52 protein-coding genes and 1 other RNA gene (2 of these 53 cut by a window edge) are annotated in these 57671 nt (G+C 40.3%); 29 read left to right on the forward strand and 24 right to left on the reverse strand.

The genetic code is table 11. The annotated features are described in order from the left end of the window. The 6 genes from bamA to CWB62_RS13760 all read left to right on the forward strand — a co-directional run. Positions 1 to 848, forward strand: partial view of an outer membrane protein assembly factor BamA gene (gene bamA / locus CWB62_RS13735; protein WP_058405750.1) — the end only. The gene continues 1624 nt to the left of window position 1, outside the view; only the last 848 of its 2472 coding nucleotides appear in the window; its start codon lies beyond the left edge, outside the window; its stop codon occupies positions 846 to 848. A gap of 11 nt (positions 849 to 859) precedes the next feature. After that, entirely contained in the window at positions 860 to 1378 is a 519-nt protein-coding gene (locus CWB62_RS13740) for an OmpH/Skp family outer membrane protein (protein ID WP_006793627.1), read from the forward strand. A 7-nt stretch (positions 1379 to 1385) separates the two neighbouring features. Continuing rightward, positions 1386 to 2408 carry a UDP-3-O-(3-hydroxymyristoyl)glucosamine N-acyltransferase gene (lpxD, locus tag CWB62_RS13745; RefSeq protein ID WP_138527959.1) on the forward strand — a complete coding sequence of 341 codons (1023 nt, stop codon included), beginning with the start codon at positions 1386 to 1388 and terminating at the stop codon, positions 2406 to 2408. 27 nt (positions 2409 to 2435) lie between these two features. Continuing rightward, on the forward strand, positions 2436 to 2888 hold the full coding sequence (gene fabZ / locus CWB62_RS13750) for a 3-hydroxyacyl-ACP dehydratase FabZ (protein WP_058405706.1): 453 nt from the start codon (positions 2436 to 2438) through the stop codon (positions 2886 to 2888). Between the two features lie 2 nt (positions 2889 to 2890). Beyond that, complete coding sequence (gene lpxA / locus CWB62_RS13755; RefSeq protein WP_138527961.1) at positions 2891 to 3661, forward strand: acyl-ACP--UDP-N-acetylglucosamine O-acyltransferase; 771 nt, start codon at positions 2891 to 2893, stop codon at positions 3659 to 3661. 152 nt (positions 3662 to 3813) lie between these two features. Then, positions 3814 to 4206, forward strand: coding sequence for a septal ring lytic transglycosylase RlpA family protein (locus tag CWB62_RS13760; RefSeq protein ID WP_138527963.1), 393 nt, complete (start codon positions 3814 to 3816; stop codon positions 4204 to 4206). Here CWB62_RS13760 and cydC read toward each other — a convergent pair. From cydC to CWB62_RS13785, 5 genes are read right to left on the reverse strand one after another with little or no spacing between them, the layout of a single operon-like run. Beyond that, on the reverse strand, positions 4189 to 5931 hold the full coding sequence (gene cydC, locus CWB62_RS13765) for a thiol reductant ABC exporter subunit CydC (RefSeq protein ID WP_138527965.1): 1743 nt from the start codon (positions 5929 to 5931) through the stop codon (positions 4189 to 4191). The genes CWB62_RS13760 and cydC overlap by 18 nt on opposite strands. Next, on the reverse strand, positions 5924 to 7711 hold the full coding sequence (gene cydD / locus CWB62_RS13770; RefSeq protein WP_138527967.1) for a thiol reductant ABC exporter subunit CydD: 1788 nt from the start codon (positions 7709 to 7711) through the stop codon (positions 5924 to 5926). Before cydD ends, cydC begins: the two co-directional genes overlap by 8 nt. Continuing rightward, positions 7701 to 7865: a cytochrome bd-I oxidase subunit CydX gene (gene cydX, locus CWB62_RS13775; RefSeq protein WP_006793620.1), complete on the reverse strand. Its 165-nt coding sequence runs from the start codon at positions 7863 to 7865 to the stop codon at positions 7701 to 7703. Before cydX ends, cydD begins: the two co-directional genes overlap by 11 nt. Positions 7866 to 7877: 12 nt before the next feature. Further along, the gene (gene cydB / locus CWB62_RS13780) at positions 7878 to 9017 is read right to left on the reverse strand and encodes a cytochrome d ubiquinol oxidase subunit II (protein ID WP_058405701.1); all 1140 of its coding nucleotides are present in this window, start codon (positions 9015 to 9017) and stop codon (positions 7878 to 7880) included. A 2-nt stretch (positions 9018 to 9019) separates the two neighbouring features. Next, on the reverse strand, positions 9020 to 10594 hold the full coding sequence (locus tag CWB62_RS13785) for a cytochrome ubiquinol oxidase subunit I (protein WP_138527969.1): 1575 nt from the start codon (positions 10592 to 10594) through the stop codon (positions 9020 to 9022). 299 nt (positions 10595 to 10893) lie between these two features. Here CWB62_RS13785 and lpxB point away from each other — a divergent pair, with 299 nt between their 5' ends. The 6 genes from lpxB (at position 10894) to CWB62_RS13815 (ending at position 18858) form a co-directional block, all read left to right on the forward strand. Further along, positions 10894 to 12051 (forward strand): lipid-A-disaccharide synthase, encoded by a 1158-nt coding sequence (gene lpxB / locus CWB62_RS13790; protein WP_138527971.1) that lies wholly within the window; start codon positions 10894 to 10896, stop codon positions 12049 to 12051. Beyond that, positions 12041 to 12643: a ribonuclease HII gene (rnhB, locus tag CWB62_RS13795; RefSeq protein ID WP_058405698.1), complete on the forward strand. Its 603-nt coding sequence runs from the start codon at positions 12041 to 12043 to the stop codon at positions 12641 to 12643. The genes lpxB and rnhB overlap by 11 nt, the downstream gene beginning before the upstream one ends. Positions 12644 to 12646: 3 nt before the next feature. Next, complete coding sequence (gene dnaE, locus CWB62_RS13800) at positions 12647 to 16138, forward strand: DNA polymerase III subunit alpha (RefSeq protein ID WP_138527973.1); 3492 nt, start codon at positions 12647 to 12649, stop codon at positions 16136 to 16138. 16 nt (positions 16139 to 16154) lie between these two features. Next, complete coding sequence (gene accA, locus CWB62_RS13805; RefSeq protein ID WP_006793614.1) at positions 16155 to 17111, forward strand: acetyl-CoA carboxylase carboxyl transferase subunit alpha; 957 nt, start codon at positions 16155 to 16157, stop codon at positions 17109 to 17111. Positions 17112 to 17202: 91 nt separating this feature from the next. Then, a complete protein-coding gene (tilS, locus tag CWB62_RS13810; RefSeq protein WP_138527975.1) occupies positions 17203 to 18507 on the forward strand; it encodes a tRNA lysidine(34) synthetase TilS in 1305 nt (434 codons plus the stop codon). Continuing rightward, positions 18508 to 18858 (forward strand): hypothetical protein, encoded by a 351-nt coding sequence (locus CWB62_RS13815; RefSeq protein WP_058405695.1) that lies wholly within the window; start codon positions 18508 to 18510, stop codon positions 18856 to 18858. It abuts the gene before it with no gap. A gap of 65 nt (positions 18859 to 18923) precedes the next feature. Here CWB62_RS13815 and CWB62_RS13820 read toward each other — a convergent pair whose 3' ends face one another. Next, complete coding sequence (locus tag CWB62_RS13820) at positions 18924 to 19820, reverse strand: GGDEF domain-containing protein (RefSeq protein WP_058552863.1); 897 nt, start codon at positions 19818 to 19820, stop codon at positions 18924 to 18926. 133 nt (positions 19821 to 19953) lie between these two features. On the opposite strand from CWB62_RS13820, the gene CWB62_RS13825 reads away from it, so the two are divergent. After that, on the forward strand, positions 19954 to 21927 hold the full coding sequence (locus CWB62_RS13825; protein WP_138527977.1) for a monovalent cation:proton antiporter family protein: 1974 nt from the start codon (positions 19954 to 19956) through the stop codon (positions 21925 to 21927). Position 21928: 1 nt separating this feature from the next. On the opposite strand, the gene CWB62_RS13830 is transcribed toward CWB62_RS13825, so the two are convergent. Continuing rightward, complete coding sequence (locus tag CWB62_RS13830; RefSeq protein ID WP_138528061.1) at positions 21929 to 23074, reverse strand: patatin-like phospholipase family protein; 1146 nt, start codon at positions 23072 to 23074, stop codon at positions 21929 to 21931. A gap of 237 nt (positions 23075 to 23311) precedes the next feature. On the opposite strand from CWB62_RS13830, the gene CWB62_RS13835 reads away from it, so the two are divergent. The 3 genes from CWB62_RS13835 (at position 23312) to CWB62_RS13845 (ending at position 27377) form a co-directional block, all read left to right on the forward strand. Beyond that, positions 23312 to 24184, forward strand: coding sequence for a DUF3014 domain-containing protein (locus CWB62_RS13835; protein ID WP_138527979.1), 873 nt, complete (start codon positions 23312 to 23314; stop codon positions 24182 to 24184). A 138-nt stretch (positions 24185 to 24322) separates the two neighbouring features. Beyond that, an RNA gene (gene ffs / locus CWB62_RS13840) (signal recognition particle sRNA small type) lies at positions 24323 to 24419 on the forward strand. A 195-nt stretch (positions 24420 to 24614) separates the two neighbouring features. Beyond that, positions 24615 to 27377: a hybrid sensor histidine kinase/response regulator gene (locus CWB62_RS13845; RefSeq protein ID WP_138527981.1), complete on the forward strand. Its 2763-nt coding sequence runs from the start codon at positions 24615 to 24617 to the stop codon at positions 27375 to 27377. A 54-nt stretch (positions 27378 to 27431) separates the two neighbouring features. Here the strand turns inward: CWB62_RS13845 and CWB62_RS13850 are convergent, their stop codons facing one another. Both CWB62_RS13850 and zigA read right to left on the reverse strand, forming a co-directional pair. Further along, on the reverse strand, positions 27432 to 28121 hold the full coding sequence (locus tag CWB62_RS13850) for a DUF1826 domain-containing protein (protein WP_138527983.1): 690 nt from the start codon (positions 28119 to 28121) through the stop codon (positions 27432 to 27434). After that, positions 28121 to 29320 (reverse strand): zinc metallochaperone GTPase ZigA, encoded by a 1200-nt coding sequence (gene zigA / locus CWB62_RS13855; protein WP_138527985.1) that lies wholly within the window; start codon positions 29318 to 29320, stop codon positions 28121 to 28123. The genes CWB62_RS13850 and zigA overlap by 1 nt, the downstream gene beginning before the upstream one ends. 222 nt (positions 29321 to 29542) lie before the next feature. On the opposite strand from zigA, the gene CWB62_RS13860 reads away from it, so the two are divergent. Then, a complete protein-coding gene (locus CWB62_RS13860; RefSeq protein WP_138528063.1) occupies positions 29543 to 31678 on the forward strand; it encodes a TonB-dependent siderophore receptor in 2136 nt (711 codons plus the stop codon). Positions 31679 to 31707: 29 nt separating this feature from the next. On the opposite strand, the gene CWB62_RS13865 is transcribed toward CWB62_RS13860, so the two are convergent. The 7 genes from CWB62_RS13865 to CWB62_RS13895 all read right to left on the reverse strand — a co-directional run bounded on the left by CWB62_RS13865 (position 31708) and on the right by CWB62_RS13895 (position 38322). Continuing rightward, positions 31708 to 32787: a mechanosensitive ion channel family protein gene (locus CWB62_RS13865; RefSeq protein ID WP_058405686.1), complete on the reverse strand. Its 1080-nt coding sequence runs from the start codon at positions 32785 to 32787 to the stop codon at positions 31708 to 31710. Between the two features lie 99 nt (positions 32788 to 32886). Continuing rightward, positions 32887 to 33291: a DUF6691 family protein gene (locus CWB62_RS13870; RefSeq protein WP_138527987.1), complete on the reverse strand. Its 405-nt coding sequence runs from the start codon at positions 33289 to 33291 to the stop codon at positions 32887 to 32889. 3 nt (positions 33292 to 33294) lie between these two features. Then, positions 33295 to 33708: a YeeE/YedE family protein gene (locus tag CWB62_RS13875; protein WP_058405684.1), complete on the reverse strand. Its 414-nt coding sequence runs from the start codon at positions 33706 to 33708 to the stop codon at positions 33295 to 33297. A gap of 68 nt (positions 33709 to 33776) precedes the next feature. Continuing rightward, positions 33777 to 34976, reverse strand: a complete 1200-nt coding sequence (locus CWB62_RS13880) for an OmpP1/FadL family transporter (RefSeq protein ID WP_249310677.1) — start codon at positions 34974 to 34976, stop codon at positions 33777 to 33779. Positions 34977 to 35195: 219 nt separating this feature from the next. Beyond that, positions 35196 to 36626 (reverse strand): sugar porter family MFS transporter, encoded by a 1431-nt coding sequence (locus CWB62_RS13885; protein WP_138527989.1) that lies wholly within the window; start codon positions 36624 to 36626, stop codon positions 35196 to 35198. Positions 36627 to 36662: 36 nt separating this feature from the next. Next, positions 36663 to 37757 (reverse strand): FecR family protein, encoded by a 1095-nt coding sequence (locus CWB62_RS13890; RefSeq protein ID WP_058405682.1) that lies wholly within the window; start codon positions 37755 to 37757, stop codon positions 36663 to 36665. Continuing rightward, on the reverse strand, positions 37750 to 38322 hold the full coding sequence (locus tag CWB62_RS13895; protein ID WP_058405681.1) for an RNA polymerase sigma factor: 573 nt from the start codon (positions 38320 to 38322) through the stop codon (positions 37750 to 37752). Before CWB62_RS13895 ends, CWB62_RS13890 begins: the two co-directional genes overlap by 8 nt. A gap of 351 nt (positions 38323 to 38673) precedes the next feature. Here CWB62_RS13895 and CWB62_RS13900 point away from each other — a divergent pair, with 351 nt between their 5' ends. The 5 genes from CWB62_RS13900 (at position 38674) to CWB62_RS13920 (ending at position 45840) form a co-directional block, all read left to right on the forward strand. Beyond that, positions 38674 to 41967, forward strand: coding sequence for a TonB-dependent receptor (locus tag CWB62_RS13900; protein WP_138527991.1), 3294 nt, complete (start codon positions 38674 to 38676; stop codon positions 41965 to 41967). A gap of 71 nt (positions 41968 to 42038) precedes the next feature. Beyond that, a complete protein-coding gene (locus CWB62_RS13905; protein WP_138527993.1) occupies positions 42039 to 43595 on the forward strand; it encodes a tryptophan halogenase family protein in 1557 nt (518 codons plus the stop codon). A gap of 38 nt (positions 43596 to 43633) precedes the next feature. Then, on the forward strand, positions 43634 to 44374 hold the full coding sequence (locus tag CWB62_RS13910; protein WP_138527995.1) for a SapC family protein: 741 nt from the start codon (positions 43634 to 43636) through the stop codon (positions 44372 to 44374). Next, positions 44367 to 45086: a DUF6445 family protein gene (locus CWB62_RS13915; RefSeq protein WP_138527997.1), complete on the forward strand. Its 720-nt coding sequence runs from the start codon at positions 44367 to 44369 to the stop codon at positions 45084 to 45086. The genes CWB62_RS13910 and CWB62_RS13915 overlap by 8 nt, the downstream gene beginning before the upstream one ends. A 325-nt stretch (positions 45087 to 45411) precedes the next feature. After that, positions 45412 to 45840 (forward strand): DUF6491 family protein, encoded by a 429-nt coding sequence (locus CWB62_RS13920; protein ID WP_058405677.1) that lies wholly within the window; start codon positions 45412 to 45414, stop codon positions 45838 to 45840. A gap of 128 nt (positions 45841 to 45968) precedes the next feature. Here CWB62_RS13920 and CWB62_RS13925 read toward each other — a convergent pair whose 3' ends face one another. Continuing rightward, positions 45969 to 46463: a phosphatase domain-containing protein gene (locus CWB62_RS13925; protein ID WP_138527999.1), complete on the reverse strand. Its 495-nt coding sequence runs from the start codon at positions 46461 to 46463 to the stop codon at positions 45969 to 45971. 89 nt (positions 46464 to 46552) lie between these two features. Here CWB62_RS13925 and CWB62_RS13930 point away from each other — a divergent pair, with 89 nt between their 5' ends. The 3 genes from CWB62_RS13930 (at position 46553) to CWB62_RS13940 (ending at position 50821) form a co-directional block, all read left to right on the forward strand. Continuing rightward, complete coding sequence (locus tag CWB62_RS13930) at positions 46553 to 48790, forward strand: exonuclease domain-containing protein (protein ID WP_138528001.1); 2238 nt, start codon at positions 46553 to 46555, stop codon at positions 48788 to 48790. A gap of 133 nt (positions 48791 to 48923) precedes the next feature. Next, the gene (locus CWB62_RS13935) at positions 48924 to 49805 is read left to right on the forward strand and encodes a RodZ family helix-turn-helix domain-containing protein (RefSeq protein WP_138528003.1); all 882 of its coding nucleotides are present in this window, start codon (positions 48924 to 48926) and stop codon (positions 49803 to 49805) included. Positions 49806 to 49867: 62 nt separating this feature from the next. Next, the gene (locus tag CWB62_RS13940) at positions 49868 to 50821 is read left to right on the forward strand and encodes a surface lipoprotein assembly modifier (RefSeq protein WP_138528006.1); all 954 of its coding nucleotides are present in this window, start codon (positions 49868 to 49870) and stop codon (positions 50819 to 50821) included. Here the strand turns inward: CWB62_RS13940 and CWB62_RS13945 are convergent. Further along, the gene (locus CWB62_RS13945; protein ID WP_138528008.1) at positions 50805 to 52151 is read right to left on the reverse strand and encodes a S8 family serine peptidase; all 1347 of its coding nucleotides are present in this window, start codon (positions 52149 to 52151) and stop codon (positions 50805 to 50807) included. The two genes, CWB62_RS13940 and CWB62_RS13945, sit on opposite strands and share 17 nt — an antisense overlap. Before the next feature lie 140 nt (positions 52152 to 52291). On the opposite strand from CWB62_RS13945, the gene CWB62_RS13950 reads away from it, so the two are divergent. From CWB62_RS13950 to CWB62_RS13960, 3 genes are read left to right on the forward strand one after another with little or no spacing between them, the layout of a single operon-like run. Next, positions 52292 to 52783 carry an RNA polymerase sigma factor gene (locus tag CWB62_RS13950; RefSeq protein WP_138528010.1) on the forward strand — a complete coding sequence of 164 codons (492 nt, stop codon included), beginning with the start codon at positions 52292 to 52294 and terminating at the stop codon, positions 52781 to 52783. After that, complete coding sequence (locus CWB62_RS13955) at positions 52780 to 53523, forward strand: anti-sigma factor family protein (RefSeq protein ID WP_058405670.1); 744 nt, start codon at positions 52780 to 52782, stop codon at positions 53521 to 53523. Before CWB62_RS13950 ends, CWB62_RS13955 begins: the two co-directional genes overlap by 4 nt. A gap of 25 nt (positions 53524 to 53548) precedes the next feature. Then, complete coding sequence (locus CWB62_RS13960; RefSeq protein WP_058405669.1) at positions 53549 to 54061, forward strand: CC0125/CC1285 family lipoprotein; 513 nt, start codon at positions 53549 to 53551, stop codon at positions 54059 to 54061. Positions 54062 to 54078: 17 nt separating this feature from the next. On the opposite strand, the gene CWB62_RS13965 is transcribed toward CWB62_RS13960, so the two are convergent. Then, on the reverse strand, positions 54079 to 54963 hold the full coding sequence (locus tag CWB62_RS13965; RefSeq protein WP_138528012.1) for a DMT family transporter: 885 nt from the start codon (positions 54961 to 54963) through the stop codon (positions 54079 to 54081). Positions 54964 to 55066: 103 nt separating this feature from the next. Between CWB62_RS13965 and CWB62_RS13970 the strand changes: the two genes are divergently transcribed. Further along, positions 55067 to 55591 carry an SEL1-like repeat protein gene (locus CWB62_RS13970; protein WP_138528014.1) on the forward strand — a complete coding sequence of 175 codons (525 nt, stop codon included), beginning with the start codon at positions 55067 to 55069 and terminating at the stop codon, positions 55589 to 55591. A 2-nt stretch (positions 55592 to 55593) separates the two neighbouring features. Here CWB62_RS13970 and CWB62_RS13975 read toward each other — a convergent pair whose 3' ends face one another. The 5 genes in view from CWB62_RS13975 to CWB62_RS13995 are tightly spaced (at most 51 nt apart) and all read right to left on the reverse strand, a layout consistent with a single transcriptional unit that may run on beyond the window. Then, positions 55594 to 55746, reverse strand: a complete 153-nt coding sequence (locus CWB62_RS13975) for a YbaM family protein (RefSeq protein ID WP_082653639.1) — start codon at positions 55744 to 55746, stop codon at positions 55594 to 55596. Beyond that, positions 55730 to 56011, reverse strand: a complete 282-nt coding sequence (locus CWB62_RS13980) for a late competence development ComFB family protein (protein ID WP_058405666.1) — start codon at positions 56009 to 56011, stop codon at positions 55730 to 55732. The genes CWB62_RS13975 and CWB62_RS13980 overlap by 17 nt, the downstream gene beginning before the upstream one ends. A 51-nt stretch (positions 56012 to 56062) precedes the next feature. Then, positions 56063 to 56962, reverse strand: coding sequence for a histone deacetylase family protein (locus tag CWB62_RS13985; RefSeq protein ID WP_058405665.1), 900 nt, complete (start codon positions 56960 to 56962; stop codon positions 56063 to 56065). A gap of 9 nt (positions 56963 to 56971) precedes the next feature. Next, positions 56972 to 57580 (reverse strand): primosomal replication protein, encoded by a 609-nt coding sequence (locus tag CWB62_RS13990; RefSeq protein ID WP_058405664.1) that lies wholly within the window; start codon positions 57578 to 57580, stop codon positions 56972 to 56974. A 1-nt stretch (position 57581) separates the two neighbouring features. Then, positions 57582 to 57671 carry the end of a TSUP family transporter gene (locus tag CWB62_RS13995; protein WP_138528016.1) on the reverse strand. Its footprint extends 687 nt past the window's final position, so 90 of the gene's 777 nt are visible here — the last part of the coding sequence; the start codon falls outside the window, past its right edge; the stop codon is at positions 57582 to 57584.

Raw genomic sequence — 57671 nt, forward strand, 5'->3', positions numbered from 1 at the left:
AGTACGAGCAAACGCGCGTACTACGTGAAACGTTTTTTGACCCTGAAAACCCAGATGCAGGCTTCGATTTTACTAAATATGAGTTAAGTGTTGGTTGGTCACGTATTACGGTTAACCGGGGTTTATTCCCAACAGCAGGTTCGCGCCAAACGTTAAACTTAACGGGGACGACACCAAACTCAGATTTGACCTATTTCAAGCTTAATTACGACTCACGTTTTTACTGGCCAATATCTAACGACCATCGCTGGGTGTTCTCGGCACGTGCGGCGCTCGGTTACGGTAACGGCTATGGGTCAACGAATGGATACGATCAAACGCTTCCGTTCCAAGAGTTCTTCCGTATAACTGAAATGGAACTACGTGGTTTTGACCGTAATACGATATTGCCACAAGCAGTATCACGTATTGCAACAACTATTCCTGGGACACTAAATCCTGATGGTTCTACTTCAGGTCCTATCAATAGTGCGTCGGAGTTTGATCAGTTAATACCACAAGGTCGAATTGGTGGTAACGCCAAAGCGGTGGCAGGCATGGAGCTAATTGTTCCTACACCGTTTTTAGATGAAGAAAATACAAGCTCAGTGCGTACCAGCTTCTTTGTTGATGCTGCAAACGTATGGGACACAGAGTTTAGCGTAGACCGCTATCAAAACTTACTCGTAGACCAACGCAATAAGCTGGATGATTATTCAGATCCTATGCGCTTTAGAGTATCGACCGGTTTATCATTACAGTGGATCTCTCCAATGGGTCCTATGCTGATTAGTTTTGCGTATCCATTGCAAAAAGAAGAAGATGACGATACGAAGACCATCAGTTTTAATATTAGTAACACTTTCTAAAGGAGTTTTTTATGACTAAATTATTTAAATCAACGGCAGTAGCTGTTTTAGCAACGTTAATGATGGGTACTTCTGCTAGTGCACTTGCACATAAAGTAGGTGTAGTAGATATGCAAGAAATCTACAAGCAAATTCCTCAAATGGCTAAAATTGAGCAGTCACTACAAAGTGAGTTTGCTGAGCGTCGTCAAGAGCTTGAAAAGTTACAAGGTGATATTCGCTTTGAAGCAGAAAAATTTAAGCGTGAGAGCACAACGATGAGCCAAGCTCAAAAAGATGCACTACGTGATAAAATTCAAGGTATGCAAAAAAACCTTGCTGAAGTAGGTCGTCCTTTAGAGCAAGAAATCAAAGCACGTCAAAACCAAGAGCTTGCAAAAGTTCAGGGCTTAATTATTAAAACAATTGAAGAGATTGCTAAAGACGGTGACTTTGATGAAGTTAAAGTAAAAGACACAACAATTTACTTTAACCCTAAAGAAGTAACAGATCTTTCATCTAAAGTAGTAACCGCTGTTAGCAAGAAATAATCACTCTATGCAAAATTATACGCTTTCGCAAATTGCGGAACTTCTAGGCGCCGAACTTCAGGGTGATGGCGCTTTAGAGATAACAAAAATAGCGACACTTGCAAATGCCCGTACTGGGCATATTGCATTTTTAGCGAACTCAAAATATCGTGTTCAACTTGAAACGACTCAAGCCAGTGCTGTCATTGTTAACCAAGCCGATGCAGCGCACTTTGATGGTAATAAAGTGATTGTTTCAAATCCGTATGTCAGTTACGCAAAGCTTGCGCAATTTATGGATACAACACCGCGTTCAGCCTCTACGGGCATTCACCCAAGCGCAACGATTCATCCAAGTGCAAATATAAGTAAAAGTGCGGCTATAGGCGCAAATGCTGTTATAGAAGCTGATGCAGTCATTGGTGACAAGGCGCAAATTGGTCCGAACAGTTTTATCGGAGAACGTGTTAAAATAGGTGCCGGTACAAAGCTTTGGCCGAGTGTGACTATTTATCACGATGTTGAAATTGGTGCAGATTGTTTGTTCCAGGCAAATAGTGTTATTGGCAGTGACGGATTTGGTTATGCAAATGAGCGTGGGCAGTGGGTTAAAATTCCTCAGCTAGGCTCTGTGATTATTGGTGACAAAGTTGAAGTGGGCGCAAGTACCACTATTGACCGTGGTGCACTCGATGACACAATTATCCATAGCAATGTGATTATTGATAACCAGTGTCAAATAGCACACAACGTTGAAGTTAACTCAGGCACAGCAATTGCTGGCTGCTCTGTCCTTGCAGGTAGTGTTACCATAGGTAAAAACTGCCAAATTGGTGGTATGACTGCAATTAATGGTCACATGTCAGTATGTGATGGTGTTATAATTACCGGTATGAGCATGGTGACAAAATCAATCACCGAACCCGGTATTTATTCATCAGGTATGCCCCATACAACTAACAAAGAATGGCGTAAATCAATTGCTCACTTGCGCAATCTGTCAGACATGAAGTCTCGTTTGAAAGCGCTTGAAGCACTGGCTAAGTCATAAACGTTGAACACATAAAAGGATGCTATTTTGGCAAACGAATTAAATAGCCTTGATATTCAAGAAATCTTAGCTTTATTACCGCACCGTTACCCGATGCTTTTAATTGATCGTGTTATTGACTTTACCCCGGGTAAGTCATTGCATGCTATTAAAAATGTATCTATAAACGAGCCTATTTTTACTGGGCATTTTCCAAACCAGCCTATTTTTCCAGGTGTGCTAATATTAGAAGCTATGGCACAAGCCACTGGTCTTCTTGGTTTTAAAACAGTTGAAAATCGCAGTGAAGATGAGCTTTACTTATTTGCTGCAGTAGACAACGCACGTTTTAAACAACCGGTTGTTCCTGGTGATACATTGCATTTGCATGTAGAGTTTTTAAAAGAGCGCCGCAATATATGGAAGTTTGCTGCTGAAGCTAAAGTTGACGGCAAAGTAGTATGTAGTGCCGAAATTATGTGTGCGAGAAGAGAGTTTTAATAGTGATCCATTCTACAGCAATAATCGAACCTGGCGCTAAACTAGGCAACAATGTCTCAGTTGGTCCGTATAGTTATATAGGCAATGATGTTGTTATCGGTGATAACTGTATTATTGAGTCTCACGTTGTTGTCAAAGGACCTTCGACCATTGGTTCTGGAAATCATATTTTTCAATTTGCGTCTGTAGGCGAAGCTTGCCAAGACAAAAAATACAACAACGAACCAACGACATTAATCATTGGCGACAATAATGTTATTCGTGAATGTGCGACTATTCACCGTGGTACCATCCAGGACCAAGGTGTAACAAAAATTGGTAGCAACAATTTGTTTATGGCTTACACACACGTAGCACATGACGCAGTGATCGGCGATAACGTGATCTTTGCTAATAATGCCAGCGTTGCAGGCCACGTTCATGTTGCTGATTGGGTTATATTAGGTGGTAATTCAGGTGTTCATCAATTTTGTAAAATTGGCGCGCATGCGTTTATTGGCATGTACTCTGGCGTAAATAAAGATGTACCGCCATTCGTGACCACGATTGGTATGCCAGCAGGTCCTGCTGCAATCAATAAAGAAGGTATGAAACGCCGTGGCTTTGAAAGCGATGAAATAATGGCAGTACGCCGTGCTTATAAAGCGTTTTATCGAAAGAGTTTAGGTGTTGACGAAGCAATTGCATCACTAAGTGAAGACGCTGCAAAGTACCCTGCAGTGCAAACCATGATAGATTTTGTTAAAGGCTCTGAGCGCGGCATTGTAAGATAATTACAAGCTTTGCTTTGAGCACTAAAAACCACCTAAGAGTAATCGCAGGTGGTTTTTTATTGCCTACAAAATGGCTCTCTTATAGCAATTCAGTACACACTCAGCTAAGCAAGGTTAACCTTTACGCGAATTTTTATAATTAAAGCGCAGTTATGTCTCTTACTAAGTTAATTTTTATCCTCAGTTTTTTGTCAATTTTAGCTGCGTGTAGCAGTCAGCGTGTAGCTACCTCCGCTGATGGCGAGCGCAGCCAGTTAGGTAAAGCTTCCTATTACGCTAATAAATATCATGGCCGCACAACCGCAAACGGTGAGGTTTTTAGCCAAAATGCAGAAACAGCTGCGCATTTAGATTTACCCTTTGGTACTAAAGTAAAGGTAACTAACTTGGCAAATAACAAATTTGTAATTGTAAGAATAAACGACAGAGGGCCATACGTAAGAGGGCGAGTGATTGATTTATCATTAGCTATGTTTAAAAAAATAGCCGACCCTAAGGTCGGCGTTATCGATGTATCAATCAGTGTATTAAAACCGGGTAGTTAGTGCTACATAATCTGGATAAGCGCTACTGAGCTCTTTATGAGAGCCTTGTGCAATCACTTTACCATCCTCTAACCATATAACATTATTTATTTGGCTAAGAAGAGCAGGGTCGTGGGTAATTGTAAGTACGCTTACGTTACTCATTACCTGCATAATGGCGTTCATTACGGTTTGCTTAGAATGGTTATCTAGCCCTTCAGTAGGTTCATCAAGTACTAAAATAGCGGGGTTTTGTAATAAAGCCTGAGCTATCGCTATACGCCTTGATTGCCCTTGAGATACATTACGCCCGCCAGTACCTAAACGTGTTTTTAAACCCGCTTTTAAACCATCAAACCAAGGTTTTAACTCTGCAAGTTTAATTGCTTCTAGCATTTCATCTTTTGTAGCATTTGGCGCAGCATAGCGTAAATTTTCACTGAGTGTGCCATCAAAAATATGGTGCTGCTGCGCTAATATATTTATAACGTTTGCGCGGGTGTCATTGCTTAGTGAATGCAGCTCTTGGGGGTTATTTTGATCACCCAACGTAATGCTGCCTTGCTGAAGTGGCCATAACCCAGTTAGCAAATTAACCAATGTGGTTTTACCACTTCCACTACGACCTACAATAGCCACTTTTTGTTGCGCTTTAAGGATAAAGCTAACGTTAGTTAATGCAATATGCTCATCGTATTTATAGCTAATGTTATTAAGGGTTAGTGAGGTATTATTTTTATCATATTGGGTATCAATTAAAGCGACTTGATTGTTACTCTGAGCAGATACTTTATCTTGAAGTGTAAATAGTCGCTCTGCGGCTTTTAGTACATTAGGTAACTCTATAAATGCATTAGGCAAGAGCAATACACTTTCAAAGCTTGCTAATACAAATAGGCTTAGCATGGCAAGCTCTACATTTACCATGGCACCGCTGTATACCAACGGCACAATAGTAACGATAGCGCTTAGCATGGCTAGTTGCACTACCAGTAAGCTTAGGCCATCGCTATTTGCCAGTTCTTTATGGCGATTATAAAGTTGCTGATTGTACTGCTCATTCAATTTATTACATTTTGAAATTTGATCGTCACCTGCTTGGTAAATACTCAGTTCTCTAAGGCCTGTTAGCGTGTCAGAAAGTTCGGCTCTAAGTTGAGCGCTTAGCTGTGTTTCTTTATGGCTATTTTTGTTTAACTTAATACTTAATAAAGCTGGTAAAACAACACCAATTAATAAAATGCCAGTAAAACAAATAAGTGCAACGTTTGCATTGTAGGCCGCCATAAACACCATAATAATTGGTACGCTTAATAGCGCTACTAGCATAGGGAGTAAGATGTTTAAGTAAAATTTATCTAGGGCATCAACATCGTTTTGTAAGCGGTTTAGTAAATCGGCGCTGCGGCTCATTGCTAAATCAACATTGTTTAGCTTACTTAGTGTTGCAAACATATTTACGCGAATTTCACTCAACAATAAAAAAGTCGCATTATGAGTAACTAAACGCTCAGCATAACGAGAAGCCGTTCTTACAATAGCTAAAAAACGTATTGTGCCAGCGGGTGTAAAGTAGTTCATTTGCACGCCAGCAATACCTGCAGCTGCCATAGATGCCAAAAACCAGCCTGAAATAGCCAGTAGGCCAACGTTCGCAAGCACTGTAATTGTTGCTAACAGTTTACCGAGCAACATGGCTTTATAATGAGGGCGGCAGAGCTTTATCAATCTAATAAAGTTATTCATGGGCCACTCCTTGCTTGGTGGCATTTAGCAAATCATAAAACACGCCATGTTGAGTGCGTAGTTTTTCAAAGCTACCTTGCTCAGTGATCTTACCCTGGTCCATTACAATAATATTGTCGGCGTGTTTTACAGTATTTAATCTGTGTGCGATTACCAGTACTAAATTGTTCTTAGCGTACATATTAATGGCGTGTTGAATGTGTTGCTCTGTTTGGCTATCAAGGTGTGCTGTTGGCTCATCAAGCATTAAAATAGGGGCGTTTTTTAAAAACGCACGGGCTAGTGCTATGCGTTGTTTTTGACCGCCAGAGAGGCCTTCACCTTGCTCACCTATTAACGTATCGAACCCACGTGGAAGTGAGTTTATAAATTCAAGCGCACCTGCTTGATGTGCCGCTTGCTCAAGTTCGGGCTGTGTCGCATCAGGTTTAGCTAATAAAATGTTCGCACCAATGCTATCGTAAAATAAGGTCGGATTTTGAGGTATCCACGTAACCTGACTCTGAAGTTGGGTAATATTGTTTGCTGTTAATGGCAATCCGTTAATATAAATGCAGGGCATTACTTGGGCATGAAAGCCTAATAGGCAGTCAAATAGAGTGCTTTTCCCTGAACCACTGTTACCCACAACTGCAACTAACCCTTTTTTTGGTAATGTTAGGGTTATATTGTGTATTCCTTCATTACTATTTGGGTACGTATAACTAAGCTTTTTAATATCTATAGAATTAAGTTTATCTAAACTAGAGTGCGTGATTGTATTTGAAACAGAATCAGCCTCATTATTTGGTAGAGGCGCATTTAAAATAGTCACCATGTCTGCAGCAGCACTAATACCTTGCAAGCGTGCATGGTAATGGCTCCCCAATTGGCGTAAAGGTAGATAAAATTCGGGGGCTAAAAGCAGTACTACAAAGCCTGTAGAAAAGTCGAGGGTGCCGAAAAACAGTCTAAAGCCAATAATAACAGCCACCAAGGCCACACTAATGGTAGCTAAAAACTCCAAAGCAAAAGACGATAAAAACGCAATTTTTAATACGCCTAGTGTTGTATGTCTAAAGTCATCAGAAATTTTAGCGATTTGTTTTAATTCGGTTTGCGTTGCATTAAACAGTTTTAATTGTGTTAATCCCTGTACTCTGTCAAAAAAGTAATTACCAAGCACTGCGAGTTGTTGCCAACGTTTTTGATTTAGAGCTTCAGCTTTAGAGCCGACTAAAATCATAAAAAAGGGAATAAGTGGGGCCGTTAATAAAAATATTAATCCCGCTTTATAATCGGTTGGAAAAATAACAACCAATATTGCCAGTGGGATAAGGGCACTGTAAGCAACACCAGGTAGATACTTTGCATAATAGTCGTGAAGTTCTTCTACGCCATTGTGCAATGTATTTAAGGTTGCACCTTGGCCGTGTTGCTCAATGTAACTTGGGCCTAGCAAGCTTAATTTAGTTAACAGTGTTTGGCGCATAGCCGATTTTATTTTAAGGGCAGCAAAAGCACTTAGCCTTTCACTTAGCGCTAAAAATATAGCGCGAAGCAAAATAATACCTGCTAATGGCCACAGCAAGTGAGAGATTTCACTTAAGCTACTACCTTCAAACATTACATTATGAATAGTTTGAGCAAGTAAATAAGCACCTGTAATCATTAAAATAGCGTTAAAAGTACCTAGCGCAATACTGAGCTTTAACCATAATGAGGCGGGTTTACTTTGTGTTTTTAAAAAAGCGCGCAGTGTTTGCTGCTGCGCGCGATTTGGTCGGGGTTTAGTCGTCATTGTTGGTCGAGTTAGCCTCGTTCAATAAATCATGCATCGGTTGTTCATCATCAGCAATGCTGTTTTTATTTTGATGAAATTCATACCACATTACATTTATTACCCCTAAGGTACAGGCTAAAAGTACACCTAAAATCCAAGCAAAATACCACATAGTTCAGTCTCCTTAGTAGCTGCCATGAGTGTTAGTTTCAATTTCTTCTACGGTTACTCTGCGCCACATTTTTACGTAACACCATGTGGTGTAGGTTAAAATTAATGGTACAAAAATGGCCACGGCTACAAGCATAATGTTAAGTGTTTTATGGCTTGAAACGGCGTCCCAAATTGTTAAGCTAATATTAGGGTTGTTAATTGATGGCATAATAAACGGGAATAATGAAACGCCCGCAGTCATAATGACACCCACTAGCATAAGCGCTGTTGAAATAAGCCCTAACGCTGGTTTATTGAGCTTAGAAAAAATTAGCGCGCTCAGCGCCATTGCAAACGCCAAAATAGGAAAGGTCATTGTCCATGAGCGTTCTGCATAATTATTTAGCCAAGCCCCTTTTGCTGTTGTAACCACTTTAGCTAGCGGATCAGCATGGCCTTGAGTATCGCCCATAGATACAATTTGGTAGCCATTCAAATTAGCAACCCATGCCCCCGCAGCTGCAAATAAAATAATAAATGCAATTAATGCATAACGCCCATATTGGCCAGAACGCTGTGCAACTGCATCTGCCGTTCTAAGTTGTAACCACATACCAGCATGGGCAATTAACATAGCTACACTAATTAAACCTGCAAGCAGTGCGAATGGGTTTAACAAGCCAAAAAATGAACCTTGGTAACTCACACGTAACAGGTTATCGATATTAAATGGGACACCTAAAAATAAATTACCAAATGCCACACCAAACACGAGTGCTGGAATAGCACTACCTGCAAACAGGCCCCAATCCCAGTTATTACGCCAGCGTTTAGAGTCAATTTTAGAGCGATAATCAAACCCAAGCGGTCTAAAAAAGAGGGCAAATAGTACGAGCATCATTGCAAAGTAAAAGCCCGAAAAAGCGGCGGCATACACCATAGGCCAAGCGGCAAATAACGCGCCACCGGCGGTAATAAACCATACTTGGTTACCATCCCAGTGCGCACCAATTGTGTTAATGACAGTACGTCGTTCTAAATCTGTTTTACCTACTAGACGAAGGAGCATAGCAACCCCCATATCCATACCGTCGGTAATTGCAAAGCCGATTAAAAGCACCCCAATGATCAACCACCACAACATTTTTAATGTTTCATAATCAAAAATCATGATTATTCTCCTTTTGCTTGTGTGTTGTTTGGCAGCTCAAAATGATATTTACCAGTGTGTAATGAGCTAGGGCCTTTTTTAATAAAGTGAATCATTAACCAGCCTTCAACAATGGCAAGGCCTGTATAGAAAATAATGAAACCTGTTAAGCTAATTAAAATATCGTTGACCGTCAGTGATGACGTTGCTAAAAAAGTCGGTAGTATTTCAGAAATAGCCCAAGGTTGGCGGCCATATTCTGCAACAATCCAGCCAAATTCAATCGCAATCCATGGCAATGGAATACTTAATACAGTGGCCCAAAGCAGCCAGCGTTTTTGTTCGATTATACGGTGTGCGTTGTAATAGAATGCTAATACAAACACGGCAAGCATAGCCACGCCACAGGCAACCATGATCCTAAACGACCAAAACATAGGGCCTACTTTTGGAAACGAATCTTTCACTGCTTTTTGAATTTGCTCATCTGTTGCATCAACAACATCTGATGTATATCGCTTAAGCAATAAGCCATAGCCTAAATCGTCTTTTACTGCGTCAAATTTAGCAATGTTTTCAGGCGTATCTTCGCCATTTCTGAGTTTAGTGAGATAGCCATAAGCAATCATACCGTTACGAATACGTACTTCATGTTTTTTCTCTAAATCAGAGATGCCCATTACTTTTTCGTCAAGTGAACGCGTAGCAATAATGCCCAATGCATAGGGTATTTTTACGGCTGCATGCGTTACTTGCTCTTCTGAGTCGGGAAAACCAAACGCAGTGAATGCAGCGGGCGCTTCTTCTGTATGCCACTCAGCTTCAATTGTCGCTAATTTTACTTTTTGAATTTCACCGACTTCGTAGCCTGATTCATCACCGAGTAAAATAACACATAAAATTGAGGCTAAGCCAAACCCCGATGCCACCGAAAATGACCGTTTAGCAAACGCTAAATCGCGGCCTTTGAGTATGTACCAGCTGCTTATGCCCAAAACAAACATAGATGCGGCAACATAGCCCGCCGACACGGTATGAATAAACTTAACCTGCGCTACGGGGTTAAATACCAGTTCTGCAAAACTGGTCATTTCCATACGCATTGTCTGGTAGTTAAACTCAGCCCCTACTGGATTTTGCATCCAACCATTCGCAATTAATATCCATAAAGCCGATAAGTTTGTGCCCAGCGCCATTAAAAAGGTAGCACCTAAATGTTGACGTTTAGACAGCCTATCCCACCCTAAGAAGAACATTCCCACAAAGGTTGATTCTAAAAAGAATGCCATTAACCCTTCAATAGCCAGAGGAGCACCAAATACATCGCCCACATAATGGGAGTAATACGACCAGTTAGTGCCAAATTCAAATTCCATCGTGAGGCCTGTGGCAACACCAATGGCAAAGTTAATGCCAAATAACTTACCCCAAAACTTAGTCATATCACGATAAATTTCGCGACCAGTCATAACGTAAACTGATTCCATAATAACTAAGATCCAAGTCATACCTATTGTTAACGGTACAAATATGAAGTGAAAGAGTGCAGTAATGACAAACTGCAGTCGCGATAGATCCACAAAGGTTTCATCTATCATTTTATGCTCCTTGAATGTGACGGATTAACTGGACAATGAGGTATTGGCAGAGTTAATTATTAAATGAACTTTCAGTAATTACTGAAAGTTTGTAATATTATTCACACTTGTTCAATACTTGTCAACATATATTAGTAAAACTTAATATATTATTTGTATGCTACATCAGTATTAAAAATAAACAACAATAGAGATTATATTTATAGATAAAAAACGAGTTGTTTAAAGCGTTTAATCACATACCAAAACGCGGTAAACTAAACTTATGACGCCCGATTTAAATATGAACCAAAAAGCAAATGACTAAAGAAAAAAAACAACTACGAATAGGTATAGTGGCAGGTGAGCTGTCGGGCGATATTTTAGGCGAAGGCCTGATAAAAGCATTAAAAATACATTTTCCAGACGCTACCTTTGAAGGGATTGCAGGGCCAAAAATGCAGGCGCAAGGCTGTAAAACGCTTTACGATATGGATGAGCTATCGGTAATGGGGTTGGTTGAAGTGCTAGGGCGCTTGCCTCGATTACTTAAAATACGTAAGCAATTGGTTCAACATTTTGTAGATAATCCACCCGATGTATTTATTGGAATAGACGCCCCTGATTTTAACCTACGCGTTGAGAAACCGTTAAAAGAGGCAGGTATTAAGACCGTTCAATACGTGAGTCCGTCTGTTTGGGCATGGCGCGAAAAACGCATACATACAATAAGCGCTGCTACTAACTTAGTGCTTGCATTATTACCGTTTGAAAAAGAATTTTACGATAAGCACCAAGTACCGTGTACGTTTGTAGGGCACACATTAGCTGACGATATAGCGCTTGAGCACAACGACAGCCAAGCACGTGCAGAATTAGGTTTAAGTCTTGATGACAAAGTACTTGCGTTACTACCAGGTAGCCGAGGCTCTGAAGTAGGCTTACTAAGCGAAACCTATATAAAGACAGCTGCGCAGTTACAAGCGCAAAACCCCAACCTTAAAATTGTAGTGCCGCTGGTAAACGAAAAGCGCAAAGCGCAGTTTACTGATATTTTAAATGCCACAGCACCTAGCCTTAATATTAGTTTGTTAGATGGGCAATCAAAATTAGCGATGCAAGCGGCAGATGCCATATTACTTGCATCAGGCACCGCCACGCTAGAAGGCATGCTCTATAAAAAGCCCATGGTAGTGGGTTATAAAATAAAGCCAATGAGTTATTGGATTTTTAAAACTTTATTCACCTTTAATATTAAGTATTTTTCACTGCCTAACTTATTGGCCGATGAAGAGTTAGTACCTGAATTTTTACAAAGCGAATGTAACGTAGCCAATTTAACAGGCGCACTTACACCTATGCTAGAGACAGATAACAAACAATTAAAAGCACGGTTTTTAGCAATTCATGAAAAAATTAGATTAAACGCCAGCAAACAAGCAGCGCAAGCTGTCGCGGAGTTAATACATGCAAATTGAACGACCTAATGTAACCTTAATTGCCGGTGTAGATGAAGTAGGGCGCGGCCCGCTTGTAGGTGATGTTGTTACCGCTGCGGTAATACTCGACCCAACTAAACCTATTGCAGGTTTAGCCGACTCTAAAAAGTTAACAGATAAAAAGCGCCAAGCATTGGCTTCAGAAATAAAAGAAAAAGCACTGTGCTATGCCTATGGGCGTTGCAGCCCATCAGAAATTGACGAGTTAAATATTTTACACGCTACCATGCTTGCTATGAGCCGCGCAGTTGAAGGGTTAAGCACACAGCCTGAATTTGTATTTATAGATGGTAATCGTTTACCGAAATTAACAATGCCGGCACAAGCGGTTGTTAAGGGCGATAGCCTAGTGGCTGAAATATCAGCAGCGTCTATTTTAGCTAAAGTAGCGCGTGATGATGAAATGGTTGAACTCGATGCACGCTACCCACAATATGGGTTTGCAGGGCATAAAGGTTACCCAACTAAAGCGCACTTTGCAGCGCTTGAGCAATACGGCGCAATTGACGAACACCGTAAAAGCTTTAAGCCTGTACAACGTGTGCTAATGCAAGCTAAGGGTGAGGCATAAACCATGGCTGCACCAGAGTTTGTACATTTAAGGGTTCACTCAGACTTTTCGATGGTTGATGGCTTAGCCAAAACCAAGCCAATAGTCGCTAAAGCGCAAGAGCTTGAAATGCCTGCGCTTGCTATTACCGATCAAATGAACTTTTGTGGTTTAGTGCGCTTTTATGGCGCCACGCACAATGCGGGTATAAAGCCGATTGTTGGCGCTGATTTTTGGCTGCGTAGCCCTGAATTCCCCGATGAACCATGCCGCATTACAATTTTAGCTAAAGACAATGTAGGTTATAAAAATATAACGCTATTAATTTCTGAAGCGTATCAGCGGGGTCATGTTTTTCATCGCCCAGTCATCGACAGAGAATGGTTAGCTAACCACAAAGAAGGGTTAATTATCCTATCTGGCGCGAAAGATGGTGATTTAGGTAAGGCGCTTTTAAAAAATAACCCTGGTGTTATTGAATCCGTTATTAGCTTCTACAAGCAGCACTTTAGCGATCATTACTATTTAGAATTGGTCCGCACAAATCGTCCACTTGAGGAAGACTACTTACACATGGCGGTAGAGCTTGCCGCTAAAGAGCAGTTACCCGTTGTAGCAACCAACGAAGTGGTATTTTTAAAGCCCGAAAATTTTGAAGCGCATGAGATTCGAGTTGCTATTTTTGATGGTTACACCCTTGATGATAAGCGCCGTCCAAAACGTTTCTCAGAAGAGCAGTACCTAAAAACGCCTGAGCAAATGGCTGAGCTATTTAGCGATATACCCGAAGCACTGCAAAATACTGTAGAAATAGCCAAACGCTGTAATGTGACTGTAAAGTTAGGCGAATACTTTTTGCCAGATTACCCAACAGGCTCCCTTAATATTGATGAGTTTTTGGTGAAAGTTTCAGAAGACGGCCTTGAAGAACGTCTACAGTTTTTATTCCCAGATGAAGAAGAGCGTAAAGTAAAACGCGTTGAATACGACGAACGTTTAGCTGTGGAACTTGGTGTAATTAACCAAATGGGTTTTCCGGGTTACTTCTTAATCGTAATGGAGTTCATTCAGTGGAGTAAAGATAACAATATTCCGGTAGGTCCAGGGCGTGGTTCGGGTGCGGGTTCATTAGTAGCATATGCACTTAAAATTACCGACCTTGATCCGCTTGAATTTGACTTACTCTTTGAGCGATTTCTAAACCCTGAACGTGTATCTATGCCCGATTTCGACGTCGATTTTTGTATGGATAGGCGCGATGAAGTAATTGATCATGTATCGGCATTGTATGGGCGGGACGCGGTATCACAAATTATCACCTTTGGTACTATGGCGGCAAAAGCGGTAATACGCGATGTAGGCCGTGTACTTGGTCATCCTTATGGGTTTGTTGATCGCATTTCGAAGTTGATCCCAGGCGATCCAGGGATGACCCTTGCCAAAGCTTTTGAAGTAGAGCCGCGCTTACAAGAAGCCTACGACGGCGACTCTGAGGTAAAAGACTTAATAGACATGTGTCGCATCCTAGAAGGGTGTACGCGTAATGCCGGTAAGCATGCCGGTGGTGTTGTAATATCGCCGACGACCATTACCGATTTTGCTGCACTTTATTGTGACGATGAAGGTAAGTTTCCGGTTACCCAGTTTGATAAAAACGACGTAGAAACCGCAGGCCTTGTTAAGTTCGATTTCTTGGGCTTACGTACCTTGACCATTTTGCAGTGGGCTGTGGATATGACCAACGTGCGCATGCAGCGCGAAGGCAAAGAGCCTGTTGATATCAACACCATTCCACTGGATGATAAAAAAAGCATAGAGCTATTACTACGCGCCGAAACAACGGCAGTGTTTCAGCTAGAATCGCGTGGTATGAAAGACCTAGTACGCCGCCTTAAGCCCGATTGTTTTGAGGATATGATTGCACTCGTGGCCTTGTTCCGCCCAGGGCCACTGCAATCAGGCATGGTAGATAACTTTATTGACCGAAAACTCGGCCGAGAAGAAATCTCATACCCAGATGCGCAATACCAACACGAAAGCTTAAAACCAATACTTGATCCGACATACGGCATTATTTTGTATCAAGAACAAGTAATGCAAATAGCGCAGGTGCTCGCAGGTTATACGTTGGGTGGCGCTGATATGTTACGCCGTGCAATGGGTAAGAAAAAACCCGAAGAAATGGCAAAGCAACGTTCAACGTTTGAAGATGGCGCGCGTAATAATGGTATTGACGGCGAACTAGCCATTAAAATCTTCGACTTGGTAGAAAAGTTCGCAGGTTATGGTTTTAATAAATCTCACTCAGCGGCTTATGCATTGGTTTCGTACCAAACGTTATGGATGAAAACGCACCATCCGGCAGAATTTATGGCTGCAGTAATGTCGGCTGATATGGATAACACCGATAAAATAGTTATTTTGGTGGATGAATGTGAAAACATGAAACTCACCTTATTACCGCCCGATGTAAACGCGGGAGAGTTTAAGTTTACGGTAAATCTGCAAGGTGAAATTGTTTACGGTATTGGCGCTATTAAAGGCGTAGGTGAAGCGCCGGTAGACGCTATTTTAGAAGCGCGCGCAAAAGGCGGCCCGTTTAAAGATTTATTTGATTTTTGTGCTCGCGTTGACTCAAAACGCTTAAATAAACGGGTTACCGAAAAATTAATTTATGCCGGTGCGCTTGATCAATTAGGGCCAGAGAAAACCCAAGCAGGGCGTGCAACGTTACTGGCAAGTTTAAAAGATGCCATGCGCGCAGCCGATCAGCACAACAAGGCAGAGCAACTAGGGCAAAGTGATTTATTTGGTTTATTAGCCACCGAGCCTGATGAAGTTGAGCAAGCCTTTATTAAGGCGACGGGGCTGACCGACAATGAATGGTTAGAGGGTGAAAAAGACACGCTAGGCCTTTATTTAACAGGGCATCCGATAAATCAGTACCGAAAAGAACTTAGGTATTACACCAGCGGAAAGCTGGTGGATTTACAACCAACTAATCGTGATGTACTCTCAACCGCTGCTGGTTTGGTTATTTCTGCTCGCACATTAATTAATAAAAAAGGGAACCGCTGGGGCTTAATAACTTTAGATGACAAGAGCGCCCGTATTGATGTACGCTTGTTCCCAGAACAGTTTGAAATGTACCAAGAAATGCTGCAAGTTAATAATATCTTGGTAATATCTGGACAGGTCAGCTTTGATAACTTCTCTGGTGGCATTACAATGACCGCCAGAGAAATAAACACCATTGCTCAAGCGCGTGAAAAACGCATTAAAGCGATTAAAATGACGCTGAACATGGTGCAAATCGAGGCAGGTTTCTTCGATAAATTACAAAAAGTACTCGAACCTTATAAAATGGGAACGTGTCCGATCAAGGTTTATTACCAACGCCCCGATGCGTTGGCGCAATTAACCCTAGGGATCGAATGGTGTGTCACGCCGAGCGACGACTTAATTCATAAGTTATCACTTATGGCGGCACAAAATGTAGAACTAGAATTTAACTGATTAGGTAGTTTAGAGCATGAGCCTCAATTATCTTGATTTTGAGCTTCCAATTGCAGAATTAGAAGCAAAAATTGAAGAATTACAAAGCATAAGCCGCGCTGGCGAGTTAGACCTTGAGTTAGAAGAGGAAGTCAGCAAATTAAAAGAAAAAAGTGCTAAACAAAAAGAGGAAATATTCTCAAATTTAGGCGCTTGGCAAGTATCACAGTTAGCACGTCATCCGTTGCGTCCTTACACTCGAGACTATATCGAGCGCATTTTTACGGAATTTGACGAGTTTGCAGGCGATCGTACATTTGCTAATGATCCGGCTATTTTAGGCGGTGTTGCACGTTTAGATGGCGAACCAGTGATGGTTATTGGCCAACAAAAAGGGCGTGACACAGCTGAAAAAATTAAACGCAATTTTGGTATGCCAAAGCCAGAAGGTTACCGTAAAGCACTACGCTTAATGGAAATGGCTGAGCGCTTCAAAATGCCAATTATGACCTTTATCGACACACCAGGTGCCTACCCAGGTGTGGGCGCTGAAGAGCGTGGTCAGTCTGAAGCAATCGCTCGTAACCTTAAAGTAATGGCTGCACTTAAAGTGCCCACTATTTGTACGGTTATTGGTGAAGGTGGTTCAGGTGGTGCATTAGCCATTGGTGTTGGCGACAGAGTTAACATGTTGCAATACAGCACGTACTCGGTAATTTCGCCAGAAGGGTGTGCATCAATTTTATGGAAAAGCGCAGATAAAGCGCCACTTGCAGCAGAAGCCATGGGTGTAACGGCTGAGCGCGTTAAAGAGTTAGACTTAATCAATAACTTAGTTGATGAGCCTTTAGGTGGCGCGCACCGCAATTACGATGCAATGGCGCGTAACTTAAAAACGCGTTTAAAGCGTGATTTAGCAGACTTACAAGCGCTTTCGCTTGAAGACATGCTTGATCAACGTTACAAGCGTTTAATGTCGTTTGGTTACTGCTAACAGTAGTTACTGATATTAAATGTTAAAAAAAGCCGCCTATGCGGCTTTTTTGTTTTAAAATACATTAAATTATAATTTTATAGCGTGTTGTATGCAGTCATCAGCCATTTACCAGCAATTAAAAAAGTCATTAAGTAGCTATATTAAACAACCTAATAGTGCATTTACTGTTGCGCTTTCAGGTGGGGTAGATTCGGTTGTGTTGCTGCATTTAATGAGTAAGCTAAAAAGTGAAGTTGATACGATTACGCTCAGTGCTGTGTATGTTAATCATGGGTTGAGTAAACATGCTCATGATTGGCAACAGTTTTGTAAACGCTTATGTATAGACCTTGGCGTGTCATTTCAGGCGGTGAGTGTCAACATAGAGGTTCAATCACGAACAAGCTTAGAAGCTCAAGCACGTGATGCTCGCTATAAAGCGCTCGACGAGGTATGCCCAAAAAACAGTATTATATTGCTAGGGCAACACTTAAACGACCAAATAGAAACTTTTTTACTGCGTTTAAAACGAGGTTCTGGTTTAAAAGGTCTCGGCGCTATGCATCAAAAGCGCGTATTAAAAAGTGGCAGAGTGTGTTTTAGACCACTTTTAGATGTGAAACGAAGTGAAATTGAGAGCTTTGCTGCACAATATGGTATTGATCATATTACAGATGACTCCAATACTGATGAGCGCTTCGATCGTAACTTTTTGCGCGCCAGTGTTGTACCCTTACTTGCAGAGCGGTTTGATGGCTTTGAGCAGTGTGCAGCTCGCAGTATTGAGTTACTTCAGCAACAACAAGCTCTACTTGATGAATATATTTTTACTGATTTAAATCAAAGTTTAAGTACGCAACAAGCGTTATGTATTAACAACATAAAGTCATACAGTGAGTCGCGTTTAGCGAATGTGGTAAGAGCGTGGCTGGGTTTGTTTACTGAAATAATGCCATCTCAAAAGCAGTTGTCACAAATTATCAACCAGGCAATAAATGCTCAGGCCGACGCACAAATTCAAATTGACTTAGTTGATGGACAAGTTAGACGCCATCAAGGGAGTTTGTATTTTGTAATTCAAAATAACATTGTGAATGATGATAAGTTAATCACTCATGAACTCACCCTCAATGATGGCCGCATATTAACAAAGCAAAGCGGTGCAGGAATAAGAGCGCCGTATGCTAATGAGCAGGTTTCAGTAAGGTTTAATTGCAATAGCGCTCGTATAACACCACTAAAAAAGCCAGGAAGCAACACCGTTAAGCACTGGTTTAAAGATGCAAAAATAGCGCCTTGGCTTCGAAGTCATGTGCCCCTTATTTTCTACAACGACGAATTAGTCCAAGTGGTTGGCTATTTTATAAGTGAAAAACATTATGATGAAAATGGTATTTATTGGGAGTGTAAATAAATGAGTAAACAGCCACATGTTGGGTTATCGCTGGTTAATAAAGCCCCATTAGGCATGCTATTTACAGCCCTAATAGCGTTAGTTGCTAATGTATTACTCGATTTGAACATTGTTACTTTAGCCTATGCTATTTCGGGTGGTGCTGTATCAGCGGTTATTTTAATGGCTTACTGGTTAGGTAAAGGCGGCATATTTTTTATACTAGGGGTGAGTTTACCATTAGTTTTAGTGTTATTTACGCCTCTTGGCACCGCCACTGCCTTAATTAATTTAGTGAGTGGTTACTTTTTTGGTTTTTGTGTAGCGCTTACTATTTATAAGTTTTTACCCGCAAAGCCTATTAAGCAATAGGGTCGCGGTTTGCATAAAAAAGGCCCCGCGGGGGAAGCGAGGCCTTTATTAATTAAATCGTTAAGTTAATATGCTTTAGCGCAATTTCTACCAGACGCTTTAGCTTTGTACAATCCTTTATCTGCTCGTGAGAATAATTCTATATCGCAGTCTTTACTTGTCGCTAATGTGTAACCAATACTTACCGTTACGCTGTATTTAGACATTAAACTTGAGTGTTTTACAAATTGCATAATGCGTTCAGAAATCACTTTGTTAGTTGTAAACTCAGGGTCTTCAATTAGTATTGCAAATTCATCACCACCAAATCTAAATACAGTATCTGTCGCACGTATACTTGAATTTAATACTGTGGCAAATTCTTTAAGTGTATCGTCACCAATTTTATGACCAAACTGATCATTGACCTGCTTAAAGTTATCAAGGTCTAATAACATTAAGCTGAAAGGGCGTTGATAACGACGACAGTTTTCTAGTTTTTGAGATAAAATGTCATTAAATTGACTACGGTTATTTAAACCCGTTAGAGAGTCTTTTGTTGCCAATTTAAGAACGCGGCTATACATCATCGCATTACGTAGCGGGTAAACCAACGCTGAGTGAAGCGCCCGTAGCTTGCTTTCAATTGCTTTGCCTAAAGGGTATTTACTAAAGTAAATAAGTTGCCCTAAATGCTCTCTTCCAATTGCTAAATCAAAAATATAGGGTGTACTGTTTGTATCACTTTCAGACGTTTGTGCGGTACCAAGCGTTGATTGAAACTGCAACCCCGTAAAGTTTAAAAGCTTTTTTGTAAACTTTGCATATATGGCTAATACATCTTCAATAACTAAACTAGTTTGTAGCTCAGCGACTAACTCATGTGTTGCCGTTGTTTCGTGATTTGGTGTGTGCTCAGCCGAAAACGGCAAAAAATCGCCGCGACCAGAGACACGTTGCGTCAAAATATGGACATTTTCCATTAAATTCTCCCCCGAGGGTGTTGCTTTGCCATTATTAAGCGATTTCTGTGCCATATTTTAAAACTAGCTTAAAAACAATTGCTTGCTATATTTAAACTACATCCCTTAGTTTAATTGACGCCAGAGGCCAAATTTGCAAAGTATTAATGCTCAGTTTTTTGGCTTGCTTGTGGCTGCCGTAATTTTTGTGTGGTTTTTTAAGCGTATCGGTTTGCCGCCAATTTTGGCGTACCTGGCAACAGGTGTTTTAGCAGGCAGCCATGGCGTTGGTTGGTTGGAACATACGCACGAGATAGACTTTGTTGCAGAGCTAGGCATTGTATTTTTGCTTTTTAGTTTAGGGCTTGAGTTTTCAATTTCCCGATTAATGGCAATGCGCAATATTGTATTTGGATTAGGGTCACTGCAGGTGATTGTAACCAGTTTAGTGCTCATTATAATTTTGTATTGTTTAAACTTTAGCTTGCTTACCAGCTTTACTATTGGCTCTATTATGGCGCTGTCTTCAACGGCAGTCGTTGTTAAATTACTAAAAGAAAGTGGAGAACTTAATCAGCGCAGAGGGCAATTAGCAATAGGTGTATTGTTGTTCCAAGATATTGCGGTCGTACCTTTACTTATTATTCTTCCTTTATTTGCCACAAGCGATTCACAAACAATTGGATGGGCGTTGGCATTTTCTCTGACTAAAGGGGCTTTTGTTTGCATGCTACTTTGGGCTATAGGTAAGTGGGTACTGCCTAAAGTATTTAACGAAATAGCTTTAGTACGAACCGATGAGCTATTTGTACTGACTACACTACTCGTTGCTTTATTTGCAGGGCTACTCACTTATATGTTTGGTTTATCAATGGCGTTAGGTGCATTCCTGGCCGGTATGATGCTAGGAGAAAGTCATTACAGGCATCAGCTTGAAGCAGATATACGACCATTTCGCGATATTTTAATGGGGCTATTTTTTGTAACCGTAGGCATGCAGCTCGATTTACTTTATGTGTTAAGTAATGGCGTTATTATCGTTGCTGCCTTACTAGGGTTGTTGGTTTTAAAAATAGCCGTGGTTGCTATTAGTGCACAACTAATGGGTGAGCGAAAGCATGACTCATTAGCGTGTGGAATTATGCTGTGGCAAATGGGAGAGTTTGGTTTTGTGTTAATTGCTTTAGGGAGGCAGCACCAACTATTAACAAGCGAACACATTTCATTTTTAATTGCGCTTGGCGTGTTATCAATGGCGTTAACCCCATTTTTAATTGAAAAAACACCCACCATTTTGAGGCGTTTGGGATTATTAAATAGCCCAAGCGTAGCATGGGATAGCGAGCCACAAGTAAGTATGCTTTACACAAACCATGTAGTCATTTGTGGTTTTTCGAGGGTAGGGCAAACAATAGCGCGTTTTTTAAAACCAGAGGCAATTGAATATGTTGCTGTAGAAAGTAACCCCATACTTGTTCAAGAAGGAAAGGCAGCGGGTGAGCCTGTAATATTTGGCCACGTTAAACAAAAAGATATTTTAAAGTGTGCTGGTGTAGAGCGTGCACGCTTGGTGATTATTACATTTACTGAATTTGACCAAACACAAATAGTGATAGACGCAATAAAGCAAATCGCACCCGAGGTAAAAATACTGATACGTACACGAGACGACAGTCAACTTGAAAAGCTTCGTGAGCTTGGTGTAACAGAAGTAGTACCAGAATCACTTGAAGCAAGTTTAATGATAGTCTCGCATGTTTTATCTATGTCGGGTGTCCCCATGAGCCGAATTATTAGGCGTGTTAGCGATGAGCGAAGAAATCGCTATCAGTTTCTACAACGTTTTTTTACGGGCGAACATATAAACAATGATGAGGGGAATTCAGATAAGTTAGAATATTTACATGTGGTTGCTCTTCCCGATAAAGCACATGCGGTTAATAAAAGCATACACGAGCTTAATTTAGTAAAGCGCAGGGTGTCTATAAAAGCATTGCGACGCCAAGACCGAGAAATAGATGCCCCTTCAGATCAAATTGTCCTGCTAGCAAACGATATACTCGTTTTACAAGGTAAACCACGGCGGGTAGAACGAGTAGAACATTTTTTACTAGGTGGCATTGAATAAGTTAATCGAGCCCTAAAAACGCCCTTATTTCGGGTAGCTTAGCCATACCATCTTGATACCCTATTTCCATTAAATGTTGGGTGTAGCGTTTTTCAAATAATAAGTAACTAGTTAAACTTGATTGAGAGTGTTTTTTAACACCAATAATTCGCAACAATACTTTTATCGCCCATGGCATATCGTTGTAATACTGCGCCGCAATGACATTAAAATTTTGTGAGGGATTAATAATAAAGCTATCTATTTGTTTTAGCTCTTGGTGTTTATCTCGTGCAGGTAAAAGACCCAAAGTGCGGTTTATTCTGCCTAAACGTTCTAAATCTGACTGCATGGTGTCGGTAAATACACTATCAAGCAAGTGCCCTGCAACAGCCGAAAGCCCGGGGTAATGTGCAGAATACCCCGATGGATGCGGCTCTTTAGGTTCATCGACACCAATAATAAATATTTTTTCGGCGCCTAAATGTATTGATGGGCTAAGCGGTGACAATTGATGTATAGAGCCGTCACCAAAGTAATGGTTATGAATATTAACGCTTGGAAACACCATTGGAATAGCACTTGATGCCATTAAATGATCAACATTGATGCGTGTAGAGCGTCCTTCACGCTTAGCTCTTTGCCAAGGTATTTGCGTATTTGATTGAAAAAAAGCAACCGAGTCACCCGTTGTGTAACTTGAGGCGGTAATAGAAAGAGCCTCTAAATAGTTACGGTGTAAATTACGCTCTATGCGGTGAAGGTCTAAAATCTCGTTAAGTAAGCCACGCAAAGGACGATTATTCAGTAAGCTCGCAGGTGGGTGGTTAATATGTTCGGATTGAAAGCTGGTTAAAATATTACGCGCAATGTGGCCAAAAACACTCAAAAAATCACTTTTGTAGACCATAGAGGTCGAAAAGTTTTTCCATACAGATTCTAATTTACGCACAGCTAAATGAGCGCAAGAGGCATAACACGCTAAGGCTGCAGAATTTATAGCTCCGGCAGATGTACCATTAATTATTCTAAAAGGAAGAGGTGCGGTACGTGGCATGCTATGAGCTAATGCTTTTAAAACACCTACTTGATACGCAGCTCTAGCACCACCACCGGTAAGTAATAAGGCTGTTTTAGGCTTTTTTGGATCTATTTGCTTAATTTTCATATTGGTGGTTAAACTGTTCAACGTCTTTACTTTATTTATCAACTGTAAGTCTTTAAGCTAGAAGAATCAAAGGATAACTGTTCTTGAAAAAGTGCCTGCTTTTTTATAGCGCAATTTAATGCGCAATTCAGGCCGAATAATTTAAGGTATTAATTTAATAAAAGCTCGAACAGAATGAATTTAATCCACTTAGGCTACTCTAAGTGATATCGCATTTTAATTTTTTATGGAGTTAGTATGTCAGACTCATCAGATGTTCAAAAACGCTCACCAAACAGTAATCTACTTCTTGCCATTATTACGCTAATTGTTGTTGCCTGTGTTGTTGCTTTCGTATTACTCAAACCAAGTGACGAGCCAGTGTCGAGAACAGAGGTAACAAAGCCGATAAAAGAGCAGCCAATAATGGAACTTAAGCCATTAAATGAACCAGATATAATTGAGCTAGAAGAGCCAACAGTCATTGAGCAACCCGCAGAGCTCGAAGTGCCAGCGCAGCGAATAGTTAAACCAGAACCAGAAGTAGCTACGCTACCTGCCTTAAATGATAGTGATACTGTGGTTGTTGCTAAAATTGACGAGTACTTGAGTGACTCTGTTATGAGCCTATTGGTCACTGATGATGTTATTCGCCGAGGTGTTGTTTTTATTGATAACTTAGCCCAAGGTAAAGTTGCTAAAAAACATAACCCTGTTATCAAACCCCAAGAAAGCTTTAGTGTCAGCGAAGGGGACATTTTAACCATTGATCCGAATAGTTATGAGCGTTATACACCTTATGTAAAAGTATTTACGAGTATGAGTGCAGCGCAAGTGGTCCGATTGTATGAAGAGTACAAGCCACTTATTAATGATGCATACACAGAAATTGGTTACGGCGATGATGAGTTTAAACAAACATTGAACGACGCAATTGATTTACTGCTTGATACACCAGAACCAGAAGGCGCCTTACCACTTCTTCGTGACTCAGTGACTTATCAGTATGCGTTTTCTGAATGGGAGCAACTACCCGCAGCTCAAAAGCAGTTATTACGTATGGGTCCAGAAAACATGAAAAAAGTGAAAGGCGCATTACGTAATATAAAAGCGCAATTAGAGAGCAATTAACAGCCACAAATTAAATTTTAATACGGCGATTGTATATGAAGTATGCAATCGCACTTTCTTTTTTGATTATCCCTTGAATAACACAGTAAAAGTAGAGATAATCCCTCCCGCGCCAACCAAGGCCCTCAATGGTAGTCTTATTGGTCCTCTCGCAACACTAGCAGGCGAACCTGGTCAGGCCCGGAAGGGAGCAGCCACAGTTTGTGACGTGTGTGCCGAGATGTGGCTGGTAAGACTGCCACCCAAATTCCTCATTTGGGTGACAACCTCTCAACTCATTTAAAAAATTATAATTAAATACCAGTGGTTTATTTTCTGTTGTTCCCTCTGTTTCTACCTTATAGACAACACTTAGATATTGCGCAATAATGAAATAAAGCGTTAACGTTAACGCTACACATGTTAAATCAGATGCCCAAGGGTTGTTGTAATGTCTCAAAGAAGTAAGTGGGCACTAGCTATTTTATTAGGGTTAATAGGCGGGTTGGTTAACCTTTTACCCCTGTATTTTTTCGATAGTTCTGAATTTTTATTTGGACAAATTTTTGTTTTATGCAGCTTAGTATTCACTGGGTTGCGCTACTCCTGTCTTACGCTTGCGATTGTCTCGAGTTTTTTACTTTATAGGTGGGGCCACTGTTGGCCCAGTGTAGTGTATTTGCTTGAGCTTTTATGGCTTTATACTTTCTGTTTGAGGCGTTCAAAACCCATTTTACCTTTAGGTGCCGTATTTTGGTTTTTAGTGGGGCTACCTATTATTTGGGTGATAGGCCAGTTTGTAATGGATTTAGCGTCGCTAACGCTTATTGTTGCAGTGTTTAAATACCTGGTTAACGCATTAATCAGCTTAGCATTGGTTGATTTGATTAGTATATTTGTTCCTTATGCTAGTCGTGCTTATCAAGGACGTCCACTGGCTCGTATTCTTAGTTATGTGGTCAGTGTTATTATTGTTTTGGTTGTGCTTATTACAAGTGTTTTTTTGGTTAACGACCATCATTCGCGTATAGAGTATGAGGTAAATGCGCAGCTTGAGGAAAAAGCAAAATCTATTAGCACACAGTTGAATGACTATTTGCAGTTTCATAAAAACGCGGTGGTAATGAGTAGTGATGCCATTGGGGGTGGGATTGATATAAAACAGCAGCTCACACAGTTAATGGATTTATACCCAGGTTTTACTACGAGTTTATATGCAATGCCAAATGGGTATGTCGCTAAAAGTATTCCTGAAACATTACTTGCAGGGCTTAGTGAGGAGAAGCGATTTGTAAACGACCGACCGTATTTTTCACAAGCTCAACAGTATCCCAAAGGTTACAGTAGTGGGGTGTTTCAGGGGCGTGGTCTTGGGAATGAGCCTATAGTTGCTCTTTCTGCACCAATATACAAAAATAACGAGTTTTATGGTGTTGTAGAGGGCTCTTTAAAGCTAGAGCGCTTAGAGCAGTATATTCCAAATTTGTTTAATCAAACTGGTGAGCTAATTATACTCGATGCTGAGCAAAGAATTGTTTTTAGCTCTTTGGCACAATTTCAAATACTGGCTGATTTTAAGACGTTAGATTTTACAATAAGCAACCTGGGCGATAATCAACTTTTTCGTTCTGTTAATAATGAAGTATTTCATACCAATCAGTATGTTGATACTAGTAGTCAATGGCAAGTTATTACGTTTTACAATCGTAAACACTTAACTAAGGTGGTAGCAACAGCTTGGCTACCAACAATATTGTTTAGTGCAGTGTTGATTTTTTTAGTGGTGTTGTTTATTCATCATTTATCTAATTTATTAGTTCAGCCAATTATTGGTTTGACTAATTTAATGTATGGTTTTAATAAATCAGACAAACAACACTTTAATACAGAGTCTAGCTGGTACGAAGTGCTGCAGCTGCAACAACAGTTTAAAATGTTGGGGAATGCCTTAAGGGACTCAATAGAAAGTTTACAGGCGTCTAATATTAAAAATCAGGATTTAAATAAACAGCTAAGCCAATTTAACCAGCAGTTGGAAGTTAAAGTGGCTGAGCAAACAGATGAGCTAACAAAAGCAGTTAAATCAGCTAATGAAGCTAATAAAGCTAAGTCACAGTTTTTGGCCAACATGAGTCATGAACTGCGTACTCCTATGAATGGCATTTTAGGTATGGGAGAGGTATTACTGCGAGATACAACCCTTACAGATGATCAACGCGAGCTGCTTGAAACACAGCAAAAAAGCTCCAAAAATCTACTACAAATATTAAATGATATTTTAGACTTTTCTAAAATTGAAGCAAACGCCATGCAAATTAGCCCGCGAGCAACTTTGCTTACTCCGTTTATTGAAAATATTCACTCGTTATTTTCACCCATTATTCATTCCAACGATGTTGAGTTTATTATTCAACAGAGTCCCGACTTACCCGATTGCGTAAATGTAGACGACTTACGTTTAAATCAAGTAATTATTAACTTATTGTCTAATGCGCAAAAGTTTACTCAGGCTGGGTTTGTGCGTTTATCGTTTGATTACAGTGATCAGCAGCTCACGGTAAGTGTGTCTGATAGCGGTATTGGGATCGAAAAAGAGCAGCAGCTATTACTTTTCAGTGAATTTACTCAAGCAGATGCTAGCGTAGCACGTAAATATGGCGGTACAGGCCTTGGGTTGGCTATTTGCCAAGGTTTGATTAAAAAAATGAGTGGTGAAATAATCTTAAATAGCGTGCCAGGTTTGGGTAGCACTATTAAGTTTTCAATAAATGCCCCTAAAGCGCAAAGTGTCGATTTAGCAAAGCCGGTCCAAGCACAGTCGCTACCAGACTTGCTAAATAAGGATATTTTGCTGGTGGAAGATAACCCTATAAACCGCCAAGTAATTGCAAAAATGTTAGAGCCAACAGCTGTTACTATTACAATGGCAAACGACGGTTTAGAAGCGCTTAAAGCATTAAAAAGTAATGTGTTTGATTTAATTTTAATGGACTGTCAAATGCCTAATATGGACGGTTATGAATGTACTATACGCATTCGCGAAAATGAAATAGGTGCAGATAAACGGGTTCCAATTATCGCCATTACAGCCAATGCATACGAAGAAGATAAGCAGCGTTGTTTAGATGTAGGTATGGATGACTTTATTTCAAAGCCGGTTAACTCTCAGGGGTTATTTAGCGTTATTGCTAATAATCTTATAAAGATAAATTAAGTATAATTGACAAAGGCCATACAATATATGGCCTTTATTAATGGCGCTTTAATTTCATATAAAATCGAGGGTGAGCAATAACCGTTGCTCGTTTGCAGCTACCGGTGGCGAGCGGTGCACTAGCCCTGCGCCTTCGTTTTCATCCCAGTACTCGCCTTTAAGCAGGGCAACATCACCTTGCTTGAGTTGATTAATATTATTTAGGCTTTTAAATAAGCCAGACTCTTCATCGGGTTTACCTAAATTACCTGTACCTAGCTTTGAGCGCTCTACATCGCTGTGATTTAACCACTGCGTAGCAACACCTTGGTAAGTAGTGACTAGCCGGCACGGAATTTTGTCTACATGAAAACGCGGGCACATGGGTTTATCTAATATTTTTAGCCTTAAACCGGCGCGTTTTAAATCAAACAGGCAGCAAAACATTTCAACCAACAGTGCGATATCTTCACACAGCGCTTTAACTTCATCGCGGTTAGTATCTTCTGGCTTAAGCGCTTTTATTAATTGACCAAATGCATCATCGGGCGATACCGCAAGTTCAAGTGGCTTTAAAGCATTTGCACTAATGAGTGTATTAACTGCATTTGTTAATGCTTGCTCAAGGTCTCTTTGCCAAATAACAATGTTAGTGTCTTGGTTATAAATTTGTGGCAATACATTGGCGTCACACTCTTTAGCTGCTTTTCGGTACAGTGGTTCATCCGGTTTTATTTGCGCAGTTAGTGGGGCTAGGGCATTCATTACTCTTCCTCCCAAATAGGAAACGGGTCGTTATAGGTTCTCCAAAAATCTTTACCTTTAAGTACGGCATCTTCTGGGAGTAGGCAGTCATCAAGCGCTTTAATCATGGCTTGTTGATTCAAAGATTGACCAATAAACACTAGCTCTTGGCGCATGTCACCAAAGGGTTCTACCCATTTACTGTTTATATCAGCAAGTATTTCGGGCTCTGTGGGCCAGTCTTTTTTAGGGATGGCTTTAAAAAACATACCAGCAAATCCGTAATGAGCTATACCGCCTGCTTGGCTCCATTGCCCGCAAAATAAAGGGCGTGTTGCTAACCAAAAATAACCTTTAGAACGAATTAGCTTGCCAAACTGCTCGGTGTTGTGCAAAAAGTGATAAAACTTTTCAGGGTCAAATGGGCGGCGCGCAGTGTAATTAAAGCTGCTAATACCATACTCTTCGGTCTCGGGAATATGTTCACCATGCATTTCTTTAAGCCAACCCGGCGCTTGTTGGGCACGTTCAAAATTAAATAAACCCGTGTTTAGCACTTCGTTAATATTAATATGGCCGTTTGAAATAGGGATAATGTTAGCGTGAGTGTTAAGCGTATTTAAAATGGCAGTGAGTTTATTTAATTCATCGTTTGTAATTAAATCCGTTTTACTGATTAAGATTACATCGGCAAATTCAACTTGGTCAACAAGTAGGTCGGCTACGCTTCGTTCGTCGTCTTCTCCTAACGATTCGCCGGTATCTTGTAAATCATTTGCTTGTTCGTAGTCGTTTAAAAAGTTAACGGCATCAACCACCGTTACCATAGTATCAAGGGGGGCAATATCACCCAGTGATACGCCATTTTCATCGGCAAATGTGAAGGTTTCGGCTACCGGTAATGGCTCAGAAATACCGGTTGATTCAATAACGAGGTAATCAAAATGCCCCTCTTTGGCAAGTTTGCCCACTTCAACAAGTAAGTCTTCTCGTAGGGTACAGCAAATACAACCGTTGCTCATTTCGACGAGCTTTTCGTTACTGTGATTGAGCGATACATCGTTTTTAATAGTGGCTGCATCGATATTTATATCGCTTATATCGTTAACTATAACAGCCACTTTTTTACCTTGCCTGTTATTAAGAATATGGCTAAGTACAGTGGTTTTACCGGCCCCCAAAAAACCTGATAACACTGTGACGGGCAGTTTATTTATCATTTAATAATCTTACTAAATTGCAATTTAAGGTATGTTATATTATATCAATTCTGTATTCCAGTAATGCTAATTATTTTATTTAATGCTGAGCTGCAAATTTAATGTGTTACTCAAATACTTTTCATTCGAAAAATAAGGATGAATATGAAATTATTTACATTGCACACAGTAATGATAGTCGTTATCATTCGTGTTGTTTTTAAGCCTCTTCTCTGGATCAACATGTTTAACCAAAAATATTTGGCGCTCAGTATTGCTGCGTCTTTTTCTGCTTTTTCTAATGTGGCATTTGCCGAGCAAAATAACGAGATTGAAAAAATAGCAGTAACAGGCCGCGCTCAGCAGTTTTACCTAGAAACCGAAAGTAAAATTGGTACTAAAACGGATTTAGATCTTATTAAATTACCGCAATCTGCGCAGGTATTAACCGAGCAACTTATTATTGACCAAGCCGCGCGCGACATTACCGATTTATACCGCTCAATAGCAGGCGTAAGTGAGTACAGTTATTCAGGCGTTACTTTTCGTGGTTTTAGAGACGATGCCAATGTATTTTACGATGGCGTACGCGGCGATCCGTACTCGGGCTTTGGTGTACCACAATTGTTTAATGTAGCGCGGGTAGAAGTATTAAAAGGCCCAGCCTCTGCGTTATATGGTGGCGGTGAGCCTGGCGGTATGATCAACTACGTGACTAAAAAGCCTTCGTACATGCAAAGCAAAGAGCTAAAGCTAACGCTTGGCAATTACAACACGCATGGTGCATCACTTGATATGACCGGCGGTTTAACCGACACCATGGCGTACCGTGTAGGTGGTTATTACGAGGAGCAAGATAGCTTTCGTAATAATGCAGATTCAAAAAACACCGAGTTTACCGGTGGTTTATTATTTGATTTAACAGATTCAACCACACTAACCACAAGTGTTGACTATATCAAACAAGACTTAGGCGGTAACCGTTTACGTGGTGTACCGGTAGATGACAACGGTAACTTTTTAGTTAACCCTAGCTACAACGCAAACGAAGCGGTTGATTATCAAGACATGGAAGCGTTAGTGCTGCAAGCCGAGCTAAAGCATTACTTTAATGATGATTTTTCTCTAAGTAGCACACTACGTTACATGGATAACGAACGCGACCAAGCGTACCATGAGTCGCAAAGCTGGGTAGATGTAAACGGCGATGGTGAAGCAAACATTGATGACAAAATCATTAAACGCGAATACCGTAAGCAATACCGCGCTAACGAAGAAACAAGCTTAACGACTGACTTTGTTTATAGCTTTGAGCAAGACCAATTAACGCACCAAGTATTATTTGGCGGTGACTACCACATAGTCGATACCGAGTACGATTACTTACGTGCCCGCTATGAAGCAGACGGCGTGGCTAATTTAAACATATTTGACTTAAATTACGGCGAAACCGACCCAAGTACTTATAACCTTACCGACATGAGCCGCGATGGTGTTGAAACTGACCGTTTTGGCCTATACGTACAAGATGTTGTAAGCATAAACGAACAGTGGACTGTTATTGCAGGCCTGCGTTACGATTATTTTAAAGAGCTAAACAAAGAAACCGGTTACAGTTATTCAGATAACGATGTAACGCCGCGCGTGGCTGTTACCTACCAACCCGTTGAAAACACATCGGTATACATAAATTACTCAGAAAGCTTTAACCCAGCATCGTCGGGCGATCAAGAAGACGTAGAGGGCGAGGGTAATTTAACCCCAGAAACCGGTAAACAAACCGAAATTGGTATGAAAAACAAATGGCTTAATAGCAAAATTATGAGCACCTTTGCTATTTACCAAATTAATAAAGAAAACGTAGTAATGAGCAACCCTGACGACACTGGCGCGGGTGATGGCATTGCAGCACTTTTAAATATTGGTGAGGTAGAAAGCCGTGGGTTTGAAACAACGCTGGTGGGCGATTTAACCGAGCATTGGACGGTAACGGCTAACTACGCCTACAACGATACATTGGTTGTTGAGGGGGTAACGGGCGATACTATTTCAAGCACCTACGGTGATGGCTCTCGCTTTGCTAATGCGCCGCGTCACCAAGCTGGTTTATGGTCGCGTTTTGCGCTTGATAACATCGATTCGTCTATTGCATTTGGCGCAAATTACGTAAGCGAGCAAATAAGCCAAGACGGCCAAAAAGTTAAATCCTTTACTGTATTTGATATGAGCTGGACTACTCGCTTTGACGATGTTTTATTAAGTGTAAATATTAATAATCTATTCGATAAAGAATACGCAGTAAGTGGCTTTAGTGAGCGTAACGGCCATTTCCCGGGCAGCCCACGTGAAATAGTAGGCCAAGTGACCTATAAATTTTAAAGTAAATTAAGCGCGAGCTTATCTCGCGCTTATTTTTTATCGCTATTAAAATTAGCCGCTTCTTGCGATGTATTAATGGCTGTAATAGGGAAGGGGATCACAATACCTTCTTGGTTATAGCGTTTATGGAGCGCTTTGATAAAAGCAGATTTAACCCAAAATCGATTAAAGTACTCTTTTGCGCGCAGCATTACGGTAAAATTAATACTTGAGTTATCAAAGGTGTGATACACCACAAAGGTATTGTAATCATCAACGCCCCACTCATGGTCAATCAATACTTGGCGAGCAACTTCAAGCGTTACCTGCTCTACAAACTCTAAGTCTGAGCTGTAATGCACGCTTACATCAACAGGTACACTCAGCTCTTTTTCGGGATAAAAGTAATTAATAATACGCGATTTAGAAAGCTGACTATTAGGAATAATAATCATATTATTTGGCAGCATTTTAACCCACGTAGAGCGCCAACCAATTTTTTCTACAAAGCCCTGCTCCTTTGATTCAAGCTCAATAAAATCCCCCACACGTATGGGTTTATCTATAACAAGCTGTACGCCCGAAAAAAAATTTTCAAGGGTGGGTTGCAGGGCAAGTGCAACGGCAAGCGAAGTAATACCAAGAGATGCAATGATAGGCGTAATAGAAATACCCAAGGTGCCCAATAAAACCAACAACCCCACCGAAAAAAGAGTAACGCGAATAACCCCCTTTATAATACTTTGAGAATTAAAAATAACCGCAGATTGTTTAGCGTAGTGATTAACGGCGCCAATAACAAAGTGATTTAAAAAAAATATAAGGGCAAGTAAAGCTAATACAATATTAATGCTGTTGAATGGAATTCGCTTTGCTAACTCGGGGTCAATAACGAATGTATCGTGCTCTAAAATGGTGATTAGCACAATAATTGTGCAAAGTGTTAGTGGCTTAGATATTGAGTCTAGAAGTAGTGTGTCGAATGTAAATGTTGTTTTTGATGTCCATTTTTTTAGCCAGTACATTATAAAAAAACGAATAAAAAACAACAGTATAGTTACAAATAAAAGGTAAGCTATCGTACTCAACCAAGGGGTGTTATTAATAACGTCAAGCGTATTTTTGAGCATAACTTAAACCTATTAAATATAATTATATTTAATACAGCAAGTTATGTACCTATGTTTGAAGTAAAGAGAAGTGTATTGCCGAGATGAGCTCGGCAATCGTTACTCATATTTTTTAGCTACCCACATTCCACCCAATACAGAGGCAAAAAACAGCCAAAACTCCATTTTGAATGACACCAGTTGAACTAAGCCGGGGCCAGGGCAAATTCCGCTCAATCCCCACCCCAAACCAAACAAAACAGAGCCCGTAATTAATCTCCGATCTACATTTTTTAGATTACTCAGGCTAAATGCTTCACCAAATAAAGGGGTATCTTTTTTAGAAACCCAAAACCACGCCAACATCATTATTCCCATGGCTACCGCCATTACAATAATTAAACTGCCATCCCAGCTTTCGCCAAAGGTCAAAAAATTAAGTACTTTATCGGGGTTGGTCATCCCGCTAATAATAAGGCCTAAGCCAAAAATAAAGCCTAAAAATACCGATGTAATTGCTTTCATGTTTTATCCAACTAAGTTAGCAGTTATTACAGCAACAAGCATAAACACACATGTTGAAACCCAAGAACGTGTAGAGAAACGCGACATACCACACACGCCATGGCCGCTTGTGCAGCCATTGGCAAATGACGTGCCAACACCCACTAAGAGCCCCGCTATAATAATTAACCACGGCGGTAGGCTTAACTCGCCCTCTAATAACTCAGGCGCAATAAGTGAAGTGGCAACGCCCGCAATTAATAAGCCTGTAATAAAGCACACTTTCCACACATTATCGGGTTTTAGTGGAGTAAACAAAGATTTAACTAACCCTGAAATACCGGCCACTTTACCAAATAAAACAAGTAATAATGCACATGAAATACCAATTAAAGCACCGCCTAAAGCGGCGGATAAAGGCGTAAATTCAGTTACCATTTTATATTCCCCAAACAATTGATACACCAACACCTGATTGGTCCATTTCGATTGCTAGTTGCTAGTTGCTAGTTTGGCGCTAAAAAGTTAGCACCTGATACCTTTTTAGCTGGCGAGTAAAAAGCCATAGCATTTAATTGTACATTGTCGCTAACTTTATGGCTAAAACCAGTTGTAAAATGCCACTCTTGTACACCCGGTGCTAAAATATTAAATAACACCTCAGACGACGGAATAGGCTGTTGAGTGTAAGAAACACCAAAGCGAATTTTTTGTTTCGCAGTACGCTGCCACTGATAACCTAATTTGTATATATCCATATCTTCCCAGCCAAACCCTGCACCTGTTGTTGCACCTAACGGTGCAGACATTAAGTTACTTATTGGGTTGGCAATGCTTTTAACTTCACTGTAGTTTATTTTTTGCCAATCGAATACAAGTTGGTTATTTGGTGTAATTTTATAGGCGGCACCAATTTGAATTGAGGTAGGTAAGTCAAAGCCACCGTCTTCTGCGAATAAACCTTTATAGCTATCAAACTCTTCCATAGACACCGACGAGCGGTAACTGGCACCCCAGCTAAACGATGTGCCTACGGTTTGAGTTATGCCCACTTGCACACCTAAGCCTGTGCTGGTGTCGGTGCCATTATTAGTTAAATTTTCAGGCGATTGCGAAAAAGGGGCAAAGTTTCCCAGGCCTGTCGCTTTAAATTGTTGCACAACATAAATAGGTGAAACCCCCACTTTTGTTTGCTCGTTTAATTTATAGTTAATAGTTGGACTAATAAATAACTGTTTTAAATCAACGCCTGTTGTGCCAGCGTAAAATGTACCTTCAGGCTCAGAATTGGCGCTGTAGTCGGTGTTCATACCGCCATTGCCGTAAACCAATAGGCCAATATTTATTTTGTGATTTAACTGGTGGCCAATAGCAAATTCTGGGATGGCAAATAACGTGTTATCACTTTTTTGGGTTTTTGCTTCAAGATAAAGCGCATTAGGATAAAACGTATCTACAGATGATGCTGTGTATTTTCTATCAGGTGAAAATAGCTCTAATCCCAGTGACATTTCTGTCCCATTTACAGTAAAACTGGCCGGGTTATTAGCACCAGACATTAACTCTTCAGATAGCGCAACCCCTGCACCTGCCATGCCTTTGTGGGTCATGCCATAGCCATGAGTAAAATACCCATTGGTAGCAAATGCGCTAAATGTTCCTAATGTGCATGTTAATGCAAGGCCTGATACTAACTTATTTTTCATTTTGATAGACATACGTAGTGAGAAAACGCGGACAATAGCTAATTTTCTATATTCAAAAAAAGGAATATAAATCGATTACTTATAGTAAAAAAAATATTTAGCGTGTGTGTTTAACCCAAAGTTTAGCGAGGTAATGGCTTAAGCCTTTTATACAACCATTAAATCAATCATTTAGCTAAAAAATACAAAGCGGTGAGAGGATTCACCGCGCTAGATTAATTACATAGACTCAAGTGTTTTACCACGGGTTTCTGTAATGTATTTAGCCACAAAAAATATACTAATAAGTGCCGATAAAGCGTAAAAGCCGTACGCACCTGCAAGGCCAATATTAGCCAACATAATAGGGAAGGTCATGGTAATGGCAAAGTTAGCAATCCACTGTGCGCTTGCAGCAACCGCGAGGGCTGCGCCACGAATTCGGTTATTAAACATTTCGCCTAATAACACCCACACAACAGGGCCCCAACTTAAGCCAAAAAATACCACAAATAAGTTAGCCATTATAAGCGCAAACGTCCCCATGTTATCGCTAAGTGCAAGCTTGCCTGCTTCATCAAGGCCTGCGCTGCCAAATATATAAGTAAGCGCACTTAAGCTAATAAACATGCCCACACTGCCTACAAGTAATAGTGGTTTACGGCCAATTTTGTCAACTAGGGCAATAGCAATAAAGGTCGATACAACATTCGTGGTGCCCGCTAATACATTTATAAATAGCGATTGCGACTCGTCAAACCCAGCGGCTTGCCAAAGCTCGGAGCCGTAATAAAACACCACGTTAATACCTACAAATTGCTGAAATACGCTAAGCGCAACACCCGCCCATACAATAGGGTGTACCTTTTTACTGCCATCAATAAATAGATCGCGAATACTCGGCTTTTTATCACTGTGCAAGGAGCGTTTAACATCGCTTATTTGCGCATCAACGTTGTCGTTCGAAATTTTACTAAATACCGTTTTTGCATCGGTTACTTTACCTTGCGCCACTAAATAACGAGGCGACTCAGGAATAAACAACACCCCCACTAAAAACAGTATTGCAGGCACCAGCTCAGCCCAAAACATCCAGCGCCAAGCGGCTATATCAAGCATTAAAATATTTTGCGCGCTGCCTGCTGCATCAGCAATTAAATAGTTACTTAAAAACGCAGCAAACAAACCCAATACAATAGCGAGTTGTTGAAGTGTAGCTAAACGACCACGAAGGGCTGGTGGCGCAACCTCTGCAATATAAGCTGGCGCCAATACCGATGCAGCTCCAATACCTAACCCACCAAATAAGCGGTAAAAAATAAATTCGGCCGAGCTTTCGCTAATGCCCGAACCAAATGCGCTAATAGCAAAAATAATCGCGGTGATGATCATAATTGCACGGCGGCCAAACTTATCAGCCAGCGGCCCCGCTGCAAGTGCACCTAATGCGCAGCCTAATAATACCGAGGCTACATTAAACCCTGTAGCCACACTGCTTGAATTAAAAGCATTACCGAGTGCCGACACCGTGCCGTTAATAACGCCTGAGTCAAAACCAAATAAAAAGCCACCAATAGCAGCAACGGCCGAGATAAATATTACGTAAAAAAGAGAGCATGTGCCCAATGTGTGCGCCGAGCTATTAGTGCTCGGCGAAAGAGGTGATGTCATAATTGTGTGTCCTAGTTATTATTATGGTGTTCTTTGCTATATTGAAACGTGTGGTGTTGCGTATTTTAAACGAATTTTATTTGGGCTAACTCTTTCATAATCAATATTAAAGTTATTGTTTAATACTTCCAACAGTCCTTTAATATCGCCTGTTTTAAACATGCCGGCTACTTGCACTGTTTTGAGGCGGTCATCTTCCGAAAGCTCAAAATCTATATTTGTATAGCGGCTGATTTCAGCCATGGCTTCAGCAAGTGATTCACCTCTAAATATTAAGCTACCTTTGCGCCACGATAATCTAGCGGCTACATCCATAGGATCAACTTTTTCGACCGCTTTAGCAATTTTACCTTTAAAGCTTAAATCAAGTTTTTCTCCCTTTGACACCGAAGTTGAGCTAGTTGATAAGTACTGACCTTGCTTATTTGTTCCTTGGGAAAGATTGGGTAACGATTTGGCTTTTTGTTCTGCAACAAGGACTTTGCCATCTGTCACAATGAGTTCTATTTGTTTTTTACCCACCTCTACATTGAATGCGGTACCAACAGCTTGAATAACTTTATCACCCGCGATAACGCTTAAAGGGCGCATTTTATCGTGAGCTACATCTATATGAATTTCGCCACGCAGTAGATTTATTACGCGAGAGTGCTCGGTATACCTAACTTGAACAAAGCTATTAGTGTTTAAGGTAATTTTACTTTTGTCAGAAAGCAGTATGTCCTTACTTTCACCTACGTTGGTTTGAAAATTAAGTTGTTTCGCAACCACTGCTGACTGATTAACTGGGTAAAAAAATGAAAAGTTAAACGCTTCTTGAAAAAAGCTAAGTGCAACAGCTAATAAAATAGAGGCAGCTGTCGCACCTAACCACACTGGGAGACGCTTTTGTTTTACCGGTGTTTGTGGAAACAGATCTGACAAACGGCTGAGATCGCCCATTTTGTCCCACAGCTTTGCTACTTCAAGTAACACCTCTACATTTTTATAAGATTGTGCTAACCATTGTTTTAGCGCTTGTTCTTCGGGCTTAGTCAGCCCACGGTCAAGTTTAGCTAGCCATTCACTTGCCTTATCAAGGCGCACATCGTCGCTTAAATTTCGCTCGTTTATATGATGAATATTAGTCATTTCCACCTCCTGCATTTAGCTGCGAAGAAGTATTTGGTTGCCCATAAACACTTTTTGTAGATTGACGCATAAATTGCGTACAACGTTTCATGCCTGTTGCTATATGTTTTTCCACGGTACTTTCACTAAGGTTTAATTGAGCAGCAATCTCTCGCTGCGAATAACCATACACTTTTTTTAATACAAACACTTTACGGCACTGCACGGGTAAAAGCCGTATGGCCTCACAAAAATTAGAAAATTCACTATCGGTTAGTGCTTTTTCGTACATTTCGTCTTGCTGGTGCTCTGCTAAGAGTTGCTCTAACGCTTCCATGTTGTCGATGCCATCGACTAGGCGTATATTGGCTTGCTTTTGGTAATCGAGCGCTAAGTTTCGCGCCGTTTTGTAAATAAAAGATTTTGGTGAGCTTATGTTTTCAGTGTTTTTAATCTGACAAATTCGCACATAAGTTTCTTGCACTATATCTTCAATTTCATGTGGTGGCACTATGCGTGCAACTACACTTGATAGACTTTTGCGCGAGGCCAAATAGACCTTATAAAAAAGTGTGTCTTTCGTCATTTAGTGTGTGTCTCGTGTGTGTTTACGGCAATTATTGTTATTTTATTTGCCAATACAAACTAAGACGAATGGTAAGAAAAAATCCGCCATTAAATTAAAAAATAAATCAGTATTTTATTTTTTAATTTAATGTTCACTGACCGAACGAGGCATAAAGCTTGTAATGTAAAGGCGAATTGTACTACAGTTTTTGCCATTACTAGTACCCTACTAGGTAATGACTATTCGCTTTGAAAATTTAAATTTTTAATTAATAAGTAAAAAATTGTAATGTGGGCTGTATTTTTAATTGTTTAAAAATATTGTTAAAAGCGCAAACAATAAAAATAATAAAGGCATAAAAAATTTAGCATGGCTGGTCAAAAAAATAATTTATTAAATAAAAATAAAAAATATTTATGGAGGAAAATAAAAAGTCACTCGTCTTTGTTCTGTGTATGGCCAAAAACTATACGCAAGGAATATTTAAATTTGCCGCTTTGTTTACCTATTTATGTACTGGTTTTTAGCTTACTCACCACCGAGGTAAAAGCGAGTACTGTAAACGATAAAGCAGTGTTTAATATTCCCAGACAAAGGGCCGATTTATCGCTAATAAATTTTGCCGAGCAAGCCGATATTACTTTGCTTTTTCCGCTGGATAAAATTCAGCAGTTACAAACAAATACTATTGCTGGCGAGTATTCAATAATAAACGCGTTACTTATTTTACTCGATGGCACAGGGTTGCAACCGCATGTTAGCGAAGATGGGCAAATATCTATTTTAATAGACCCAAGTTTCGAGAGAACTGACAACATGGCTAACTATAAAAAAAATGGCGTGTCGAGTGCTGTACTAGCCGTACTAAGCACAATGACAACGCTTCCTGCAGTAGCAGAGACAGCAGCACAAGAACCAGAAATAATTGAAGTACGTGGAATTAGAGGCTCGCTTGGTCGAGCTATGGATGCAAAAAGAGAAGCGGGTGGCGTGGTCGACTCCATCTCAGCTGAAGATATTGGTAAATTTCCTGACACAAATTTAGCTGAGTCTTTACAGCGTATTACCGGGGTTTCAATAGACCGTTCAGGCGGCGAAGGGCAGCTCATTACGGTACGTGGTTTTGGCCCGCAGTTTAATACAGTCCTGGTAAACGGACGCCAAATGGCATCTGAAAACCAAAGCCGTGCGTTTAGCTTTGACACTATCGCATCAGAGCTGGTTAAAAGCTTGGATGTATTTAAAACCTCAACAGCCACAAAGCAGTCAGGCGGTATTGGTTCAACAGTTAATGTAAATACAGCGCGACCATTTGCAATTAGCGGTTTTAAAGTTGCGGGCAGTGTTAAAGGTATTTACGATGAAAATAGTGAAGAAACCACGCCTGAAATTTCAGGCTTAATTAGCAATACGTTTAATGATGACACACTAGGTGTGTTGCTTGCTGTTTCTCGTCAGGAGCGCGAAACACGCTTAAACCAGGCACAGGTAGACGGTTGGTTAGAAAACGTGGGTGTCCCAAATCCGCAAACTCAAAGCGGGCAAGCATATACCGGTAATATTTTTTCGCCGCGTAACTACGATCATAAAGTCACTACAGAAACACGTACACGTACTAATGCAAACTTAGTTATACAATATGCACCTTCAGATGATTTAGTTATAACAGCCGATGGGCTTTATTCTGATTTTGATGTTGAAGCTGACACCACGTCTTACGGGCATTGGTTTACAGCGCCAAACTTAGAAGGCTTTGGCGGGGCTGCAGGGCCAACTGTGGACCAAAATGGCACAGTGGTAGATTTATATCAAGAGGTAGGCCTTGCTACCGATATGCACGCTAAAAAGTTTGATCGCTTAACAAGCTCTAGCGCACTAGGCTTAAACTTTGATTGGCATGTAAACGATAACTTAAATATGAAATTTGATTTGAGCCATTCAAAAGCCGAGCGTGAGGCTAATAACGGCGGTGGCGATCAGTTATCGTTGATTGGCTATGCTAACCGAGTTCGATTTGAAGTAGATGGTGGCATACTACCTTACGCAAGTGAGTTTGCCTCTGCTAATCCTAATATTTATAGCGGTCAGCAAGAACTTGATGGGGTTGCTTATAACCCAGCAGTTACGCCTGATGGTGTATCTAATCATTTAGATACCGCCAATAGTCGAGCACACGTAATGCTTCGTCGTGGTTGGGCTGTAGAAGATACCGTGGATCAGTTTCGTTGGGATAGCATTTGGCATAACGATGGTAGCTCAGGCTTAGTCTCGGTCAAGTTTGGTGCTATGTATTCAACTGAAACTAAAAACCTTGATCGTTGGGATAACGAAGGTGTTGGTATTCACTGTACTTTTTGTGGTTACCCGGATAACCCAAGCATGGATGGCTTAGCACAATTTGTATTTGATGCAGGGGATGACTTTTTAGGCGATGTAAGCGGCAGCGGTCGTATGCCAACGTCATGGCTTGCACACGATGGCGAAGCAAACTTTGCGTACCTTGAGCAAATAGCTGCGGCGAATGGTCAACCTATTAGTTTTGATGCAGTTAAACGTAATAAGTCGTTTGAGATAACTGAAGATACTTTCTCGTTTTATACTGAGTTTGATTTTGAAGCTGAGCTTGCAGGCATGCCTTTATACGCAACAGCGGGCTTTAGATACGAAAGCACTGATGTAAAAGTAAAGGGGACCGATGAGCCAGTTAGTGCTTTAACCATTCTAGATAAAACAGAAATGCTTGCTAACTTTGGCGCGGTAGAAAATATTTCAGCCAGTTCAGATTATGAAGCTATTTTACCTAACTTTAGTGTAAAGCTTGAAATAAGCGATGAGCTAATAGCACGTGCCGCTGTATCGCAAACAATTACACGGCCAACACTCGATAGTATGTCGCCTGTAACAGTCATTGAAACAACTCGCCAAGGCGGCAATTTAACATCAAGCTCTGGTAACCCTGCACTTGAGCCATTTACCTCTGATAATTTAGATTTATCATTAGAGTGGTATTACGCGGATGCTAGTTATTTATCTGCGGGTTACTTTAGAAAAAACGTTGCTAACTTCATTATTAATACGACCGAAGACTTAACTTTTGAGTTGTCTGGTGGCGGATTGTTAACTGACCCCTCAACAGGTAATGATGTAGACAACCCTGACGCTGCCGACTCGACGGCTGTATTTACTAATACATTACCCAACAATAGTGAATCGGCGATTGTTGATGGCTGGGAAGTCGCCTTACAACATAGTTTTGATAGTGGCTTTGGTTTTATGGTTAATGCAACATTTGTAGACAGCGATGCAGAGTTAGACTCTGCAGATATAACTCAAGTTTTTGCATTAACAGGCTTAAGCGACTCTTATAATGTGGTTGGCTTTTATGAGAATGGCCCATTTCAAGCGCGTTTAGCCTATAACTGGCGCGATAGCTTTGTACAGTCGCTAACACAGCTAAATGGTGATGGTGTAACCATTGTAGAAGATTACGCACAACTTGATGCTAGCGGCAGCTATGACATTACCGAAAATGTATCGGTATTTTTTGAAGGTATTAACTTAACCGAAGAATACGTGCACAAGCGTGGTCGTTTTTCTAATCAATTATTGTTGGTTGAAGATAGCGGACGACGTTTTGCGTTAGGTATTCGCGGTAGTTTTTAACTTTAATTAATAAAGTGGCTTTTACAATTTGTAATAGCCACTTTTTCAATATGCCTTTATAGGTAACAAGTATGAACCAGCAAGATAAAAAAATAAAAACAGTGGTTGTCGTTGGTGGAGGTATAGCGGGCTGGCTAACAGCCGGACGATTAGCGGCGCACCATAAAAGTAATACCCCGGATGGCCTTAATGTTGTGCTCGTTGAGTCTCCAAATGTACCAATTATAGGTGTTGGCGAAGGCACTTGGCCTACCATGCGCAGTACATTAATAGCACTCGGTATTAGCGAAACTGATTTTATACGCGAGTGTGAAGCAAGCTTTAAGCAAGGGGCAAAATTCGCCAAATGGGTGGATGGCTCCGATGATGATTTTTACTATCACCCATTAGTTTTGCCACAGGGCTTTTCAAAAACTGATATGGCTGGCCATTGGTTAAATAACACCGCTGAGTCAGCATCTTTTTCAAATGCAGTGTGTTACCAAGAAGCTATTTGTGAGCAAGGGCTTGCTCCTAAAACAATTCGCACCCCAGAATACGCAGCTATAGCCAATTATGCCTACCATTTAGACTCTGCAAAATTTGCCGTTTTTTTACAAAAGCATTGTACGCAGCAGCTTGGCGTTAAGCATATTATAGCCGATGTGACGCAGGTTAATAGTGCTAAAAATGGCGATATTGCAAGCGTTACCACAAAGCAACAAGGTGAAATTAGCGGTGATTTATTTGTTGATTGCACCGGCTTTTCTTCATTGTTATTAGGTGAGCATTATAAGGTTCCTTTTAAGCCGTGCGATGACGTGCTATTTATTGATACCGCCTTAGCAGTGCAAGTCCCTTATGATAATGAAGATGAGCGTATTGCATCTCACACAATTTCTACAGCGCAAGAAGCGGGTTGGATATGGGATATAGGATTACAGCACCGCCGTGGTGTAGGTTACGTGTATTCGAGTAAATACAGTAGCGAAGCTCAAGCACGAGAAAAGCTTAAAGCGTATGTGGGCGATAAAATAGAGTCGTTAACAGTTAGAAAAATCCCTATTAAAAGTGGCCATCGCTCACACTTTTGGCAAAATAACTGTGTTGCAGTTGGGCTTTCGGCTGGTTTTTTAGAGCCTCTAGAGGCTTCTGCATTGGTATTAGTAGAAATGTCAGCACAGATGATCAGCGAACAGCTCCCCCATACCCGAGATATTATGGATATTACCGCCAAACGCTTTAACGAGACGTTTACCTATAGGTGGGAAAAAATAATCGACTTTTTAAAACTGCATTATATTTTGTCAAACCGTGACGATAACGCATTTTGGCGCGACAACAGAGACCCAAAAACGATTCCTCAAAGCTTACAAGATCTAATGAAGTTGTGGCAATACCGTGCTCCTGCTGATCACGACTTTACAAGTAATAATGAGGTGTTTCCAGCGGCGAGTTATCAATATGTTTTATACGGTATGGGCTTTAAAAGTGATTACAGCACAACTGCCTATATGCTTAAAGACACTGTTTTCGCTAAAAGTCAGTTTGATAAAAATAAGAGCATGATAAACCAAGCAGTCACTAACTTACCCAGTAACCGAGAGCTGCTTAATAAAATCAAGCACCATGGTTTTAGTGCTATTTAGCTTAAAAATTTACGCATAAAAACAATAAAGAGACACGCATGGAAAATTTAGTAGCATTAGAGCAAAGTGCTCATCAGCATATAAAAATAGACACACAAAAAGCACAATCACACGCTAAAAACCTTAATATGATCCCTGTTGTTATGGCGGAGCTTAGCCAAATTGCCGTTCAGCAGCCTATAGTTTTTGCAAAAAACTCAGAAACAGGCGAGTTTACACTCAATGCTTTATTAGGCTTTGAGCAGCATGAAAACTTGTTTTATCAGCAATCACAGTGGCAGGGCGTATATTTACCGCTTCAGTTACAGCGTCAGCCATTTTTTGTTGGTGATACGCATGCGCAGCAAACGCAATACCCTGTGTGTATTAATTTGAATAGCCCTGCAGTAGTTGATAACTCTGCGCAAAGCGAAAATCATTTAGAACCAATTTATACCCAAAGCGCAGAAGAAAGTGGCTATTTTAAACAAATAAAGCAGTGTTTAGGGCATTTACTACAAGGCGAATTAGACAATAAAAAGTTAATCGCTGCGTTGTTAAAGTATGAACTACTACAGCCATTATCGCTTGAAGTAACGTTTGAAAATAACCAAAAAACAAAGTTAAACGGCCTATACACTATTAATCAAGACAAACTCGCACAACTTAATAGTGAGCAAATTACGCTTTTACATCAAAGTGCTTTATTACCTGCCATTTATACAGTAATAACCTCACTTGGCCAGATATACCCATTAATAGAGCGTAAAAATGCGGTGCTTAATTTAGCCGATGATTGATTTTACACTTAACAAAAATATGGTGTTACAGATACACACTGTAGGGGAGGAAAAAACCCCAATTATTGTTATTGATGATTTTGTGAATAATGTAGATGCACTTATTAATTTTGCTGTGTTTTCTCAAAATGCGAGGGAAACATTTTGCACACAAGAAAGTGACTTTTACCCAGGAGTAAGAAAAGCAGCACCGCTTAGTTATATAGAGCAGTTAAAAGCGCTAGCGCCAATTATTAATTCACACTTTAATATGGCAGATAAAAGCGAGTTTGATGTAATACTTTCTGCCTTTTCAATTGCATGTACAGAGCCTGATAAACTCAGGCCAATACAAATGCTTCCCCATTTTGACACACCCAATATGAATCAACTCGCTATGGTGCATTTTTTATGTGATGAAACACATGGGGGTACTTCATTTTATAAACATAAAGCCCTAGGGTATGAATGTATAACAAAAGAGCGACTTATTCCTTATAGGCAAGCTATAAAGCAACAAGCCATGGCGCAAAAGCTTCATAAAAACCCACATTATATAACTGGCAGCACAGCTTTGTTTGAGCAAATTTTCAGTGTAGAGGCAAAGTTAAATCGGGTTGTTATATACCCAAGCAACTTATTACATTCTGGTAATATAAATGCGGCTAACGGTTATGCCTGCGATCCAATTAATGGGCGTTTAACTATTAGTAGTTTTGTAGTCATGTGCTGACTATTAATGTGTTGTTTGCAGCGGCTAGACGCTAATTGATATGATTATAAATTGATTTTTATAAATGATTTTTAGAATTCAAATATCTTAAAGTTATAAAAGGTGATTTATTGCCACCTCTTTTATGAAATAAAACGCTTTAAATTTACCCAAAACATTAACAAAAAGATGACAAAGATAAAATAATATTCTATTGTAAGAATGGTTGTATGTTTTTTGTTCTTTTTAGGGTGGGTGTAAAAATTAAGCTCTACTAAGTTGTATGTTTTCGCAATAAATATACATTTGTAATCTACCTAGTTATTTTAATTAAAAGGGATAATTTATGAAAAACAGTTTAGTTATTACATTAGCAGCAACAGTGCTTTTAGGCTGTTCAGCCACAAGTAATATTTCACTGAAAGAAAAAGACCAAGCATATGCAAAGTACTTGTCTGAAGAAAACTTAGCAGGTGAAGATAAAATCAATAGCTTTAGGTTTAAAGGTTGGAAACCACTTTCTGATAAATTCTTAATTATTTCAGCGGCACATAAAAAAGATTATTTGATTGAAACCCAGGGCACTTGCCATGACCTAAATGAATCTCATGGAATTGAGTTAAACCGATTTTCTAATTTTGTTATACATAAGGAAGGGGATTCAATTTCTACCATTGAACAACCTACAAAAAAATGTTTTATAAAATCGATTTACCCACTTACTGCTGGCCAAACGGAGCATTTAGAAAGTATTGGAAATCCTATCCAAAGTTGAATTTAATAACAATAATAGTTGACCTTTTAAGGTCAACTATTATTTAAGAAACGTTGAATAAACGCATTTTTAGTTCTAGATTTAAAATCAAAAGCGCATGCCAAGTTAATGTTACGCCTCGTAAATACCTAAATCATAAAATCTTCAAAGTACTCTTTTTGCAATTCTATAGTAAGCGCTTTAGGGCGAATGCCTTGTACAAGGCTGTATACCTCTTCTTTTGTGTAACCAGCCGAATTTAAAATAAGCGCAGCGACCAACCCTGTGCGGCCAGTGCCGCCTTTGCAATGTATGGCAATGGTTTGTTTTTGCTGTATGGCTTGTAACATGTCGGTTTTGTGGGTGTTCCAGCTTGATATAAAAGGCTGTTTGGGTGCTTCGTCGTCATTTATAGGTAAATGAAACCAGGTTATATCGTGCTTTTTGCACTCACTATTAATTGTTTGTACGTTGTTTTTTTCAAGCTCCTTTTGCGGCATAAGTGACAGCAGCATGTGAGTGCCAGCCGCCTTTAATGTAGCGATTGAATCCGCTAGGTTTTGCGTTTTTGTACCAGGGCAAGGCGTAAAAATAATATTTGCGCCGTTATTGAGTGATAAAACATCGTACGGGTGCGCGCTCATGGTAAGTCCTTTATTTTTAATAAATTTACTTTTATACGCTCACTATAGCGTGTTTTAGTTACAAGTTTAAGATTGAATAATAAGCACAAATGCTAGATACTGTTTTTATATACAGTTATGGCGATGTTATGAAAAAAGAATTACCAGCAAAATACTATTTAGCGCATTTTAGAGAGCTTATTGAGTTTGTAACAAGTAAATGTATGCATTTACTTGAGCCTAAACATAGTGAATTTATTTGTAAAATTAACCAGCTTGATGAACAAAGCCAATGCATGTTGGCACGTGTGTATTCGCGCAAGCCTTATTTAGTGCAGGCACAATCGCTCAATTATGAAGAAATAACCTCGCCGCATCAGGCTATTTATACCCTAAAAACAGTGGGTATTTTATATGAGCCAAACGCGCAGCATTACACGCTTCTTATAGCGCATTTAACTAAGCCCATGCTGGTGGAGTTGCTTAGTAATTACAGCGAGCAAGTAAGCTTTAAAAAAAGCGCAGCCAAAGGAGAATTAGTCACTATTGCGTGCCAATTTTTTAGTGAGCACACAGATGATCTCGCCCCTTTATATAGTCAGTATGTCATTAATAACCGTGAAGATTATTACGAGTATTTTGAGTTTTTATTTGCAGGGCGCTTAAGTAGTGGCGATGTAAATCATCAAAACCGCTTTGTTATGCGCGATTTAGGGTTAACCGCAACCCGCGAAGGACACAGCGAGAGTTTGTCGCGCTTTAATACACTCGCTGAGGCGCAATCTAATTATGTTTTAAATCGTTACCGTATAGCGTTTAAAAACATAGGCAAAACAGCCGGTAATACAAAAGATGAAACCTTGGATGACAAAACCCCTTACACCGAGCTTGCGCATTTAGTTTTAGCGCAACCGGCGCACGGTGTACAAGCGCACGACCTTAAAAACAAACTGCTGGTTAGGCTGTATAAACAACTTAAAAATACCGATAGCGAACTTGCCTTTAGCTTACTTGAAGGGTGCACCGATTATGCCGAAGCCCAAGAAATTCAAATAAGAGAGCAATATCGCTTAGGTAATAAAGAATGGGTGAAAGCACAGCTAGAGCAAATAATTGAAAACCCGCTCACCGACGATTTACTGTACTTTGCTGATGACTTTTTAATGCGTAAGTTTAATAAACAAACGCGTTCGCGCTTAAGCACTATGCTGGCCGACACCCAATGTGTACTTGAAATTGACGAAATTTACCGAGGCGATGTAGAGCAAGGCGTAAATGAGCATTACACCGCGAAAGGGTTAACGGTTTTTAATACCGAAAACACCTTATGGCAAAGCTTATTTGGTTTAGTATTTTGGCACGAGTTGTTTATAGAGTCGCCGTACCCGCCGTGTAATGAATTTGATATTTACCCGCAAGTTTTACAGCTTGGTAATTTTTATGAAGCACAAAGCACGCAAATTAACGCACGTTTAAAAAGCTGTAGTACTAATCAGGCGCTGCTTAATTTGGTATGTAAACATGCCGCGCAGTATTTTGAGCAGCCCAATGGTTTATTTAGATGGCGCAGCAATTTATTAGAGCCACTAGAGGCACTTATTTTAAACAGCCCGCTTGAAGCGTTAATTGCGCATTTAACGGCCATGAGCAAACAGTATTTACAGCTAAAAGATGGCTACCCCGATTTAATGGTCATTGATAATGGCCAAGTCCATTTTGAAGAGGTAAAAGCTCCGGGCGATAAGCTTAGGCGCAACCAATTAACCACTATTGATAATTTAAAAAATGTAGGCTTTACGGTACATATTGCTGCAGTTAAATGGTTTGTAGACCCACACCGTGTTTACAGCATCGTTGATATAGAAACCACGGGCGGCTTAAAAGGGGGTAACCGCATTACCGAGATTGGCATAGTTAAAGTACAGCACGGTAAAGTAATTGATACCTGGACGACACTAGTTAACCCTGAGCGCCAAATACCCGGCTTTATTACTAAGCTAACCGGCATAAGCAATAACATGGTTTACAACGCACCTGTATTTGCCGAGATAGCACAGCCATTATTAGATAAACTCGCAGGCAGTATTTTTGTTGCCCATAACGTAAACTTTGATTACGGTTTTATAAAAAAAGAGTGCGAGGTTGCAGGGCACTTTTTTAAAATGCCAAAAATGTGCACCGTGGTGGAATCGCGCAGAGCGTTTAAAGGCTTAAAGTCGTATTCGCTTGGTAACCTTAGTGCGCATTTTAATTTAAATTTAACCAGTCATCACCGTGCATTGGCCGATGCAACTGCCACTGCCGAGCTGTTATTACTGATACAAAATAGTAAAACGCAAACGCAGTAGCGTATTATCTTTTTTAACTGTATGAAATTTAAATAATAAGTAGTTTTATTATAAATTTTTAATTTATTTTGGAATAAAGTGTTTTTGTAAATCGTCTTCTTTATGTCAATCCGACAAACTAGAGGACAAAACAATGACTAAATTAAATAAAATTGTAAGCGTAATGATGTTAAGCGGTGTGTGTACTTTTACAGGTGCAGTGCACGCCGTTGATATTGAAATATCTCAGTCAACGTCGGCGCAGCAACAAACATCTACATCTATTGCGCTTTCACAAAACGGTTTAACAGCCAGTGGTAGCAACGAGTCAGACGTATCTAACGATACACAAGTAACGGCTGATGACTCGCAAGATACAGATTCAACGGCGAATAACACGCAAACTCCAGCGCAAGAAAGCAGCGAGGCCGCAGAGCCTGCAAATTTATTAGTTGCATCTGCAAGCGGATCTTTAAATAACGCATTAAATGCATCGGCATCGTCTTTAAATGCCACAGGCAATACCACAGTTAATACAGCGTTTGATGCAACATCGCAGTTAACCTCATCAGCAGGTAATTTAACAACCGCTGTGAGCCAGTCGTCATTACTTTCTCTTACCTCTGAACAAGCCGCTCAGCCAGACACTACCGATACATCAACAGATGCCTCTTTACTTTCAAATGTGAGTAGCGCTAGCGATTCAGTAACACAAGCTGATGCAACAAATGCGCTTAATGCGGGTGAGCTTACAAACCAATTAGCAATGACTAGTTCGGCTGCAAACTCAGTCAGTTCTGCACTGCAAGTGGGTGATGCAATTAATACCAGTAATGAAGTAGTAAGCAGTGTTCAGCAATCTTTAATTGCCAGTGTGCAAGATAGTACGGTTAGCAGTTTACAAAGCACGGTACAACAAAGTGTTAGCGGGCAGGTGAGCGCAGCGATCACTGATCAAATTAGTAACGATGTAGCACTTAGCACCGCAAGTGAAGTAGTAACTAACATTACTAACGATTTAGACCTAGGCCTTTAATGCGCCAAGTGCTTGCACAAATGCCGAATAGGGAAACCTATTCGGCCTGTTGGAGAATAAATATGAAAGCAGTTATAACCGCCACATTGTGTGTTTTTAGTGTCCAAGCGGTGCTTGCACAAACCAACCACGTTAAAACCCCTGAGCAATCTAAACCTTTTAAAAGTAGCCTTGAAGTAAATGCAGATGCAGAAGTTGGGGTATTAAGTAATTCGGCGCTCTCTGTTCAGGAGCTTGACGATATTTCGTCGCAAAGCGACAGCGGCATAAAAACCGCAGCAGGTGTTGATGCAAAATGGCAATTAACCAAAGGCGCTAAATTAACCTCAAGCTATCGGTTTGAACAACAAGACTACGATGAGTTTGATCAATACGATTTAGACCTGCATCAATACGGTTTAGATGGCAGTTATAGCTTTAATAGCCATGAGCTAGGGATTCGTTACGATGGTGCAAAAGCAAATGTAGATGGCGAACCATTTTTACATTTAAATCAAGCCAGTGTCTACTATGGCCATTTTTTAAACCCACATACGTATGTGCGTATGAGCATAAAAACCAAAGCTAAACGTTTTGCTACTGCAAAAGCACGTAATGCCGATGGTGTAGGTGGCGATGTAGCGCTTTACCACTTTATAAATAATGGCCAAACCATGCTAATGGCAGCGCTAAGTGCTGATAAAGAAAACGCCGACGACAACCAATACGACTTTAACGGCTACGGTTTTACTACTAAAGTTACGCACAAATTTACGGCCTTTAATATGGCTAACAAAGTGGGCGCAGGCTGGCGTTATCAAAATAAAGATTACGATGAGCAAACAACGGATGATTTTTTTGAGCAAATACCGTCGCGAGATGAGCACCGAAATGTAATTAATGCGTTTTATAACCTAGCTGTGTTTCAGCACGTAACACTCATAGCCGAGGCTGAATATGGCGATTATCAATCAAAGCTTAGTAGCAATACCTATACTCAGTCGGTTTTATCGGCGTCAGTTAAAGTGCACTTTTAGGTGGGTAAATGGCACCGTAACCAAAGGTGGTGTCTTTGCCTTGCTCGCCTAAATCTTTGGCAAGTGATGTAAGCTCGTTAAGTGCTTTGGTTTTATTATTACCATGCTTTAACAATAAACAACTTAATGCCGCGCTTACATGCGGCGCCGCCATTGACGTACCCGACTCCCTCCCAAATTTCCCATTGCCTTGGCTTGTAACAACATTTACACCAAAGGCTGCAAAGTCTATGTAATCCCCTTTATTTGACCATCTATAAATTTGGTTTTTTGAATCAATAGCACTTACCGCTATCACGCTTTTATACGCGCCTGGGTATAACGGCTGCGACGCTGGCCCTTGGTTACCTGCAGCAGCTACAATTAACACGTTTTGTTTTATTGCAGCAGTAATACTTGCTTCTAAAACTGCGTTATTTGGCCCCGTTAGGCTCATATTTATTACGGGTATTTTATTACTAACTAGCCAGTTAAGTGCCTCTACTATGGCAAATAAAGTAGCCCCTTGTGCATATTCAGATTGCCTATAAAACACCTCTGCACTGTAAAGCTTGGCACTGCCTAAAAGCGGGCTAAGTTTTACGCCTTTACCTGTAATTAGTCCTGCAATGGCGGTGCCGTGCAAATTTGGCGAGTTTAACCCTTTAGGTAAAAAGCTTTGCGTGGTGATATTTGCGCCTTTAAAAGCACTGTGTTTGGTATTAATGGCGCTGTCGATCATGCCAATTTTTACGCTTTGTGTGCAGTAGGGGGCAATAGAGTTATTTGGTGTTACTTTTGCGGTAGGCTCGCCTGTTTGCGCTTGATATATATGGTTTCGGTCAAGTATTGCAGACTCATCTAAGTTAAGCACTTTTAATAACTCACTTTTAGAATTAACACCTTGGGGCACGTTAAAGCGCACTAAGCTCATATTAAGTGCGTTGTAATTTTTTACCGATACAATGGTTACATTTTGCTGCTTTAGGGTATTAAGTTGTTGGTTATTTGCCATTAATAACCATTGGCGCTCTATTGCTCTAAAGCCGTTTTCTAGCTCTACTTCAACAAATGCAGTGTTTTGGCTATTTATATTAATGTTAAGCACATTGGGTAAGCTGCTAATTGGCTCACTTATTTGCGCTTTTAGTTCATCAATCGATATTTGTGGAACAGGCACCGGAAGCGGCAGGCGCTGTGCACGCTCTATAGTTTGTTCAATACGCTGCTCTATAGGGTTTAGCTGCCCAAGCACCTGATCGACTTTTACTATATTGGCTGAGCTCGTTGCGCTAAATATGCAAAGCGAGGCGACTATTATGTATTTAACGCGGACTTTTTTCATGTTCATAGTGGGTTACTTTTATTAAATTTATCATGCTAGTTAGTTAACGTTTAACACATAGAAATATTTCATTATTCAAATTATTTTGATTATTTGGGAATAAATGTTTTTTTGAATCGTCTTCTTTATAAAAGGGGTAAAAATCAATGAACGAAACATTAAAAACCTTATTGCCCATGCTTAGGCGCTTTGCCTATTCGCTAACCGGTAGTAAAGCAGATGCAGACGATGTAGTGCAAATAACAATTGAAAAACTATTAGTAAAAGGCATTCCGGATGACGTTGAGCCTGCTAAATGGGCGTTTAAAATTTGCCGCAATGTGTGGATAGACGAATACCGCTCACGCAAGGTAAGGCAAAATACGGCCCAGGCCGATGTTTTACCAGAGCCAATTACAAGCAATGAACATCAAACACTCGAAAACAAACAAATGCTTAAAAATGTAAATACAGCACTTGGGCAATTACCCGAAGAGCAACGCGCCATAGTATCGCTGGTGGCAGTGCAGGGCATGGCCTATAAAGAAGTAGCACATACGCTAGATATACCTATAGGCAGTGTAATGAGTAAATTATCGCGAGCACGCAGTACACTTTATAGCTTAATAAAACCCGACTTTAAAAAGGAGCAAATATGAACATTAACGACGAAACACTTAGCGCCTTTTTAGACTCAGAACTCAGCGAGCACGAAATGGAGCAAGTGCGTAAAGCCCTTGAAACCAATGATGAACTAGTAATGCGACTTGCAGAACTAAGCGAAGTAGACATGCTAGTAAAAGAGCACGCAACACGTATTGACGACGCACCCCTTAGTGACTCATTAGCTAAAACGGTTGCAAAGCTCGATACGCCAACGACTAAAAACACGTCAAATAGCAATGTAGTGGCGTTAACGCCTTGGCAAACGGTTAAGCAATCGGCTAATAAAAGCTTAGCAATAGCTGCAAGCATTGCCGTGGTATTTGGTATAGCAATGACTAGCTATTTACAGCCTCATAACGCACAAAACTTATTCGTGGCTAGTAATACAGCCTCAGCGCTTAACACACAGCTTAGTAGTAGTGTGTTTGAGCAAAGTGATGGCTCAGTATTTAGCGCGCAGCTTAGTTTTAAAAATCAGCAAGGTGAGCTTTGTAGGCAGTATGTACTAAGTTCAAACAATACAACGCAAACAAGCATTGCTTGTAAAACACAAAGCGGTTGGCAAATTAAAGCGCAAACAGCCGCGCAGCAAAGTAATAATGGCGCGCAATATCAAACGGCGTCTAATAACAGTGAGTTAGATACTGTTATAGACAGCATGATCAGCGGCGCACCACTAGATAGAGCGCAAGAGCAGCAAGCAATTAGCGCAAAGTGGCAGTTAAACAAATAATAATGTGTATAAAACGAGGTGAATTATGAAAACATCTATTTTAATTATCAGCATTTTACTTATGGCGGGTTGTGCTTCTAAACCTGATTACCGCGCCGCGAATAATGGCTCACAAGGTTACAGCGAGCAAAAAATTAGCGACGATCAATACCGAGTAGAGTTTAAAAGTGTGTCAAATAATGTAGCCGATGCCGGTGATTATGCATTATTACGCGCAGCTGAGCTTACCCAAGCGCAAGGCTACGACTGGTTTGTTGTAACTAACAAAGAAACCTTTGTTGAGTCTAAATCGCAAGCCTCCACGTCATCTATTAGTGCATCACAAAGCCAGCAATATGAGCGAAGCTGCGGTTTATTAACCTGCGAAACACGCGCACGCCCAACAAGTAGTGTAGGCGTACAGGTAAGCAACCATGATAAACGCAAAGAAGTGCACACCCTTATTGATATTAAAATGGGCAAAGGTATAAAGCCAAACGAGAACAGCTTTAGCGCCCAAGACTTAATTGAAAACTTAAGCAAAAAAGCACAAAAGTAAGCGCTTTGTAAAAGCACTTAGCGTGTTTTAGCTAAGTGCTTTTTTCGTGGTAAAAATCCAGTAACCAGCATAGTGCCCACAATTACAAATAATGCGCCTAGTAACGTATTTGGCCCAATTTGCTCATTTAAAATTAAATGCCCCCAAAAAATGCCAAATAGAGGAATTAAAAACGTGACCGTTAAAGCAGAGGTTGGGCCAATATCGTCAATAAGTTTAAAAAATAGAATATAAGCAAGCGCTGTACACACTACGCCAAGGGCTAAAACGCCGAGCATAACGTGGGTGGTTGGCACTTCACGCATTGGCATAAATAAAATAAGGGGTAGTACCATAAAACTCGCTGCCCACATTGAGCCGTGTGCGTTATCGAACGGTGCAAGCTTTGGCGCATTTTTAGTGTAATGGGATGCAATGGCATAACAAAGCGAAGCGCTTAATGCTGCTACTATGGCGATTATTGATTGGCTATTTAATACAAAATGATTTTGCCCAACTAAAATTGCCACGCCTATTAAACCCAGTAGCAAACCTAAAACCATGCTTTTTGTGGATTTGGTTTTACTCCAAATAATACCCACCACCGCGCCCCAAATGGGGGTTGTAGAATTTAAAATAGATAACGTAGATGCGCTAATAGTTTGCGCAGCGTACGCAAATAATAAAAAGGGAAGGGCAGAATTAAGCGCACCAATGATAAAAAAGTGCTTGGTGTGTTCAGTAAACGCCAAGCGGCGTTTTAAGTACAGTGCAACTATAAATAGTGTAACTGCGGCAAAGCCAACTCTAAACTCAATTAATACTGCAGGCCCTAAGCTGTTAGCCGCCATTCGCATAAATAAAAATGACGCGCCCCAAATTGAAGCCAGAAAAAATAATCTAAGTAAACTTGCTAAGCTCATGATAATATTTTAGTTATACGATTAGGGGTATAGAATAACAGGCTTTGCAAAGAGTGTAAGCCAGATTCGGTACTCGCATATTAAAAATAATAAAGGACGAATTATGGTTAGACATCTGTCAGTTGCGGCAGTTTTGGCACTGAGTTTATTAAGTGGGTGTGGGTCAACCCCAGTTAATTTATACAGCGACAATACAATGAAGAAAAAAGAATACAATGGGATTAAAGCGTATAAAAAAGGGCTATACGAGCAAGCTTTTTATGATTTAAAGGAGCCTGCATCGCTCGGTTATAAAAGTGCGCAGTACACGCTAGCATTCATGTTCTTAAAAGGCCAATATTTAGAGCAATCAACCAAGCTTGGTATGGGCTGGTTAGGTGTAGCTGCAGAAGCTGGCGTTGAAAATTGGTCACAACAATATGATACTTTTTATGCTGCTGCAACAATAGAAGAGAAACAGCAAATAGATGCAACTGTTGCATTGTACATTGAGCGATTTGGTGTTGAGGCTCAAAAAATGACGTGCCGTAGGTCAACAACAGCTAGGCGTACATTTGGCGAAATTAAAATTGATTGCAGTAAACGTGACGCTGCTGTCACTGTGTATGAAGTAGACACAATTGAGTGAAGCTAGTTGTTAACTAGCTTCTTTTCAAAGTCACTTTTTACTATATCGAGCGCTTTTAATACTTCTTCGGGCTCTACATCGTGCTGCTCTAATATCATAATTAAATCAACAGCAAGTTTAATATGCGTTGGGGCTTCCTCAAGAGGCTTGGTCATTTAAATTTTTCTTTTTAGATATTTGACTAATAGCCACATCAATAGCTGTTTGCACACGTTCTTCCATATGTATGCGCTCAGCTTGTGGTAAATAAAACGCCATATCAACGTCGTAACGAATGTAGCGAGGTGGAAGTTGGTTTAATACAGTACAGCAAAAGTCAGCCATAACGTCGTCATCATATTTTTCGTCGAGTTTTCGTTTTATGATTTCTTCAACAACAATCTTTTCGTAATAGTTATGTATATCGTCGTGTAATCGCATGTTCCTACCGCTTTGTTATGTTCCATTTAGATAAGTCTATACTAAGGATTGTTATAAATCGATAGCCGCTTTAAATAGTTGTTTGTGGACGTTGATTAAGCTGTCTAAATTACGCTGATAACCGCCGCCTAAAGCACACATAAGCGGAATGTTATGTTGCTTACAAAAATTAAGTACAAAGTAATCTCGTTCATAAACGCCTGTTATAGATACATTTAATAAACCTAACTCGTCCTTCGTATAAATATCTGCCCCCGCGTTGTATAAAATAATGTCTGGTTGATGAATGCTTACACACAGCGCGAGCGCGTGTTGTAATGTGTCGAGATACTCATCGTCGCCAGATTTAGCGGGTAGAGAAAAGTCGTAATCAGATTGCTGTTTTAAACGGGGAAAATTTTGCTCGCAATGAATTGAGCAAGTAATAATGTTTTTATGGCTTTGCTGGTTAATAATGTGTGCTGTTCCATCGCCTTGGTGCACATCGCAATCAAAAATTAGCACCGTTTTGGCTTTATGGGTGTTTAATAGGTGCGCGGCTGCTATGGCTAAATCGTTAAATATACAAAAGCCACTGCCGTAGTCACCATAGGCATGATGGTAACCACCACTTAAATTACAGGTTAGTCCGCTTTTTAAAGCCTCCGCTGCTGCTTGAATACTTCCACCGACAGACAGTAATGTACGCTCAACTAGTTGAGCCGAATAAGGGAAACCCATCTTTTTAATCGCTTTATCAGATAAGTTACCGGTTAAAAAATTATTTATATATTGCGTACTGTGGCATAAGGCCAATTGCGAGAGGCTTGCCTTGGTGGGCTGCATGAATGCGGTTGGCAAAAAGCCTAAGTGCTCTATTTCGGTTTTAAGTCGCTGATATTTTTGAATTGGAAAGCGGTGCTTTTCGGGTAAAGGTAAATTTGAATAAAGAGGGTGGTAATATAACTGCATGAAAAAGCCCTAACGGAGTTGTTGTTTTTCCACTTGTTGTATTTTGTCTTCGGTGGCTGAAATGGCTTTTCGGCATCGACCCAAGCGTGCGTGAGTACTTAAAATTTCAAGGTTAAGCTTTTGGGCTTTTGCTGGCGATGCTTTTTCCATTTGCATTTTTCGCTCTTCTATCATCAGCATTAAGCGGCGTTCAAATTCATGGTTTTGTTTTAACTCATCGTAAAGCTCGTGGGAAGACTGCATCACTTTTTTTACAGCTTGCTTATAAACAGCTTGTTTTGGGCGAGGTTTAAACCGACTTTTATTTTCTTTTTCCCAAATTGGCGTTGATTTAATAACATTGAACACGGCCTGAACCTGCGATGAAATACGCTCTAACGCATAGGTGTATGCATGGCGGTGATCGCTTGGTGGTAAGCTTGCTACTTCTTCTTCTATTTCGTTAACGTAATCAACTAAGCTCATACTTTTAGTTTGAAATACAGCGCGGTCAAATAGGCTAGGCTGTGCTTGCATATAGCGATTTTTAGCAAATAATTTAGCTCTATCAAATTGCTCAGCTTGTTGCTTAAGCGAAGTCACTTGTTGTCGTAGCTTGTCTAATGCATTTACTTGCATGTTAAAAGTAAGCCTCATAAATGAGTTTTAATGCTAAAAGTATAACCATGGTATTAAAAACAGGGCGTATGAATTTACTACCAAATCTAAT

The sequence above is a fragment of the Pseudoalteromonas sp. S408 genome, assembly GCF_005886645.1.
Taxonomy (GTDB): Bacteria; Pseudomonadota; Gammaproteobacteria; order Enterobacterales; family Alteromonadaceae; genus Pseudoalteromonas.

Coding starts and splice junctions, on each gene's coding strand:
- CWB62_RS13845 (WP_138527981.1), top strand. CDS start 24,615: ATGTCTCAAAGAAGTAAGTGGGCACTAGCTATTTTATTAGGGTTAATA.
- CWB62_RS13990 (WP_058405664.1), bottom strand. CDS start 57,580: ATGCAAGTAAATGCATTAGACAAGCTACGACAACAAGTGACTTCGCTT.
- CWB62_RS13760 (WP_138527963.1), top strand. CDS start 3,814: ATGTCTCTTACTAAGTTAATTTTTATCCTCAGTTTTTTGTCAATTTTA.
- zigA (WP_138527985.1), bottom strand. CDS start 29,320: ATGATAAATAAACTGCCCGTCACAGTGTTATCAGGTTTTTTGGGGGCC.
- CWB62_RS13875 (WP_058405684.1), bottom strand. CDS start 33,708: ATGGTAACTGAATTTACGCCTTTATCCGCCGCTTTAGGCGGTGCTTTA.
- CWB62_RS13830 (WP_138528061.1), bottom strand. CDS start 23,074: ATGAAAATTAAGCAAATAGATCCAAAAAAGCCTAAAACAGCCTTATTA.
- cydX (WP_006793620.1), bottom strand. CDS start 7,865: ATGTGGTATTTTGCTTGGATTTTAGGTGTACTTTTAGCCTGTACCTTA.
- CWB62_RS13980 (WP_058405666.1), bottom strand. CDS start 56,011: ATGCGATTACACGACGATATACATAACTATTACGAAAAGATTGTTGTT.
- CWB62_RS13920 (WP_058405677.1), top strand. CDS start 45,412: ATGAAAAACAGTTTAGTTATTACATTAGCAGCAACAGTGCTTTTAGGC.
- CWB62_RS13740 (WP_006793627.1), top strand. CDS start 860: ATGACTAAATTATTTAAATCAACGGCAGTAGCTGTTTTAGCAACGTTA.
- CWB62_RS13900 (WP_138527991.1), top strand. CDS start 38,674: ATGGCTGGTCAAAAAAATAATTTATTAAATAAAAATAAAAAATATTTA.
- CWB62_RS13940 (WP_138528006.1), top strand. CDS start 49,868: ATGAAAGCAGTTATAACCGCCACATTGTGTGTTTTTAGTGTCCAAGCG.
- CWB62_RS13935 (WP_138528003.1), top strand. CDS start 48,924: ATGACTAAATTAAATAAAATTGTAAGCGTAATGATGTTAAGCGGTGTG.
- dnaE (WP_138527973.1), top strand. CDS start 12,647: ATGGCTGCACCAGAGTTTGTACATTTAAGGGTTCACTCAGACTTTTCG.
- tilS (WP_138527975.1), top strand. CDS start 17,203: ATGCAGTCATCAGCCATTTACCAGCAATTAAAAAAGTCATTAAGTAGC.
- CWB62_RS13905 (WP_138527993.1), top strand. CDS start 42,039: ATGAACCAGCAAGATAAAAAAATAAAAACAGTGGTTGTCGTTGGTGGA.
- accA (WP_006793614.1), top strand. CDS start 16,155: ATGAGCCTCAATTATCTTGATTTTGAGCTTCCAATTGCAGAATTAGAA.
- CWB62_RS13835 (WP_138527979.1), top strand. CDS start 23,312: ATGTCAGACTCATCAGATGTTCAAAAACGCTCACCAAACAGTAATCTA.
- rnhB (WP_058405698.1), top strand. CDS start 12,041: ATGCAAATTGAACGACCTAATGTAACCTTAATTGCCGGTGTAGATGAA.
- CWB62_RS13820 (WP_058552863.1), bottom strand. CDS start 19,820: ATGGAAAATGTCCATATTTTGACGCAACGTGTCTCTGGTCGCGGCGAT.
- CWB62_RS13880 (WP_249310677.1), bottom strand. CDS start 34,976: ATGAAAAATAAGTTAGTATCAGGCCTTGCATTAACATGCACATTAGGA.
- CWB62_RS13930 (WP_138528001.1), top strand. CDS start 46,553: ATGCTAGATACTGTTTTTATATACAGTTATGGCGATGTTATGAAAAAA.
- CWB62_RS13915 (WP_138527997.1), top strand. CDS start 44,367: ATGATTGATTTTACACTTAACAAAAATATGGTGTTACAGATACACACT.
- CWB62_RS13870 (WP_138527987.1), bottom strand. CDS start 33,291: ATGAAAGCAATTACATCGGTATTTTTAGGCTTTATTTTTGGCTTAGGC.
- CWB62_RS13910 (WP_138527995.1), top strand. CDS start 43,634: ATGGAAAATTTAGTAGCATTAGAGCAAAGTGCTCATCAGCATATAAAA.
- CWB62_RS13970 (WP_138528014.1), top strand. CDS start 55,067: ATGGTTAGACATCTGTCAGTTGCGGCAGTTTTGGCACTGAGTTTATTA.
- CWB62_RS13950 (WP_138528010.1), top strand. CDS start 52,292: ATGAACGAAACATTAAAAACCTTATTGCCCATGCTTAGGCGCTTTGCC.
- CWB62_RS13865 (WP_058405686.1), bottom strand. CDS start 32,787: ATGCTCAAAAATACGCTTGACGTTATTAATAACACCCCTTGGTTGAGT.
- CWB62_RS13985 (WP_058405665.1), bottom strand. CDS start 56,962: ATGCAGTTATATTACCACCCTCTTTATTCAAATTTACCTTTACCCGAA.
- CWB62_RS13945 (WP_138528008.1), bottom strand. CDS start 52,151: ATGAACATGAAAAAAGTCCGCGTTAAATACATAATAGTCGCCTCGCTT.
- CWB62_RS13815 (WP_058405695.1), top strand. CDS start 18,508: ATGAGTAAACAGCCACATGTTGGGTTATCGCTGGTTAATAAAGCCCCA.
- CWB62_RS13955 (WP_058405670.1), top strand. CDS start 52,780: ATGAACATTAACGACGAAACACTTAGCGCCTTTTTAGACTCAGAACTC.
- CWB62_RS13960 (WP_058405669.1), top strand. CDS start 53,549: ATGAAAACATCTATTTTAATTATCAGCATTTTACTTATGGCGGGTTGT.
- CWB62_RS13895 (WP_058405681.1), bottom strand. CDS start 38,322: ATGACGAAAGACACACTTTTTTATAAGGTCTATTTGGCCTCGCGCAAA.
- cydC (WP_138527965.1), bottom strand. CDS start 5,931: ATGAATAACTTTATTAGATTGATAAAGCTCTGCCGCCCTCATTATAAA.
- lpxB (WP_138527971.1), top strand. CDS start 10,894: ATGACTAAAGAAAAAAAACAACTACGAATAGGTATAGTGGCAGGTGAG.
- CWB62_RS13785 (WP_138527969.1), bottom strand. CDS start 10,594: ATGATAGATGAAACCTTTGTGGATCTATCGCGACTGCAGTTTGTCATT.
- CWB62_RS13965 (WP_138528012.1), bottom strand. CDS start 54,963: ATGAGCTTAGCAAGTTTACTTAGATTATTTTTTCTGGCTTCAATTTGG.
- CWB62_RS13860 (WP_138528063.1), top strand. CDS start 29,543: ATGTTTAACCAAAAATATTTGGCGCTCAGTATTGCTGCGTCTTTTTCT.
- CWB62_RS13885 (WP_138527989.1), bottom strand. CDS start 36,626: ATGACATCACCTCTTTCGCCGAGCACTAATAGCTCGGCGCACACATTG.
- cydB (WP_058405701.1), bottom strand. CDS start 9,017: ATGATTTTTGATTATGAAACATTAAAAATGTTGTGGTGGTTGATCATT.
- lpxD (WP_138527959.1), top strand. CDS start 1,386: ATGCAAAATTATACGCTTTCGCAAATTGCGGAACTTCTAGGCGCCGAA.
- CWB62_RS13890 (WP_058405682.1), bottom strand. CDS start 37,757: ATGACTAATATTCATCATATAAACGAGCGAAATTTAAGCGACGATGTG.
- cydD (WP_138527967.1), bottom strand. CDS start 7,711: ATGACGACTAAACCCCGACCAAATCGCGCGCAGCAGCAAACACTGCGC.
- CWB62_RS13925 (WP_138527999.1), bottom strand. CDS start 46,463: ATGAGCGCGCACCCGTACGATGTTTTATCACTCAATAACGGCGCAAAT.
- CWB62_RS13850 (WP_138527983.1), bottom strand. CDS start 28,121: ATGAATGCCCTAGCCCCACTAACTGCGCAAATAAAACCGGATGAACCA.
- CWB62_RS13975 (WP_082653639.1), bottom strand. CDS start 55,746: ATGACCAAGCCTCTTGAGGAAGCCCCAACGCATATTAAACTTGCTGTT.